The organism is Methylobacterium ajmalii (genome assembly GCF_016613415.1).
Classification (GTDB): domain Bacteria; phylum Pseudomonadota; class Alphaproteobacteria; order Rhizobiales; family Beijerinckiaceae; genus Methylobacterium; species Methylobacterium ajmalii.
Map to the genome: position 1 here is coordinate 1 of NZ_JACWCT010000128.1, position 54,703 is coordinate 54,703.

Genomic DNA, 54,703 nt, shown 5'->3' on the forward strand with positions numbered 1-54,703 from the left:
GGCCAGCAGCCCGGTGGGCGCCAGGGCCAGCCGGCCGGCCGTCAGGGCCAGCCGCGCCACGGCGCCGGCCGTCCGCAGGAGCACCGCGAGCCCCGTGCCAACGACGGCCGCGGCGGCCAGGAGGGTCGTCAGGGCCGGCCGCAGGGCCAGGGCCAGGGCCGTCCCCAGGGCGGCCAGCGCGCCGACGGCAACCGCCAGCAGCGCCCGGCGGGTGGCGGCGGCAACCGTGACGGCCGCGCGATCGGCTGGCTCGACCGCGCCCCGCGCTGAACGGCCTGATCCGCACTGAAAGTTGAGACGCCCGCGCTCCGGACAGGAGCGCGGGCGTCTTTCGTTTTGGGCGCTGCGTCAGCGCGGCGCGATCCGCCGGCGGATCGTCACGGCGGCGGAGAAGGTGACAACCGCCGGCGGGATGATCCGGGCGACGCGGGAGCGTGGCATGTCGGCATAGCCGTCCGGCGGCGAGGCCTCGCCGTCGGTGATCTCGGTGATCTCCACCAGCTTCAGCTCCGCGGCCTCGGCATAGATGCGCGCCTGCTCGCGGGCATCGAGCACGGCGGCACGCCGCGCCTCGTTCAAGGCCTGCCGCTCCGAGGCGACCGCGTCGGTGATCTTGCGGACCTCGACGACTCCGCTCGCCGCCAGCCGGTTGACCGCCTCGTCGACGGTTCCGACGGATGGCACGGTCAGGGTCATCTCCGTGATGGCGGTGAACGGCTGATCCGGCGGCTTCGGATTCGGGTTGTCAGCCATGCGGTACGGCTTGGATTCCCGGTTCAGGCGAAAAACGCTCCTCTCGACCGTCATGCCGGCGGTCTCGAGCGATTTGAGAATCTCCGGGACGCGCCGGGTGGGGTCACCATGGGCGTCCACCGCGCCATCGAGCGCCTTTCCCCTGGTGACGATGGCGACGTCGACCCGCGCGAGATTCGGCTTGGTGGCGAACGGGCCCGTCCCGCGGACGCAGACGACGTTGCCGCGACGCGGCACCATGATGACATGGCGTCAGGCTCTCCGGCCTCTCGGCGTTGTCGTCAGTCCATACGGCCCCATCTCCATCCCTCATGTCATCCAGGCAGGAGACCGCCGATGCGCTTCGAACTCTATCGCGACGGCAAGGGCGAGTGGCGCTGGCGCCTGCGGGCCGAGAACGGCGAGGTGGTGGCCGATTCGGGGGAGGGCTACGTCCGTCGCGAGGATTGCGAGCACGGCATCGCGCTGGTGAAGGGGGCGACCAACGCCCGAGTGGTCGACATGACGCTCAAGATCGCCTGAGGGTGGGCCGGGATCCGTTCGATCGACGATCGGTCCCGTTCACCATCCGACGGAGCGGGCGCAACGCTTTCCCGCCTCCGTGCGTTTCAGCCGTCCATGCCTCGATCGCGAGGCGACCGCCTCTCCCGGGAGGCCTTCTTGCATGAGTAGGACCGACGACGTGCTGAAGACCGTGATTCTGGCGGCCGGACTGATCCTGGGCGGCGCGGCCGCCATGCCGCAGGGCGCGAGCGCCGCTCCGCTGAGCGAGACCGCCGCCCCGGCGGCGACCTCCGCGCCGACCGCGTGGGCGCAGTACGGCTATTACGGCCGTCACCGCCACTGGGGCCACCGCGGCTACGGCTACGGCCACCGTCGCCATTTCGGCCCCGGCTACGGCTTCCGCGGCCCGCGCCACTTCGGGCACCGCCACTGGGGCCATCGCGGCTACGGCTACGGCCCGCGCGGCTACTACCGCGGCTTCTGAGCCGAGGGACTTAAGCCACACCGATTAGGCGGTCGCCCCATGCGGGGCGGCCGTGCCGCATTGTCGCCGCATCCGTGACCATGGTTGGTAGAGCTTGGCCGTTCCGGCGGCCCAAGCTTGGCTCATGGCCGGCCCGTCACCGCGCGGGCCCGCCCCACCAAGGGAACCGGGAATGCCCCATACCCTCAACGAACGCCGCCGCCGCCTCGAGGCCCAGCTCGAGGATTACGAGCGGACGCTCGCCGAGATCCGCTCCTCCGCGGGCCTGGGTGCCAACAGCCGCGCCCTCCAGCTCCAGCATGCCCGCCTGATCTCGCAGGCGCGCACCGAACTCGCCTCGCTCGACGCCGAGGAGGCCGCTCTCTAGCGGCGGAGCCCCCTTTCGGTCCCGCGGCCTTACGCGGGACCCTCCAGGGCGGAGCGCGCCGCGTCGTAATAGGCCAGGATGTCCTCGGGGTAGACCTGCATCGGCGGCGCCGCGAGCTCGGCCCGCGACCACCAGCGGTGCTCGGCCAGGACCTCGACCTCGTTCTCCGTCCAGCCGTCGCGGGAGAGGGGATCGGTCCCCGCCCGCACCGCGAAGAAGCGCTCCTCCGCCCGGACCCATTCGCCGTCCTGCATCCGCATGACGAAGCGGCAGGTACCGACCTCGGGCGCCGTCTCCGGGCAGGTCAGCCCGGTCTCCTCCCGCAATTCCCGGATCGCGGCCTCGGCGAAGCTCTCGCCGGGCTCGACGCCGCCGCCCGGCGTCGCCCAGTATTCCTCGCCGGCGAGCGCCCCGCCGCGGAAGGCGAAACGGAACAGGAGCAGCCGGTCCTCGCCGTCGAGGACGAGGAGCCGGGAGGCGGGGCGTTCGCGCATCGCTCGAGCATTTTTCGACGAAGTGGAAACCGGTTCGTCGCAGAAAATGCGACCTGACAAAGACTGAGAGGGCTTCGCGATTGCAACGCGATCGTGAAGCTCTCTAGTGGTACGGATCGGCAGCGTCGCGAAGGCCGTCGCCCAGGAAGTTGAAGGCCAGCACCACGATCACCACCGGCAGGATCGGCGCCAGCAGCCAGGGATGGAGCTGCACCGCGGCGAGGTTCTGCGCCTCGTTGAGGAGCACGCCCCAGCTCGTCACCGGCGGGCGCAGGCCCAGGCCGAGGAACGACAGGGCGGTCTCGCCGAGGATCATCGAGGGGATCGACAGCGTCGCCGAGGCGATCAGGTGGCTCATGAAGTTCGGGATCAGGTGCCGGGCGATGATCCGGGTCTTCGAGGCGCCCATCAGCTCGGCGGCGCGGACGTAATCCTCCTCGCGCAGAGCCAGGAGCTTCGAGCGCACCGCCCGGGCGAGGCCCGGCCAGTCGAGGAGCCCGAGGATCAGCGTGATGCCGAAGAAGACCAGGATCGGGCTCCAGTTCGGCGGCAAAGCCGCCGAGAGCGCGAGCCAGAGGGGCAATTCGGGCAGCGAGCGCAGGATCTCGATCACCCGCTGGATCACGTTGTCGACCCAGCCGCCGAGATAGCCGGCGAGCCCGCCGAAGAAGAGCCCCAGCGCGAACGACACCGCGATGCCGACGAGGCCCACCGTGAGCGAGATCCGGGTGCCCGAGACGATCCGCGAGAGGAGATCGCGCCCGAGCCGGTCGGTGCCGAGCAGGAACATCGTGCCGTTCTCGGGCGGGCAGACGAGGTGCCAGTCGGTGTCGATCAGGCCCCAGAAGGCATAGGCGTCGCCCCGGCAGAGGAAGCGCAGCGGCTGCACTGTCGTGCGGTCCACCGTGTAGTCGCGGTGGAAGGTCTCGATGTTGAAGGTGAAATGGTAGGGATGGGTGTAGGGCCCGACGAACCGGCCCTCGTGGAAGAGGTGGATCGATTGCGGCGGCGCGTAGAGGAAGTCGCCGTGGCGCTTGGCCGGGTTGTAGGGCGCGATCACCTCGACGAACGGGATCAGGGCGTAGAACGCGATCAGGATCAGCCCCGCCGCCACCGCGACCCGGTGCTTGCGGAACTTCCACCAGGTCAGGCGCCAGGACGAGGCGCGGTCGACGGCACTGCTCTCCGCCCCCACCGGTTCGGTGCGGCCGGGGTCGAAGGGCGCGGGATCGACGTAGTGGGGCGGCCGGTCGCGCAACTCCAGGTTCATCGGCCGTCCCCTCCAAGGCGGATGCGCGGATCGAGCCAGGCGAGCAGCAGGTCGGAGATCAGCATGCCGATCACCGTGAGCATCGCCACGAACATCAGGATGAACCCGGCCAGGAACTGGTCCTGGCTCTTGAGGGCGGCGAGCAGGATCGGCCCGACGGTCGGCAGGCTCAGCACCAGCGACACCAGCACCGAGCCCGAGATCAGGTGCGGCAGGAGGTTGCCGATATCGGCGATGAACGGGTTGAGCGACATCCGGAACGGGTACTTGATCAGCGCCCGGGTCGGCGGCAGGCCCTTGGCGCGGGCGGTGACGACGTACTGCTTGCCGAGTTCGTCGAGGAGGTTGGCGCGCATCCGCCGGATCATCGCGGCGGTGCCCCCAAGCCCGATCACCAGGGTCGGCACGACGAGGTGGGCCATGAGCGAGCGGACCTTCTCCCAGGTCCAGGGCTGGCCGGCATAGGCGCTGTCGTAGAGCCCGCCGATCGACACGCCGAACCAGCGGTTGGCGTAGAACAGCATCACCAGCGCCAGGAGGAAGGACGGGGTGGCGAGCCCGATATAGCCGATGAAGGTCGCCGCGTAGTCGCCGAGCGAGTATTGCCGCGTCGCCGAGTAGATCGCGATCGGGATCGAGACGAGGTGGACGAACACCACCACGGCGAGATTGACCACGAGGGTGAGCCAGAGCGCATCGCCCACCACCTCGCGCACCGGGCGATCGTACTCGAACGACCAGCCCCAGTTGCCCTGGATCAGCCCGTTGAAGGCGCCCTCGGGATTGGGCCACAGCCCGATCCAGCGCAGGTACTGCTCCCAGACCGGACGGTCGAGGCCGTATTGCTGCATCAGGAACTGCGCCTTGGCGACGGACGCCGCCTCGCCCTGCGAGCGCAGCTCGGCGATCTGGTTGGTGAGGAAGTCGCCGGGCGGCAGCTTGATGATGACGAAGACCAGCGCCGAAATGACGAGGAGCGTGGCCGCCATGGTGAGGAGGCGGCGGGCGAGGTAGCGGATCACCGCGCGGCCTCCTTCGGGGTCGGGCCCCAGTAGAACTCGTCCATGCGGTAGATGCCGATCAGGGCGGTCGGCTTCCAGCTGTAGGTCTCCTTGTCGGGGACGTTGCGCAGCCGGGTCTTGGCCACGACCGGCTGCAGCGCCCCCGAGACGGTGCCGATCACCCACTGGTTCTCGGCCCGGTTCCGCAGCATCTCGCTCCAGATCTTCGCCTGCTCGGCGTTGTCGGCGGTGGCCATCCAGCGGGCGTTGAGGTCGATCAGCACCTTGGCGGCGGGGATGTCGCAGGCCTCCCCCTCCTTGCCCTTGGTCTCGACGTACTGGCCCCATTTCGGCCAGGCATAGGTGTCCTGGTGGACCGGGGCGAGTTCGTCGGGGGACATGTCGGCGGTCGGCATCGCGAGGTCGAGCCCTTGCGCGGCCACCATCACGGCGGCGCCCGAATAGGCGCGGTTGCGCAATACCGTGCGGTCCTGCGGCTTGACGAACAGCTTGACGCCGACCTCGCGCCAGAACTCCGAGATCAGGGTGAGCCCGTCGGTGAGCATGCTGCTCTCGCCGTCGGTCTCGACCACGATCTCGAGCTCGCGCCCGTCGGGCAGGAGACGGATGCCGGCGCCGTTGCGCCGGGTCAGGCCGATCTCGTCGAGGAGGCGGGAGGCCTGCCCCGGGTCGTAGCCGGCATTGAGGGTACGGTATTCCGGCCGGTAGAGCGGGCTCTCCTCGACCACCGTGTCGTTGCCCTCGGTGCCGAGCCCGAACAGCAGGGCGTTGTTGAGGGTGCGCCGGTCGATGGCAAGCGACAGCGCGCGGCGGTAGCGCAGGTCGCGGTTGAGCGCGCGCCAGACCGGGTCGGTGACGGTCATGTTGGGGTAGAGCGCCAGCTCCGAGCCGCGGGCGGTCGGCCAGAGGTGGGTCCGGTACCCTTTGGCGCGCTCGCCCTCGCGCAGGATCGGGATGTCCTCCATGTTGAGGCCGCGAAACAGGAGGTCGGCCTCGCCGGCATTGGCCTTGGCGGCGAGCAGGCCCCCGGCGGCCACGTCCATGTTGACCTTGTCGAGGTAGGGCAGCTGCTGCCCGTTGGTGTCGACCCGGTGGTAGTGGGGATTGCGCACGAAGACGAAGCGGGCGGCGGGCGCGGTGTTGGTCACGCGCCAGGGCTGGAGGGTCGGCAGGTCGGGGTTGGTCTGCTCGAACATCGCGTCGAGCCGGTTGTGCAGCGCCGCCCAGCCCTTGACCTTGGCCTGCTTCACCAGGGGCTCGATCTCGGCCTTGGGCGTGTACTTGACGTTGAACTTCTTCAGGTAGTGCGCCGGCCGGTAGATGAAGGGATCGCGCGGGGAGGCGAGCTCCGGCAGGAAGCGCGGGTTCGGCTTGTCCCAGGTGAAGCGGACGTGCAGCGGGTCGAGCACCTCGAAGCGCGGCAGCTCCCCGTCGACCAGCATGAATTCCGGCGGGCCGGACGGGCTCAGCTCCTTGTTGAGCGCCACGTCCTCCCACCAATAGCGGATGTCCTCGGCGGTGAAGGGCTGGCCGTCGGACCAGCGATGGCCGTCGCGGATCGTGAAGGTATAGACCTTGTCGCCGTCGTTCTCGAATTTTTCGAGGATGTCGGCCTTCAGCCCCAGCGTCTCGTCGTAGCCGACGAGGCGGGTGTAGCTGTAGGTCGAGATGTAGCGGATGTCCCGGGCCTTCGAGACCAGGGTGACGAGGTCGCCGCCCGGCTTGCCGATCTGGCGGCCGTGGGCGACGGGATCGACTACCAGGGGTTGCTTGGGCAGGCGGTCGGACGGGGATTCGGCGAGGGCCGTGCTACCGAGCAAGGGCAGCAAAATGGCCAGAACGGCAGTGCGTGTGAAAGGGCGTCGGATCCCAATCGTCATGTCCCGTCCCTCCCGTGCAGGCGCACCCAGGTGATGCGGGTGGGCGAGTAGCCGGTCGCGGCGTGCAGGTCGTCGAAGGCGTGGGTGGCGGCGATCGCCGCGCGGGCTCCTTCCGCCTCCGGGTCGTCGGGCCGGTAGACGAACTCGCGGCCGTTGCGGCGCCAGCGCACCGGCTCGCCGGAGCGGGGGGCGGTCAGCATCGCGATGGTCGGGAAGGCGGGCCCGCCGTGGGCGTGGAGCCGGTGGGCGGCGGCGTCGTCGTCGAAGACCAGGCGCGTCAGGCCGCGCTCGCGGGCCTCCAGCACCCGGCGGGCCTGGCTGATGTGGTCGTCGAAGAAGCCGACCGCCCGGTCAGGGTCGAGGCGCGGCAGGCTCACGGCCGACCAGTCGACGGCGTGGTAGCGCGCGCGCGGATCGCGGTAGCGCAGACCCGAGAGGTCGGGATCGAAGCAGAAGATCTCGGCCTGCGGGCAGGCCTGGCGCATCACCCAGGTGGTCAGCCCGCGAAACACCCCCGACTCGACGATCACCTCGGGGGCGAGCGCCCGCATCAGCACGTAGAGCTGGAGCGCGCCGTTGAAGCCGTTGCCGCCGCGCTTCTGCGCGACCGGCGCCGTGGCGATCAGGTCCCAGAAGGTCGCGACCGCGGGTGCGGCGCCGCCCGGCAGGGCGAGCCCGGCCTGCGCCAGGTCCGTGTCGAGGCGCGCGGCGGCGGCGGCGATCAGCGCGTCGGTCTCCGGGCCGGAGAGCGGGCGGTGGTTCCAGTCCGACACCGCCGGGACGAGATCGTAGCCGAGGCGGTCGAACAGGCGGCCGAGGAAGCGGCGGCGGAGCCGCTCGACGAGGGGGTGGGGGCGGAGGGCGGCACCGTTCGACATCGGGGGCTCTATCGGGGTCTCGTACGTCAGGTCGGGCGGCGTGGTTCAGGCAGCTTGCCGGCTCGCCGGGCCGGCGACCCGGACGCGGTGCCCGGGCTCGATCTCGGTCATGGTGCCGGCCACGCCGCCGGTGAGGCGGTAGGGCTCGGGCCAGCTCGCCGGGTCGGAGAACCGGTCGCTCATCAGGAGTTTCAGGTCGAGGGGGTGGTCGAGGTCGGGCTCGGGCACGGCGGCGAGGAGCGCCCGGGTGTAGGGGTGGGCCGGGTTCTTGAAGAGCGCGTCCTTCGACGCCTCCTCGACGATGTAGCCCCGGCACATGACGGCGATCGTATCGGCGATGTAGTCGACCACCGCGAGGTTGTGGGAGACGAACAGGTACGAGACGCCGAGGCTCGCCTGCAGGTCCTTCAGGAGGTTGAGCACCTGCGCCTGGACCGAGACGTCGAGGGCCGAGACCGGCTCGTCGCAGAGCAGCACCCGGGGCTTCAGGGCGAGCGCCCGGGCGATGCCGAGGCGCTGGCGCTGGCCGCCCGAGAAGGCATGCGGGTAGCGCCGCAGGGACGCCTGGTCGAGCCCGACCATGTCCAGGAGTTCCTTGGCGCGTTCGTAGCGCTCGTCGGCGGTGCCGACGCCGTGGATGCGCAGGGGCTCGGTCAGGAGCTCGTAGACCGTCATGCGCGGGTTGAGCGACGAGAACGGGTCCTGGAACACGAACTGGACCGCCCGGCGAAAGTCTTTCAGCTCCCGGTCCTTGAGCGCGAAGACGTCGCGGGGGCCGCGCCCCGAGCCGTCGTCGAAGGTCACGGTGCCGGCGTCCGGCCGCAGGGCCCGCATCACCACCTTCGAGAGGGTGGTCTTGCCGCAGCCCGACTCGCCGACGAGGCCGAGCGTCCGGCCCGGATGCAGGCTCAAGGACACGCCGTTGACGGCGTTGATGGTGCGGGTCTTTCCCTTGAACCAGCCCGAGCGCAGGGTGAAGGACTTGCGCACCCCCTCGATGGCCAGGAGCGGTCCGGCCGGGTCGGGCCGGTGCGGCTCGCCGGCCTTGCGGGCGAGCACCGCGCTCCTCACCTCGCGGATCGGGGTCAGGCGCTCGCCGGGCGCCATGTGGAAGCGCGGCACCGCCCGCATCAGGGCCTTGAGGTAGGGATGGCCGGGATGGCGGAAGATCTCCTCCCGCGAGCCCGCCTCCATCACCCGGCCGCGATACATGACCACCACGTCGTCGGCCATGTTCGCCACCACGCCGAGATCGTGGGTGATGAGCAGCATCGCCATGCCGGTCTCGGCCTGCAGCTCGCGCATCAGCTCCAGGATCTGGGCCTGCGTGGTGACATCGAGCGCCGTGGTCGGCTCGTCGGCGATGAGGAGCGCCGGCCTCGTGATCAGCGCCATCGCGATCATCGCGCGCTGGCGCAGCCCCCCGGACAATTCGAACGGGTAGGTGACGAGCGCCCGCTTCGGATCCGGGAAGCCGACGCGGTCGAACACCTCGATCGCCCTCGCCTTGGCCTGGTCGGCCGAGACGTCGGCGTGGAGGCGCAGGGCCTCGGTGACCTGGTCGCCGACGGTGTGGAGCGGCGACAGCGAGGTCATCGGCTCCTGGAAGATCATCGCGATGCGCCCGCCGCGCAGGGCCTGCATGCGGGCGGAATCGGCCTTGAGCGCCGCGATGTCGGTGCCGCCGGCGGGACCCGCCGGATCGGAGAGGCGGATGCTCCCGCCCGAGATCCGCGCGACCTTCGGCAGGATCTGCAGGATCGCCTGCGCGGTGACCGACTTGCCCGAGCCCGACTCGCCGACGAGCGCCACGGTGCGGCCCGCCGGCACGTCGAGGGACAGGCCGTCGACCGCCCGGAACGCGCCGGAATCGGTCGAGAAATCGACCCGGAGGTCGCGGATCGACAGGAGCGGAGCCGTCATCCTGATGCCGTGCTGTCCTCTCGGGGCGGGGGCGCCCCCGGATCACCGCGGAAGATAGGGCCCGGTTGTGACACGGGCAGCGGCGGGTTCGCAAACAATGCGGCGGCGCGCGATATTGTCGGAGGCCGGCTTTTGGCCGCACGATCCGCGAGGCGGTCGAGGAAACGGGCGCAGAACGCCCAGGTCGCGTCGTCCTGCACGAGGTGATGGGTGAGGAGCCCGACCGGGCCGCCGCCCGCGACCGCCGCGGCCGCCCGGTCGATCACGCCGTCCGGGTCGGCGAGCCCGCCGCCGGAGCGCCAGGCCACCGGGTCAACCGCCGCATGGGCCTGGACCAGGCCGGGCACCGGGGCGACGGGGGCTGCGGCCGAGAGGCCGCGATAGCCGATCCCCGGCAGAATCCCGGGCAGGTCGGGGGCGAGACGGTTCCAGGGCGGCACCAGCACCGGCAGCAGGCGGGGGCCGAGGCGGGCGCGGGCGAGCGCCAGGGCCTCGGCGGCGTCGGCCCGCAAGACCGCGAGGAGGCGGTGGGGGCCGAACTCGGCCTTCCTGGCGCCCTGCGGGGCGTGGTCGGCGTGGGCGAGACCATGGACCAGGAGGTCGACGCCGCTCTCGCCCGCAAGCCGCGCCGCCAGCGACGGCTCGGCCCGGGCCGGCACCGCGGCGAGCGCCACCGGCCAGCCGGTGCGGGCCGCCAGGGCGAGCAGGCGATCGAGGGCCGGGGTGTGGGCGACCGCGTCGTCGTCGCGCCACCAGAGCGCGATCGCGCGGCCTTCGCCCGCGGCGCGGTCCAGCGCCTCGGTGAGGGGAGTGAAGTCGATGGATGGAGGAAGGCTGAGATGGGAACCGGCGCCATCCCGCATCGCCGCGACGATCGCCACGCTCCGCCGTGCCCCGTCGCACGCGATGGCGTGGCGCACGCCCGGCAGCGGAGCGGCCTGGACCGCCCCGGCCAGGCTCTCGGCCGTCAGCGCGCCCTCCGGCAGCACCCGGGCGAGGCCGTGGGCCGCGAGCGTGTCGGCGCGCAGGCGCTGCTCCATCTCGTAGCCGGCCTCGAACGGCACCAGCACGGCCGGGCAGCCGCTCCGCAGGAGGTCGAGCACGGTGTTGTAGCCGGCCTGGCTGACGGACAGCGCCGCCCCGGCGAGCAGCGCGCGGAAATCCGGCCGCGCCCGCTCGACCACCGCGTTCGCGGGCGCGGAGTCCCGCAGGGCGGCGAAGGCCGGCTCGGGCACGGCGCGGCCGACGAGGATGTGCCAGGACAGGCCGGGCGTGAGGATGGCGGCGGCGACCGCGGCTTCCTGCAGCGGCAGGCCGGCGGCGCTCGACCCGCCCGAGACGACGATGCCGGATCGCGGACCGTTCGGCGCGGGCACGGCCTCGCCGTCGTCGACGTAGCCGGTGTAGCGCAGGCGCGGGGCCAGATCCGGCGTGACCGGCCAGGAGGCGTCGAGTGGCAGGAAGGCGGGATCGCCGTGGACCAGCACGGCGTCGTAGGCGGTCAGGCGCGCATGGGTGGCGGCGATGCGATCCGGGCGGCTTGGGGTCGCCAGGATGTCGCGGATCGACGCGAGGAGCAGGGGGCGGGGAACGGCCGCCCGCACGGCCTCGACCAGCGCCTCGAATTCCGGTGCCAGCACCCGGCGTCCGAACGGGTAGAGCTCGGTGATCACCGCGTCGGGTGCGGCCTCGGCGAAGGCGGCGACGAGGCCGTCGCGGCGCGCGGCCAGGCGCTCCGCCGACACGGGCGCGCCGTCGGGATCGAGCAGCGTGGTGAAGGCGGTGCCGACGATGCGCAGGGGCGGCAGCTGCACCAGGCGCACGCCGTCGAGGCGCGGCAGGGCCGCGGGCATCCCGCCCGACACCAGCGTCACCGCGTGGCCGGCGCCCGCGAAGGCCCGCGCCAGGGCGGCCGCCCGGGTCAGGTGCCCGGCGCCCAGCAGGTGCGTGACGGCGATCAGGATCCGGCTCATGCCCGGGGTGCCTGCAGGAGGGGGGAGAGCGTGTCGCGCAGGATCGCGGCGGCCCGGTCGAGGCTGCGCTCCTCGCGCACGAAGGCGAGGGCGCCCGCGCGCATCGCGGCGAGCCGGTCGGGTCGGTCGGCGAGGGTGCGGATCGCGGCGGCGAGGGCGGCCGCGTCGCCGGGGGGCGTCACCCGGCCGGTCAGCCCGTCCCGCACCACGTCCGGCACGCCGCCATAGGCGCCGGCCACCACCGGGCAGCCATGGGCCTGCGCCTCCAGGAGCGCCATGCCGTAGGCCTCGTTGACGGCTGGCCAGACCAGGAGGTCGGCGGTGGCGTAGAGGGTCGAGAGCGCATCGGGCGCCACCGCGCCGTGCCGGCGCACCCGGGCGCCGAACGGGGCGAGCAGGTCCGTCACCGCCGCCGCGGCCGGACCGTCGCCGGCGACGTCGAGGGTCCAGTCGATGTCGCCGAGCCGCGCCAGCGCCTCGGCCAGCAGCCGGTAGGAGGCGAGCTTGTCGCCTTCGCGCATCATCGCGACGGTGAGGAGGCGCAGGGGACCGCGCACCCGGTCGGCCGCTCCGGTCGGCCACTCCGCCAAGTCGAGGAAGGGCGGCAGTTCCGCCAGCCCCTGGCGCGCCGGCCGCGCGGCCTCGAGCGCCGGCCGGTCGCGGCGGTTAATCACCAGGATCAGGTCGGCGGCATCGAGCGCCGCCTCCGCGCCCGCATGGCCCAGCGCGTGCGGGCCGTTCGCGCGCTTGGGCGAACGCGACCCCTCCGCCACCACGTAGGGGATGCCGAACGCCGCGGCGACCGCCGGGCCGATCCAGTCCGGCGCCTTGTAGTAGACGTGGTAGGTGAACCAGAGCGCGGGCGGGTCGGAAGACCAGGCGGCGATCAGGCGTCCGGCCTCGGCCAGCGATTCCTCCCTCACGCCCGGATGCCGCGCCCCGTCGGGATCGCGGGTGCGCAGGGTGCTGGCGACCTCCGGGGCGAAGCCCGCCGCCGCCAGCGCCCGCAGGAGGAGCCGCGCCATTGTGCGCTCGCCGGAGGGCACCGGGTGGTCCGGGGCCTTGAGCGGCGCGTAGAAGGCGACGCGGGTCATCGCCGGGCCGCGTCGCCGAGCAGGCGCGCGACGGTGTCGAACCCGGCCTCGGCGCCGAACTCGGCCTCGAGGCGGGCGAGTGCCGCGGCGGCGAGGCGGGTCCGCTCGGCGGGATCGCGGGCCAGCAGGTTGACGGCATTCGAGAGCGCGCCCCAGTCGCCGGGCACCACCAGCCGGCCCTCGATCCCGTCGCGCAGGAATTCGGGGATGCCGGCGAAGTCGGTCGCGACGACGCAGAGCCCCTGCGAGGCCGCCTCCATGATCACGTTGGGCAGCCCGTCCCGGTCGCCCGAGGGCGCGCGCTTGGCCGGCAGCACGAACAGGTCGGCCTCGCGCAGGAGCGCCACCACCTCGGGCTGGGGTTTCGCTCCCAGGAAGACCACCTTCTGGCCGAGGCCGAGCGCGGCGGCCTTGGCCCGCAACGCCGCCAGCTCCTCGCCGCCGCCGACATGGGCGAGGCGCCAGTGCAGATCCGGCGGCAGGGCCGCGAGGGCGTCCAGAAGGTCGTCGAACCCCTTCTTCGCCACCGCGCGGCCGACGCTGACGACCCGCAGGGGATCGGCCGGGTCCGACCCGTCCCGCGCCGGGCGGGACTCCGGGGGAGGGGGAAACCGCGACAGGTCGAGGCCGTGATAGACGAGCGAGACCCGGTCCGGCCCGGCCGCGACCTCGCGCAGCCGCGCCGCGCCCGCCGCCGTGCAGGTCACCGCGAAGGCGAGGCGGGGATCGTCGAGCTTGCCCGCGAGCTCCCAGTCCGGCGTGGTCCAGATGTCCTTGGCGTGGGCCGAGGCGCTCCATCGCCGCCCGGTCAGCGCGGCGGCGTAGCGTGCCACGGAGGCCGGGGTGTGCAGGTAGTGGACGTGGATGTGGTCGGTCTGTGCCGGCAACTCACGGGCCAGCACCAGGGCCTGGCCGAGGCGCCGGCCGCGATTGGCGGTGAAGTCCCGGGCGAGGTCGCGGCGGGCGAGCGCCAGGAAGGTCCACAGGCCCGGCCGGCGCAGGGCCGAGACGGCGCCGCGCAGCACCCGCCAGGGCGCCTGGTAGAGGTATTCGGGCAGGTAGGAGACCGGCGCGCGGATCTTGCGGTGCATCGGATGCACGGCGCCGTCATGCGGGCGGCGAAGCGACCAGATCGCGAGGTCGAGGCCCCGCGCCTCGAGCCCCAGCAGCTCCTGGGCGATGAAGGTCTCGGACAGGCGCGGGTAGCCCTTGACGAGGACGGCGATGCGGAGCGGGGGCATACGGTCGGGGGTTCGGGAGAGGAGGGCTTACTCGGCCGCCACGCAGGCGGCGTCGGCGGTGGCGGCGAGACGGCGGATCGCCGGCAGGCCGTCGAGGAGGCCGGGGATCGGCCGCGCGGAGGGGGCGGGCCGGTGCGGCAGGGCGGCGAGCGCCTCCGCCATCCGGGCGGTCTCGTTCGCCGTGGATTCGTCGGCGTCGCCGGGCTCGATCACGCCGACGAGGCCGAGCCGGGCGGCGGCCCGGGCCCGGATCAACTGCTCGCGCCGGGGCCGGACCCGCGGCAGGATCAGGGACGGACGATCGAAGGACAGGATCTCGCAGAAGGTGTTGTAGCCTCCCATCGCCACCACGCCGGCGGCCCGGCGCATCAGCCGCTCCAGCCGGGCATCGAAGCCGAGGGAGGAGAGCCGGGGATGGGCGGCGATGCGGGCGCTCAGGTCGGCCTGCTCGGCCGACGGGAAGAACGGCCCGAACACCACGAGCGCCGGGTGCTCCAGGGTATGCGCCTCGTAGGCCCGCACCACCGCCTCGACCAGCTCGACCCCGTCGCCGCCGCCGCCCGGAGTGACGAGGAGGAACGGCTCCCGTGCTGCCGCCTCGGAGCCTTCGGGTTCGGGCGCCTCGCGCCGGAGGTAGCCAGTATAGGTCAGGCGCCCGGACACGCCCGCCGGCAGCGTCAGCCCGTCGAGGGGCGCGTAGATCGCCTCGAGGCCGTAGACCCAGAGCGAATCATAGAGCGGCAGCACCGCGAGCGCGCCCTTGCGCTCCCATTCGGGCGCCAGCAGGTCCGGATCGTCGAGGACGTCGCGCAGGCCCAGCACCAGCCGGCAGCCGCGGGCCTTGAGCCGGTGGAGCGCTGGCAGCACCTCGCCGTGGAAGCCCGCCGGCTCCTTGTCGACGAGGAAGAGGTCGGGGTCGAAGCGCTCGGCGACGTGGCGGATCAGGGCGGCGCGGGTCGCCACCACCTCGTCGAGGCCGTGGCCGGGCCCGAGGCTCTGGTACTCGCCGGAGGCGAGCTTGGTCACGCCCGGCAGGCGCCGGCAGGTCACTCCCGGGGCGAACCGGAAGGCGTGGCTCACCGGCGAGCCGGACAGGATCACCACCCGCCGCTCCGGCGCCTCCGCCACCAGCGCGTGCGCGATCGCCCGCGCACGGCGCAGGTGGCCGAGCCCGAACGTGTCGTGCGAGTAGATCAGCACCCGCTGCGGGGACGCGCCGGGCGGGGGGAAGGGGACCCCCATCAGGCGCGCGTCGCGATCCGCGAGGACGCGGCCGTCCCGGCACAGGAACTGGCGGGGGAGCACGCCCGTGCGGACACGGCGGGCCGAATGCGGCTCAACGGGTTCGGCATCGGGTGGCGGCTCTCCCGGGCGCGGGAGGCCAGACTAGCGCATCCTCCCCCGAGCCGGCTACCCGGGCCGCGGGATCGCTCCGCGGTTATGGCCAGGCTTGTGGCGCCGGCGCATCGTCGGCCGCCCGAGACGGCGCATCGGCGCGGGTTGGCGACGAAGTTGCAGGGCGACGCGGGCCCATCTTCCCGCCAAGATTCATCCTCCCGCCAAGAAAAGTCAGGGACCCGCGATGCCCGAATGCCTCGTCTTCCGCGTGCCGACCCGGCACCCCGCCGACGTCTCGGGCCTCGACGTCCTGTTCGCCTCCGGCGCGCTCGCCCCGGAGGAGGTCGTCGCGGTGTTCGGCAAGACCGAGGGCAACGGCTGCGTCAACGACTTCACCCGGCCGCTCGCCGTCATGGCGCTGGAGGCCGCGCTCGGCGCCCGGCTCGGGCTCACCCCGGCCGAGATCGGCGCGCGGGTCGCGCTCGTGATGTCCGGCGGCACCGAGGGCGGGCTCTCGCCCCACCTGCTGGTCGTCGCCCGGCGCGAGGGGGCCGGCGGTCCCGGCACGGCGCTCGCGGTCGGCACCGCCTTCACGGACGACTTTCTCCCCGAGGAGATCGGCCGCATGGCGCAGGTGCGGGCGACCGCCGCGGCGGTGGCGCGCGCCATGGCGGCGGCGGGCCTGACCGACCCGGCCGACGTGCATTTCGTCCAGGTGAAGTGCCCGCTCCTCACCAGCGCCCGCATCCAGGAGGCGGCCGCCCGCGGGCAGGACGTGTCCACCCACGACACCTACGCGTCGATGGGCCTGTCGCGGGGCGCGTCGGCGCTCGGCATCGGGCTGGCGCTCGGCGAGATCCCGGGCGAGGCCCTCGACGATAGCGTGATCGGCACCCGCCCCGACCTTTTCTCAGGTCGCGCCAGCGCCTCGGCGGGGATCGAGCTGATGCGCAACGAGGTGATCGTGCTCGGCAACGCGCCGGGTTGGAGCGGCCCCTTGCGCATCGCCCACCGGGTGATGCGCGACGGCATCGATCTTCCGGCGATCCAGGGCGCGCTCGCCGAGCTCGGCCTGCCGGCCTCCGGCCAGCTCCCGCCCGAGGCGGCCGAGCGCGTCGTCGCGCTGCTCGCCAAGGCCGAGCCGACCGGCGACGGGCTGATCCGCGGCCGCCGCCACATCATGAACGACGACAGCGACATCAACGCCACGCGCCACGCCCGGGCGCTGGTCGGCGGGGTCGCCGCCGCGGCGATCGGCCGGACGGACCTGTTCGTCTCGGGTGGGGCCGAGCACCAGGGGCCGGACGGGGGCGGGCCGGTGGCGGTGATCGCGCGGATGAACGGTTAGACGGGGCGCGTCCGGCCGAGCCTTCCGCACCCGGACGCGTTACCCTGACGACGGGGATCACCGTCGGCGTTTGGGGGTGTCATGCCGTGCATCCTGCCCGCAACCTGGTCGGACGCGGAAGGCGCTCTCTGGGCGCGCATCCGGGCGCACCCGTTCGAGCACCCGGACCGGGCCCTCGACTTCACCCGGCGGCTCGCCCGCGACCGGGACTGGTCCCTCGCCTTCGCGCGGGCGGCGGTCGAGGCCTATCGCCGGTTCTGCTTCCTCGCCTGCAACGGCCGCGAGCCGGTCACGCCGAGCGAGGAGGTGGACGAGGTCTGGCATCTCCACCTCACCTATTCGCGCGACTACTGGGAGGTGTGGTGCGGGGCGGTCCTGCGCACCGCCCTCCATCATGAGCCGACCTCCGGCGGGCCGGTGGAGCAGGCCCGCTACGCCCGGCAATACGCCGCGACGCTCGCCCGCCACGAGGCCTATTTCGGCCCGCCCGATCCCGCCCTGTGGCCCGGCGCGGGGGAGCGCTTCGGCCGCCGGCCGCGCTACCGTACCGTCGACACGCGGCGTTCGCTCGTCGTCCCCCGTTCCATCCTCCGCCTGCCGCGCCTCGGCCGGGTCCTGCTGCCGGGGCTCGCCGGGACGCTCCTCCTCGCGCCGCGGCCGGCGCTCGCCCTGCCGCTCAACCCCCTCGACTGGCCGGGACCGCCGTTCCTGTGGCTCGACGGGACGTTGACCGCCGGCGCGCTCCTCGTCGGAATCGTCGCGCGGGCGCGCTGCCGGCAGACCGTGCGATCGGCGCCGGACGCGGATCTCGGCCTGCCCGACCTCGCCTATCTCGCCGGCGGCCCTGACCGGGTGGCCGACGTGACGGCGCTCGCCCTCCACACGTCCGGTGCAGGACGCATCGACCCGCCGCGGGGAATCTGGATCGATGCGCGGGGCATCGCCCTGCCGCCCGACCTCGTGCCCTTCCGGCCGCCGGACGGGTTGACGACCCGCGGCCAGCTGATGCGCAGGCTGACCGCACCGACCGAGCGGCTGGCGGAGCGGCTCGCCGCGCGCGGCCTGTGCCCGAGCACCGAGCAGCGCCGCCGGACACTCGTCGTCTCGCTCGGCGCCGTGGCGCTGGTGCTGGCCCTCGGCCTCGCCAAGATCGCCTGGGTCGCCGGCACCGGGCGCCCGGTCGGCTATCTCGTCGGCCTGATGATCGCGACGGTCGTCGCCGCGACATTCCTCCACATCCGGCCGATCACCTGCACGACGGCCGGCGCGCGGGCGCTCGAACGCCACCGCGCACGCCACGCCCGCTCCGCCCGGGCGCCCCTGCGCCACGAGATCCCGTTCGCCTTTGCCTTGGGCGGCGCGGCGGCGCTCGCCGGCACCGAACTCGCGTCGCTCCGGCGCTTCTTCGTCACCGACAGCGGAGGCGGCGACGGCAGCGGTGGGGACGGGGGTGGCAGTGGCGGAGGCGGCTGCGGGGGATGCGGGGGTGGGGGCGGCGACTAGAGCATTTTCCGACGAAGCGGATGCCGGTTCGTCGTAGAAAATGCGGCAAAATCAAAGGCCTGATGAGATTCACGATTGCAACGCCACGGTACATGACAGGGGCGTGAAGCGTTTCTGCGTCAAGGCTTTCCCATACATCACCTGATCCTGAGGTGCGGGCGATCGACGATCGCTGAGCCTCGAAGGAGGGCTCCAGAAATCGCAGCGACATCTGGAGGCTTCCTTCGACGTCAGTCGATCTTCGATCGTCTAACGCCTCGGGATGAGGTCGCGGATGGGAGAGATAATCATCGCGGATTCACGTCTCTGTCGTGTGCCGTGTTGCTACGCGATCGTGAAGTGCTCTAGCGGACGCGATTCAGCCCGGCGGGATCACGTCGATCTGGATCCCGCTGTAATACGCCGCCAGGTTGGCGATGTCGGCATCCGACAACTCCTGGGCGGCGACCGACATCACCTCGTTCTTGCGGGTCCCGCTGCGGAACTCGGTCAGCGCCTTGACGAGGTAGGGCTCGACCTGGCCGGCGAGGTTCGGCGCGTCGGGGAGCTTCGAGAGCCCGTCGAGGCCGTGGCAGGCCTGGCAGGCGATCGCCTTGGCCCGGCCGGCCTTGGCGTCGCCGGCCGCCGCCGGGGCGGTGGCGGCGAGGAGCAGCAGGAGGGCGAGGGCGCGGGTCATGGGCGTCTCCTTGAGAGGGAAGCGGGGCGGCCCTCCGGCCGCCCCGCTCCGAAAAACCTACTTCTCGTAGGAGATGCGGTAGATCGCACCGGCAGTGTCGTCGGAGACGAGCAGCGAGCCGTCGGGCAGGGTCGCGACGTCGACCGGGCGGCCGAGATACTCGCCGCCCTCGGTCAGCCAGCCCTCGGCGAAGGGCTCGGGCTTGCCGGCGCTGCCGTCCTTGTTGACCGGCACGTACATCACCCGGGCGCCGATCGGCGTGGTGCGGTTCCAGGAGCCGTGCTCGGCGGTGAAGATGCCGCCGCGGTACTTCTCCGGGAACGACTTGCCCTTGTAGACGATCATGCCGAGGTCGGCGGCGTGGGGCGGCAGCTCGGCCTTGGGCGCCACGACGTCGGCCGGAACCTTGTCGTCCTTGTACTCGACGGTGCGCACCCCGCCGCCGCCGTACCACGGGAAGCCGAAGTTCTGGCCGGGCTTGGTGATCTGGTTGAGCTCGCCCGGCGGCTGGTCGTCGCCCATGCCGTCGACCTGGTTGTCGGTGAACCACAGGGTCTTGTCGGGGGCGAAGTCCATGCCGACCGAGTTGCGGATGCCGGTGGCGTAGACCTCCCGGTTCTTGCCGTCGGCATCCATGCGGATGATGCCGCCGATGCCGGTCTTGGCGTAGAGGTCGGCCTTGTCCTTGGGCGGTACGTTGTAGGGCTGGCCGAGCGAGACGTAGAGCTTGCCGTCGGGCCCGATGCGGCACATCCGGGCGGTGTGGTTGTAGCTCTCCTCGGCCGGCGGGATCAGCTCGCCCTGCTTGACCACCACCACGGCCGGGCCGTCCGTGCCCTCGTAGAAGAACTCGGCGGCCGGGAAGGCCAGGACCCGGTTCTGCTCCACCACCGTCAGCACGCCGTCGCGCGAGAAGCAGACGCCGTTCGGGATCTTGAAGTCGACGCCCGGGGCGTAGACCTTGACCTCGTCGGCGACGCGGTCCTTGTCGCGGTCGGTGACGGTGTACATCTTGGACTTGCGGGTGCCGACGAAGACCACGCCGGCATTCGGGCCGACCGCCATCGCACGGGCGTCCGGCACGACGGCGTAGAGCTCGATCTTGAACCCGTCCGGGACCTTGATTTTCTGGAGCGTCTTGTTGATCGCGTCGGCGCGCCGGCCGGTCTGCGGGATCGGCGCCGGCTCGGCGACGCCGGTCTGCTTGAAGCTGCCGAGCTTTTCCAGGTTGTCGACCTTGGCCTTGGTGTCCCCGGCGGTCGTGTCCTGGGCCAGGGCGGCGCTCGCGACGGAGACGCCGGCGGCGAGCGCCAGCAGGAAGGGCTTCATCGGGATTTCCTCCGAACCTCGGCCGTTGCGGCGTGGCCGAGCTTGTTGCTCGCCATGTATGCCGGGAGCCCTCACAGGCGGCAAGCGGAGCAGGCAGCCTATCTCGTTCACGCCGCCGTGATCGGTCGCCGGGATCAGCCGCGCAGGGCCGGCGGCAGCACCCGGTCGAAGCCCGTGACCGCCTCGTAGGCCGCCGCGATGGCCAGCAGCTCCGCCTCGCCGCGGTTCGGGGCGATGAGCTGGAGGCCCATCGGCAGGCCGGCCGCGCTGAAGCCCGCCGGCAGGCTGATCGTCGGGCAGCCGGAGAGCGTGGCCGGTACCACCACCTCCATCCAGCGGTGATAGGTGTCCATGGCGCGCCCGCCGACCTCCCGCGGCCAGGTCTCCTCGGCCGCGAACGGGAAGACCTGGGCCGAGGGCATCGCCAGTACGTCGAAGCGCTCGAACAGCCCGCGCACGCAGTGATACCAGGCGGTGCGGGTGACGCTGGCGGCGTGGACGTCGAAGGCCGAGAGCTTTTGGCCCTGCTCGACCTCCCAGATCGCCTCCGGCCGCATCAGGGTGCGCTTCTCCTCGTCCCGCCAATGCACCGCGAGGGTCGCGCCGATGATCCATTGGCGCAGCCGCGTCCAGCTCTGCCAGATCGCCTCCGGGTCGAAGGCCGGGAGCACCGGCTCGACCGCCGCGCCCTCGCCGGCGAAGACCCGCAGGGCGTCCTCGCAGAGGGCGAGCACGCCGGGCTCGAAGGGGAGGTGCCCGCCGAAATCGCCGATCCAGCCGATCCGCAGCCCTTTCAGGTCGCGGAGCCGCGGCACCGCGAAGGCGGCGGGATCCTCGCGGAAGGCCGTCGGGGTGCGGGGATCGTACCCGGCCTGGACCGAGAGGAGCAGGCCGAGATCGGCGGTGCAGCGCGCCATCGGGCCGAGCACCCCGAGCTGGGGCAGGAAGACCTCCTCGGTGCCGTTCGGGATGCGGCCGGCGGCGGGGCGCAGGCCCAGCACGTTGTTCCAGGCGGCGGGGTTGCGCAGGGAGCCGCCGTGGTCGCTGCCGTCGGCGAGGGGCACCATCCGCATCGCCAGCGCCACCCCGGCGCCGCCGCTCGATCCGCCGCCGGCCTTCGCCGGGTCGTAGGCGTTGCGGGTCGGGCCGAAGACCGGGTTGGTGCTGTGCGAGCCGAGGCCGAATTCCGGCACGTTGGTCTTGCCGATGAGCAGCGCGCCGGCGCCCCTGAGCCGCGCCACGTGGAGGGCATCGGCCTCCGGCACGGTGTCGCGGAACAGCGGCGAACCGTGGGTGGTGCGGAGGCCGGCGGTGGGCGAGAGGTCCTTGACCGCGTGCGGCAGGCCATGGAGCGGCCCGCGCGGTCCCCGCTCCTTCAGTTCCCGGTCGGCCGCCTCGGCCTCGGCGAGGAGCGCGTCGGGCTCGCGAAGGGACACGACGGCGTTCACCGCCGGGTTGTGGCAGGCGATCTGGTCGAGATGGGCCTGCATCACCTCCCGGGCCGAGACGGCCCGGTCGCGGATCGCCCGCGCGAGGTCGGTGGCACGCATCGTCACGAGATCGTTGGTGGGCATCGCGGGGTCCTGGATCGGCGTCGCGGCAAGCGGAGCACGCGAGCGGCGAGGGAACAAGCGCGGCCATGTCGGGCGGGGATGCCGCCGCGCGCATGGCGGCGCTCAGGCCCGCAGCCGCCCGTCGTGGATCGCGCTGGCGACGAGCACGCCGGCGGCCCCGGCCTCGTCGAGGGCCGGCAGGTCCTCCGGCCCGCGCAGCCCCCCGGCGGCGTAGAAGGCGACGTGGGGCGCCCGCGCCCTGAGCGCCCGCAGGCCCGCGAGGTCCGGCCCGGCGCCGCTGCCGACGCGCGCGAGCGTCATCACGATCACCTCCGGGGGCCAGGCGGACGGGTCCTCGTGCAGGATCGCCGGTCCCATCGGCGCGCCGTCCCGGCTGTCGAGGGAGAGGACCGCCCGGTCGCCGATGCGGCGCACCAGGGCGTCGTCGACCTGGCTCTCGCTGCCGAGCACCGGCCGGCCGAGGCCGGAGGCCAGGAACGCCGTGACGCCGGCCTCGCTCGAAAACCCGGCATCGACCCAGAGTTCGGTTCCGGGGCAGGCGGCCAGGATCGCCCGCAGCGCGCCGAGATCCGGCGGGGCGCCGTCCACGATCGCATCGAGGTCGGCGACGTAGAGCCGGCGCGCCGGCCAGGCGGCGAGCAGTCCGCGGGCGACGTCGGCCGGAGCGGAGCCGGGGCTGAGCGGCGTCACGATCGGCGCGTAGGCGTCGCGGTCCCCGGCCCGGGCCCGCACGACGAGGCCGCCGCGCAGGTCGAGGACCGGCACCACCTCGGTCCGGGTTGCGAAGGGTGCGCCGCTCATGCGACCCGGTCCCGACGCGCCGCGACCGAGAATCGACCGTGACTGATCCGCATTCCTCCGCCCCTTCCGTTTCCTCGCGCGAACGCATCATCGGCTGGGACTTCGGCGGGGTCCATGTCAAGGCGGCCCTGGTCGAGGGCGGGCGCGTCCAGGCGGTGGTCCAGGTGCCGTGCCCGCTCTGGAACGGCCTGCCGGCGCTGGAAACCTCGGTCGCGGCCCTGCCGGACTGGGCGCGCCAGCCGGCGCATCACGCCGTGACGATGACCGGCGAGCTGACCGACTGCTTCTCCGACCGCACCGACGGCGTGACGCAGATCGCCGGCTGGGCCGGCACGCACCTGCCCGGCGCCGTCGCAGTTTATGCTGGGCGCACCGGCTTCGTGGCGCCCGGGGAGGCGGGGACGAAGACGCCCGACGTCGCCAGCGCCAACTGGCACGCCACCGCGGCCCTCGTCGGCCGCCTCCGGCCGGCGGCCCTGCTGGTCGATCTCGGCTCGACCACCGGCGACCTGATCCCGATCCTCGACGGGCAGCCCCGCACCGTCGGCTACAGCGATGCCGAGCGGCTGGAGACCGGGGAACTCGTCTATACCGGGGTGGTGCGCACCCCGCTCCTGGCGCTGGCGCAGGCCGTCCCGTTCCGCGGCCGTCGCACCGCCCTGATGGCCGAGTGCTTCGCCACCACGGCGGACGCCTACCGGCTCCTCTCCGATCTGCCGGAGGCCGAGGACCAGCAGGACACCGCCGACCTAAAGGGCAAGTCGATCCCCGAGACCGAGATCCGCCTGGCACGGATGATCGGGCGGGACCGCCACGAGGGTTCCTCCGCCGACTGGATCCGCCTCGCGGGGGTCTTCGCGGAGGCGCAGCTGCGGCTCCTGCACGATGCCGCCGCCACGATCCTGTCCCGGGGCGACGTGCCGGAGGAGGCGCCGGTGGTGATCTGCGGCGCCGGCCGCTTCGTCGCCGCCCGCCTCGCCGCCCGCCTCGGGCGGCCAGCCAAGGAGCTGAGCGACCTGATCGCGCCGCGCCTTGCCCCCGACGCGGCGGCCTTCGCGTCGACCTGTGGGCCGGCGGTCGCGGTGGCGCTCCTCGCCGCCGAGCCGTCCGCGCGGGCGGGGTGAGCACGCCGCACGACGGGCTATCCCGAAAGACATTCGACCTACCGACCTCGGAGCCTGCTCGGGCGGATCCGTTGAACGAGCCCCGATCGGCGTGTCGGATGTCCGATCCCCCGACCTCGGGACGAGGTTGAGGGTGGGAGAGACGGTTCGCGACGGGGCGTGCGCGAGTGCCGTGTGTCGGGCCGGATGGGACCGGTTTCAGCGGTACGAGCGTGCGGCGCTCCCGGAGGCGGCGTCTTGGCCGGCTGCGCCGGAATGCCAGGGCGTGCTGATCGGGCTGTCGACGAGGAGCAGCAGCGCCCGGCGCAGGAGCTGGTCGAGGGCCTTCGGGCCGCCGGCGGGACAGGACCCGTCGCTGTTCAATCGCTTGTCGAGTTCCGCAGTGGTGCCGAGGAAGCCCATGTTCCAGCCCGGGAAGCGCCGCTCGGCGGCGAAATCCATCTCGATCACCGCCAGGGTGTGGTGGCGCCGGTCGACCAGGATCGACTCGAAGATCGGCTGCACGGCGGCGCGCCGGCCCTCCAGCACCTGGAAGAAGCCGAGTCCGGTATAGACCAGCACGCCGCTCACGTCCGCCAGGCGGTTGCGGTGACGGGCGGCGCCAAGGAGAGACGCGATGTGGCCCTGTCCCAGCATCGCCTCTGGCGGATGAGCGGCGGTGCTCTTGTAAACGATGCGGAAGATGTCGCCTGACATCCGTATCCCCCGGAAGGCTGAGCGGACGGGATAATTCGAAAGGCCGCGTCCGCGATAGCGCCGAACGGCACGGCCCTGGAATTTCCTGCCGTTGTCGCGGCGCGGGACAGAACTGACGAGCGCTCGATCCACCTCTGGACCGCCCTTCCCCGACGGCAACGCCGCGCACTCGCCGCCGATCCCGTGTCGGACAACCCGTATTGTCGTTCAACTGCGCCAGCGCAGCTCCCGCGGCTCGAGCGGATTGACGAAGGGCGCCGCCGCCTCGCGCGCCCGCAGGAACTCGCGCTTGAGGCTGAAATACCATTGCGACTGCACGTCGCTCTCGCCCATCAGCACCATGGCGGGCTTCCGGTCGAGGCCGCGCTGGGCGATCTGGAGCACGTCGCGGTCCTGGCCGAGGAACTGGCGCATCAGCGGCCGGGCGACGGGCTTCAGCAGGTTGAGAGCCGGGATGTTCCAGTACATCGCGTTGATGAGCGCGGTGCGGCCGTTCGCCAGCGGTGCGGCGAAGGTGTAGTTCGCCAAGCGCTTCTCGCCGGCGGTGATCCGCTCGAGCCGCACGCCCGGCAGGCGGAACTCGATCTCGACCTCGGGGATCGAGCCGAGCAGGCGGTAGGCGAGGGAGGCGGTCTTCGCCGTGTGGCTCGTCATGGTGAAGCCGAAGGGCGAGGGCGCGAAGTGCTTCACCTTCTCCTTCATGGTCTTCGAGGGGCGCCACCACCACGAATCGTGGACGTAGGCGACGTGCGCCGGATCGACGAAGCTCAGCGCCACGAGGTCGAACGAGGCCTCGACCTCGAGGATCTCGACGAGCTGCCCGCAATAGTCGAAATCGACCTCCGGGATCGGCGGAGCCGTCTCCGGGGCGGCGCCGGCGGGGTTGGCGCTGGCATGCACCCAGATCAGGCCGGACTTTTCGGTCACCGCGAAGCGGGCGAGGCGGACGGAGGCGAAATTCGCGTCGTCCCGGCGGGCGAGCGCCGGAATCGCCGCGCAGGCGCCGTCGGGCCGGAACTGCCAGCCGTGGAACGGGCAGACGAGGTTGCCGTCGACGATCCGGCCGGCCGACAGCGCCATGCCGCGATGCGGGCAGCGGTCGCGCAGGGCGAACAGCGCGCCCGATTCCTCCCGCCCGACCACCACGGCCTCCTCGCCGAGGCTGACCGACCGCATGCCGCCGGGCCGGACGCTGCGGCTCTCGCCGACGCAGTACCAGACGTCGTCGAGCGCCCGGCGTATCGGATCCCCTGTCATGCCGCTCCCACGCGATTCCCGTCGCGGCCGGCGCCACGCGCCCGGCCCGCCTTCCGGCCCGTCCTTAACCGATCCTGCGGCGGCGTGCAGCGCCGGGATGGTCGCGGACGCGCGCTTCACGGAACGGTGAGCGGGGCCGTTCGTTAGCCTGCCGCAAGGCCGAGCGTGCCCGCCTTTCGCCCGCGCGGATGCGGGCAGCGCCACGCGAGCCCCAGACGGAGAACGACACGATGAGCCTGCTCGGGACGATCGTCAGCAAGATCCTGCACCCCTTCGGCGGCGGCGACGCCCAGGCGCAGACGTCGGGTGATGCGCCCAAGACCGACACGTCCTCGGCGGGCGGGGCGCTCGGCGGCGGCTCGGACGCGGCGTCCGGCGGCGCGGTGCCGAAGGTCGACGGCAAGGTCGACGTCGAGGCGGTGCTCAACGACCTCGCCGGCAAGGCCGGCCAGCCGCTGAACTGGCGCACCTCGATCGTCGACCTGATGAAGCTGCTCCACCTCGACAGCAGCCTGTCGTCCCGCAAGGAGCTCGCCAAGGAGCTGAACTACACCGGCGACACCGAGGATTCGGCCACCATGAACGTGTGGCTGCACAAGCAGGTGATCAAGAAGCTCGAGGAGAACGGCGGCAAGGTGCCGGACGACCTCAAGGATTGATGCCGGCACGCGATCCCGGCCGCCCGCGACGCGGGTGAATGGTACGCGCGAGAGGGGGCCCGTTCCGCAAAGGAGCGGGCCTTTCTCGTGAGCGGGGCCTCAGCGCCCGGTGCGCACCCGGGTCCAGAGCCGGGTCACCAGCCGCTGGGTGCGGTCGTCGTAGGCGGTGTTGGTGAACAGGCGCCGGAACGTGGCGTCGTCCGGGTAGATCCCGGGATCCGACAGGATCTCGGGCTTGACCAGGGCCTTGGCCGCGAGGTTGCCGCTCGCATAGGCGACGAAGTTGGTGTTGGCCGCCGCAACTTCCGGCCGCATCATGAAGTCGATGAAGGCGTGCGCCTCCGCCGCGTGGGGGGCGTCCTTCGGGATCGCGAAGGAATCGAACCACATCAGCGCGCCCTGCTGCGGGATGACGTAGGCGATGTCGACGTCGTTCTTCGCCTCGCGGGCGCGGCGGCGGGCCTGGAGCACGTCGCCCGAATAGCCGACCGACAGGCAGACGTCGCCGTTGGCGAGCTGGTTGATGTACTCGGAGGAGTGGAATTTCTGCACCGCGCCGCGGATGCGGAACAAAGCCTCGCCGGCCTTCTCGAGGTCGTCGACCCGTCGCGTGTCGGGCTTCAGCCCGATCGCCTGGAGCACGCTCGGAAAGATGTCCTCGGGGGCGTCCAGCATCGTGACGCCGCAATCCTTGAGCTTGGCGACCAGCTCCGGGCGCAGGACGATGTCCCAGGTGTTGAGCGGCTGTGTCGCGCCCAGGCGGGCACGCACCAGGGCGGTGTTCATGCCGATCCCGGTCGTGCCCCACATGTAGTCGACCGCGTAGGCGTTGCCCGGGTCGTAGACGGCGAGCCGCGCGGTCACCTCGGGCCAGGCGTGCTTGAGGTTCGGCAGCTTCGCCTTGTCGAGGGGCTGGAAGACGCCCGCCTTGATCAGCCGCTGCAGGAACGGGCCGGAGGGCACCACGATGTCGTAGCCCGAGCGGCCGGCGAGCAGCTTGGTCTCGACGATCTCGTTGGTGTCGTAGGTGTCGTAGACCACCTTGATGCCGGTCTCGCGCGTGAACGCGTCGAGCATCTTGGGGTCGATGTAGTCCGACCAGTTGTAGACGTTGACGACCCGCTCCGGCGCGGCCGCCGCGGGGCCGGCGGCCACCGCCGCGAGGGCGAGGAGGCAGGCCGAGGCCCGCAGGAGACCGCGCCGGAGCAGCCGCATCGGTCAGGCTCCGATCGCGGCGATGATCGAGATCTCGACCTTATATTGCGGGCCGGCGAGCTTGGCCTCGACGGTGGCGCGGGCCGGGGTGTGGCCGGCTGCGACCCAGCCGTCCCAGGCGCGGTTCATCTCGGCGAAGGTCGACATGTCGGCGAGGTAGATCGTGGCCGAGAGGAGCCGGCTCTTGTCGCTGCCGACGCTGGCGAGCAGGGCGTCGATCTGGGCGAGGATGTCCTTGGTCTGCGCCTCGACGCCCTCGTCGTTCGAGACGTTGTCGGCGACCTGACCGGCCAGGTAGGCGGTGCCGTTATGGACCACGGCCTGGCTCATCCGGGGGCCGGTCTCGAAACGCGTGATGGTCATCGGGATCTCCAGGTAATTGACGGTCGGGGAGGCTTGCGGTCGAGCGCTCCGGCGCCTTGTGCCGTCGAAGGCGGGGCCGCGTAAAGGGCCCGGGCGGGAAACCCGGAACCGTCGAGGACAGGGCGGAGGAGGCGAGAGCGCCGACGAGCCGCGACCCGCCGAATCCGGGCGGCCGCGATGGCGCGAAGAATGTCCGCGCCCCGTCGTCGGCCTCACCCGGCGCGATCATCGGATCGTGCGTCGACAGGCAAAGGGCGCCGGGCGGTGCGGCACAGGTCACCTGCCACGCCCCGACGGTGCCCGGTTCGCCATCGCCGCCCGGCATGCCGGGCGGGAGGCGCGACCGGTATACGCCCATCGCGACGTTCAGGCCGCGGGCGCGGTCCCGTCCAGGCGCACGCAGCGCGCCGCGTGCCCCGGGGCCACCGCCACCCGGGCCGGCAGGCCCTCGCGGCAGGCCGGCACGACGAGGCCGCAGCGCGGCTCGAACGGGCAGCCCGGGGGCGGGTCGGCGAGATCCGGGGGCGAGCCGGGAATCGTGGCGAGCCGCACGCCCTTGGGCGAATCGGGGGTGATGCGCGAGGCGAGCAAGCCTTGCGTGTAGGGATGGGCCGGCCGGCCGATCACCTCGCCGCTCGCTCCGACCTCCACGAGGTGGCCGCCATACATCACCGCCACACGGTCGGCGACCTGGACGGCCACGCCGACATCGTGGGTGACGAAGATGACGGCGAGGCCGAGGTCGCGCTGCAATTCCCGCAGCAGCAGCAGGATCTGGATCTGTACCGTGGCGTCGAGCGCCGTCGTCGGCTCGTCGGCGAGCAGCACCTTGGGCCGGCAGGCGAGCGCGAGCGCGATCATCGCGCGCTGGCGCATGCCGCCCGACATCTCGTGCGGGTAGGCGTCGAGGCGCCGGGCCGGGGAGGGGATGTGGACGCGCTCGAACAGCTCCAGCGCCCGGGCGCGGCCGGCGGCGCGGGAGACGCCCTCGTGGCGCATCACGGCCTCGGCGATCTGGTCGCCGATGCGGTAGACCGGATCGAGGGCGAGGCCCGGATCCTGGAAGATCATCGCGACGGTGCCGCCGCGATAGGCCGAGAGCGCCTTGCGCTTGAGGGACAGCACGTCGTGCCCGTCGACCCGCAGGTGCCCGGCGATGCGGGTGCGGGATTCCGGCAGGAGCCGCATCAGGGCCCGCAGCGTCACCGACTTGCCGGAGCCGGATTCGCCGAGGAGCGCCAGGGCCTCGCCGGCCCGGATCGAAAAATCGACCCCGCCGACCGCCCGGACGGGTTTTCGGCCGCCCAGGAAGTCGACCGTGAGGTCGCGGACCTCGATCAGGGCGTCGGAGGCGGTGCTGCCGGTCGCGCGAAGGGGTGCGTTCATGTCAGCCTCACGCCGCCATCGGGACCGGGGGAGCCTCCGGGTGGCCGGAGCCCGCCGCCGCCATGTGGCAGGCGGCGAAGTGCGCGGGCGCCACCGGGTCGAGGCCGGGCTCGCGGGTGCGGCAGACCTCCGCGGCGAACTGGCAGCGGGTGTGGAAGCGGCAGCCCGGGGGCGGATTGATCGGGTTCGGCGGATCGCCGGTGAGCGGCGCTTCCTCCAGCCGCGCGTTCGGGTCGGTCGAGGGCTGGGAGGCCAGCAAAGCCGCCGTGTAGGGGTGGCGCGGGGTGCCGAGGATCGCGTCGGCCGGGCCGATCTCGGCGACGCGACCGAGATACATCACCATCACCCGGTCGGACATGAAGCGCACGACGTTGAGGTCGTGCGAGATGAAGATGTAGGTCAGGCCGAATTCCTGCTTGAGGTCGGTGAGCAGGTTGAGCACCTGCGCCTCCACCGACTTGTCGAGGGCCGAGACCGCCTCGTCGAGGATCAGGAGGCGCGGCTCGAGGGCGAGTGCGCGGGCGATGTTGACCCGCTGGCGCTGGCCGCCCGAGACCTCGTGCGGGTAGCGGCCGCCGAAGCGCCGCGGCTCCAACCCGACCCGGCGCAGGAGGTCGTGGGCCCGCGACAGGGCGGCGGCCGCGGACAGCCCGTGCGCCTTCGGGCCGAAGGCCACCGATTCCTCGACGGTGAGGCGCGGGTTGAGCGAGGCGTAGGAATCCTGGAAGACCATCTGCACCTGGCGGCGATAGGCCTTCAGGTCGAGGGCGCGGGAACCGAGCAGCTCGCCGTCGAAGACGATGTCGCCCTTGTCCTGCCGGGCGATCTGCATCAGCAGGCGCGCCGTCGTCGACTTGCCGCAGCCGGATTCGCCGACGACGCCCAGCGTCTCGCCCTTCATCACGGAAAAGTCGACGCCGTCGACGGCGCGCACAGCCGGGCCCTTGCCGAACAGCCCGCCCTTGCCGGGAAAGTGCTTCACCAGGCCGTCGACGGTCAGCAGCGGCTGCGCGGGGCCGCCGCGGTCGCGGGGATCGAGGTCGGTCACTGGCGCACCTCCATGGCCGAGCGCAGGCCGTCCGACAGAAGGTTGAAGGAGATCGAGGTGAGGAAGATCATCACGCCGGGAAGCGCCGCCACCACCGGGTTGACGTAGATCGCGGTGCGCAGGGTGTTGAGCATCAAGCCCCATTCCGGCTCGGGCGGCTTCACGCCGAGGCCGAGGAAGGACAGGCCCGAGGCGAGGATCATCGAGACCGAGATCAGGCTGGTGGCGTAGACGAAGACGGGGCCGAGCACGTTGCCGAGCACCTGGACGCGGACCACCGTGAACGGGTTCGCCCCCGAGACCCGGGCAGCCTCGACGTAGTCGCGGTTGCGGATCTGCACCGTCACGCTCTCGGCGACGCGGGTGATCTGGGGCACGAACACGACGGTGAGCGACACGATCGAGTTGAGGATGCCGGCACCGAGCGCCCCCGAGAGCGCGATGGCGAGGAGCACCGAGGGAAACGCGAAGAACACGTCGACCACGCGCATGATCACGGTGTTGACCCAGCCGCCGGCATAGCCGGCGAGGATGCCGAGGCCGGAGCCGACGAAGAACGCGATGACGACCGGCAGCACGCCCATGAACAGCGACAGGCGGCCGGCGTAGAGCAGGCGCGTGAGCATGTCGCGGCCGAGCTCGTCCGAGCCGAGCCAGTAGGTCGCGTCCCCGACATGGCGCAGGCGTCGGACCATCGAGCCCTTGAACGGGTCCATCGGCGCGATGAGCGGCGCGAAGATCGCCGCGAGCACGATGGCGAGGATGACGCAGGCCGCAGTCATCGCCACCGGATCGCGCAGGAGGCGGCGCAGCACGCTGCCCCAGTAGCCGCGCGAGGCGACCGCCGGGATCTCCGGAGGAGCGACCGCCGCGACCGGATCGCCGCTGGCGAGGGAGGTCTGGATGGTCATGCTCTCACGCCCTCTCGATGCGGGGGTCCAGCGCGGTCTGCACCACGTCGACCAGGAGGTTGAGGGTCACGAAGAACATCGCGAGCACCAGGATCGTGCCCTGCAGCAGCGGCAGGTCGCGCTGGAAGATCGCGGCGTTGAGGAGGAAGCCGGTGCCCGGCCAGGCAAACACGGTCTCGATCAGGATCGAGCCGCCGAGCAGGTAACCGAGCTGCAGCCCCATGATGGCGATGGCGGTCGGCGCCGCGTTCTTGACGACGTGGCGAAAGACGCCGAACTCCGACAGGCCCTTGGCGCGCAACGCCTGGACGAAATCCTGGTGCAGGATGTCGCCGACGAGCGCCCGGACGGTGCGGGAGATCACCCCCATGGGGATCACCGACATGGTGATGGCCGGGAGCAGGATGTAGCGCAGGTGCTCGAGGTCCGGGAACCAGTTGCCCGAGCCTTGCGGCCCCGCGCCCGTCGGCGGCAGCCAGCCGAGGGTGGCCGAGAAGATGATCACCAGGACGATGCCGAGCCAGTAGTGCGGCACGCTGACCCCGAACACCGCGATCGCCGAGGCGACCCGGTCGAGCCAGGAATCGCGGGCATAGCCGGCGACGAAGCCGAAGAAGGTGCCGAAGGTGAAGCCGATCAGCGTCGCCATCGAGGCGAGGATCAGGCTGTTGCCGACGGCGCGGCCGACCTCCGACAGGACCGGGCGGCCGGTGGCGATCGAGGTGCCGAGGTCGCCGTGCAGGATCTTCCAGAGCCACAGGCCGTACTGCACCGGCAGCGGCTTGTCGAAGCCGTAGGCCGACCGCATCTGCGCCTGCATCTCGGCGGTGGCGTCGACGGGCAGGATCGCGCTCAGGGGATCGCCGGGGGCGAGGTGGACGAGGAGGAAGCACACCAGGCTGACGCCCAGGGCGACCGGGGCGGCGTAGCCGATGCGCTTGAGGATGAAGAGGATCATGAGGCGGCGCCGTTTGTCGGGGTCGTGGTCCCGCCCGGCGTAGGACCGGGTGGGGTCGTGGTGTCTCCAGCGGATGTTCGACCGCTCTGTGCAACCCCTCCCACCCTCAACCTCATCCTGAGGTGCGGGGCGATCGAAGATCGCGGAGCCTCGAAGGAGGGCTCCAGAGAGCCCCGAGACTTCTGGAACCCTCCTCCAAGGTCAGTCCATCGTTGATGGACTGACACCTCGGGACGAAGTCGCGGGTGGGAGCAAAAAACCTCGTGCGCACCGGCCTCTGTCAAGCCGGTACAAATAAAATGCCATCTACTTCGCCATGGTGATCGGCGAGAAGTCCTGGAACCAGCTCTGGGCCTGGACGAAGCCCTGGACCTTCTTGCTCATCGCCCGCGGGTTGACGTCGTGTGTGACCATCAGGAACAGGGCGTCGTCGACGAACTTCTCGTGCACCTTCTGCAGCACCGCGACCTGCTCCTTCGGATCGAAGGTCGCCCGCACCTCGTCGAACAGCTTGTCCATCGCCGGGTCGCAGTAATAGCCCCAGTTGGTGCCGTTCGGCGGCGCCAGGTTGCACTGGGCGTGGCGGATGAAGGCGGTGAACGGGTCCTGGATCAGGTAGGAGTAGTTCATCGCGGTACCGCCGCGCGCGCTGTCGGACTTGGAGCCGGCCCGCCAGATGTTGATGAGCGTGTTCCACTCCACGACCTCGTAGTCGACCTTGATGCCGACCTCCGCGAGGTTCTGCTGCAGGAACTCGTTCATCGGCAGCGGCTGCATCTGGCCGGAGCCCGAGGCCGAGATCAGCACCTTGGTGGAGAGCGGCTTGTTCGGGCCGTAGCCGGCCTCCTTCAGCAGCTTCTTGGCGGCCTCCGGATCGTAGCCGAGCTTGAAGGTCGGCTTGCCGAACCAGGGATGGCCGGGGGTCAGGAAGCCCTCGGCCGGGGTGGCGAGGCCGCCCAGGAACTCCTTCAGGCCCTCGCGGTCGATGGCGAGGTTGGCGGCCTTGCGCACGCGGACGTCGTTCCACGGCGAGCCCTCGGCCCGCGACAGGTGCCAGGTCCAGTTGTGCGGGTAGAGGTTGGTGACGAGGGCAAAGCCCGCGGCCTTGAGCGAGGGCACCGCGTCGGGGGCCGGCGCCTCGATCCAGTCGACCTGGCCCGACCGCAGGGCGGCGACCCGGGCATTGGCCTCGGGCAGCGGCACCAGCACCATCTTGTCGAGCTTGGGAACGCGCGCCTTGTCCCAATACTCCTTGTTCGGCACCAGCTCGAGGCGCTCGCGCGGCACGAAGCCCGTCACCTTCCACGGACCGGTGCCGGAGGGCGCCTTGGCGACGGCATCCCAGCTCTTGCCCTGCTTCTCCCAGTTGGCGGGAGACGACATCAGGATCCAGGCGAGCTGGTAGGGGAAGGTCGCGTCCGGGGTCTTGGTGACGATCTCGAGCGTCATCGGATCGACCGCCTTGTAGGAGGCCACCGCCGGGATGCGGGTGCGCCCCTGCGCCGACTGGCGCGGGTCGAATTGCGGGCTGTCCGACTTCAGGAGCTTGTCGAGGTTCCACACCACGGCGTTCGCATCGAAGGCGGAGCCGTCGTGGAAGGTGACGCCGGGGCGGAGCTTGAAGGTCCAGCGGGTCTTGTCGGCGGGATCGATCGACCAGGAGGTGGCGAGGCCGGGGGTCAGGTCGGAGGCCTTGTCGGCCCGGCTGAGGTCCCAGTTGATGAGGGCGTCGTACACCGTGTAGCCGGTGAAGCGCATGCCCTCGCCGCCATTGTCGGCCTGGCCGGTGGTGAGCGGGATGTCGGAGGCGGTCATGCCGATGCGCAGCACGCCCTGCGCGCTCGCGGGCCCCGTCAGAGCGAGGGCGAGGGCGAGCCCGGACAGGGTCCGCCCGAGCGCGGACCGGCGCAGGGACGGGGGGGTGAGCAGCGGCATCGTCGATCGTCTCCGTGGGGTTGACGGACGACAGGATTGCAAGAGCCCTGCCAACCGCCTCGCCTGTGCCGGAGGCGCATCCCTGGAACTGGAATGCCTAAATTGTAGCCTGCCTCATTCGTAGGCGAATAAACGACGGTCGCGTTGCCTTCACACGAGGCAGGCTTCGGCCTGGGCGGCCTCGATCTGCCTGTCGGCGACGAGGTGGGCGAGGCCGTGGACCAGAGCCCAGGCCCGCAGGGCGTCGCGGTGGGCGGATGCCGAGGGCTCGCGTTCCGCCACCGCGCCCCGCAACGTCCCGAATGCCGCCGCGGAGGCCTCGGCAAGGTCGGGATGGGCGGCGCGGTCCAGGGTCCCGCCGAACATCAGCCGGAAGGTCGCGCGATCCCCCTCGGCGAAGCGCAGATAGGCCCGGCCGAGCGCCGTGAGCCGATCAGGCGGGCGCGCCTCGCCCGCCGCCCGGTCGAGCGCCCGGTGCAGGGCCAGGAAGCCCTCGGTCGCGAGCGCCGCGAGCAGCGCCTCGCGGCTCGGGAAGTGCCGGTAGGGCGCGTTATGCGACACGCCGGCGAGGCGTGCCGCCTCGCGAAAGCTCACCGCCTCGACCCCGCCGGAGCGCAGAAGATCCTGCCCTGCCGCGATCAGGCCGCGGCGCAGGTCGCCGTGATGGTAGCTCGCGCCGCCGCCGGATGTTGACAATGCCCACATGCTCCGTATGTTGCGCTTGTCAACATACGGGCCCCGGACGCCGCCGCAAGCTGCGACAGCCGGGTCGCACCGTGGATCGGGCCTGCGCCATGACCCTCCAGCCGCTGCTTCAGGCCTCGCCGGTGATCCAGGTCCACGCCGCGGCGGCCCTCGCCGCCTTGTTGCTCGGGGCGCTGCAGTTCGGGCTCCGGCGGGGCGGGGGGCGGCACCGGTGGATGGGCCGGCTCTGGGTCGGGCTGATCGCGGTGGTGGCGCTGAGTTCGTTCGGCATCTCGGGCCTGCGCCAGGTCGGACCGTTCAGCTGGATCCACCTCCTGTCGCTGTTCACCCTGGCGGCGTTGGTCCGCGGGGTGCTGCACGCGCGGCGCGGCGAGATCGCGGCCCATCGCTGGACCATGATCGGGCTCTATCTCGGCGCGCTGGCGGTCACCGGCCTGTTCACCCTGCTGCCCGGGCGGATCATGGGCCGCGTCGTGTTCGGGTGAGGGGAGGCGGCGTCAGCGCCGCCCCGCATCGAGCCGGTCCCGGTCCATCGCCACCGGCGGCCGGGCTTGCGGCGCCCGCAGCAGCCGGTCGCGGCTCAGGCCCTTGTGGACGTGGACCATCAGGGCGATGCCGAAGAGCGGGGTGATCAGGTTGACGACCGGCACCAGCATCAGCCCGGCCAGCAGCGCCCCGGCGAGCATCACGGTCGCGGTGTGGTGGCGCCGCATCGCGCCGGCCTCGGCCAGGGGCCGGAACCGGGCCGCGGCGAGCTCGAAATACTCGCGCCCGAGCAGGTAGGTGTTGGCGAGGAAGAACGCCGCCACGTTGATGCCCGGCACGAGCAGCAGCAGCAGCGCCGCGAGGTTGACGGCGAGCGCCAGCCCGGCGAACCGCGCCGTGTAGAGCATCGCCTGGCCGAACGGCATCGCCTGGCCCGGCACCTCGTCGGGAAAGTCGGTGCGCTCGACGATCGCGGCGGCATCGTCCAGGAAGTAGCCCGCCACCAGGATCGAGACCGGCGGCAGGATGTAGGCGAGGCCGACGAACAGCCCGGCCCCGGCCAGGAACGACGCCACGGCGTTGACCATGGCGTAGTCGGTCGAGATCGGGTGGGCGGCGATCAGCGCCGCGATGCCCTTGGACAGGCCGAACCACACCAGGAACAGCAGCCCGACCGTCAGGCCGAGGGACTTCCACAGGATCTGGCGGAGCGGCGGGGAAAACACCTGCCGCAGGGCCGCGAAGGCGGCGTTGATGAGCATCGAAGCCTCTCGAATGGGGCGCGCCGCCGCTCACTTGATGTCGAACGGCCCCGGCGTCCAGGGGCGAACCTCTGCGGCAGGCGAACCGGGCCACGCTTCGCGGGTTGAGGCTGCACAGCATGGCCTCCGCGCCGCGAGGAGTTTCGACCGATGGACATCGCCGTAGACAAGGTCAGTGAGTTCATTCTGCGCGCCCGCGCCCTCGACGTGAAGGAGGGTCTGAGCGATCCCGATTCCGGCTCGAACCCGATCGACGACGGCGCCCGCGACGTGCTGGTCGACGGCACCGACGACGCGACCGAGGAGGAACTGCGCGAGATGATCGCCGGGCTCAACGACGACGAGCGCGCCGACCTGGTGGCGCTGCTGTTCGTCGGCCGCGGCGACATGGAGCCGGAGGAGTTTCCCGACGCGGTGCGGCTGGCCCGCGAGCGCGAGGCCGCCGGCACCCGCACCGCCGACTACCTGCTCGGCATCCCGAATGTCGGCGACCTGCTCGACGAGGGGCTGGCGGCGATGGGCCTGAGCAGCACCGTCTGACCGGGCGTCGGCAAGCCCTGTCCGGCACGGCCGGACCCCTGAAACGCGAAAAGCGGGGCACGAGGCCCCGCTCTCCGTCCCGGACGATCGTCCGGTATCGCGCCCGGGCAGGCGCGGCGGTCAGAAGTTCTTGACGATCTCGTCGACCACCTTCTTGGCGTCGCCGAACAGCATCATGGTGTTGTCGCGGAAGAACACCTCGTTCTCGACGCCGGCATAGCCCGAGCCCATGCCGCGCTTGATGAACAGCACGGTCTTGGCCCGCTCGACGTCGAGGATCGGCATGCCGTAGATCGGCGATTGCGGGTCGGTCTTCGCGGCCGGGTTGGTGACGTCGTTGGCGCCGATCACGAAGGCCACGTCGGCCTGCGGGAACTCGCCGTTGATGTCCTCCAGCTCGTGCACCTCGTCGTAGGGCACGTTGGCCTCGGCGAGCAGCACGTTCATGTGGCCCGGCATGCGGCCCGCCACCGGGTGGATGGCGTACTTCACGTCGACGCCGGCCTTCTTGAGCTGGTCGGCCATCTCGCGGAGCGAGTGCTGGGCCTGCGCCACCGCCATGCCGTAGCCCGGCACGATGATGACCTTCTCGGCGTTCTTCATGATGAAGGCCGCGTCGTCCGCCGAGCCCTGCTTGACCGGCCGGGTCTCGACCTGGCCGCCACCCGAGGACGCCGCGGCGTCGCCGCCGAAGCCGCCGAGGATGACCGAGATGAACGAGCGGTTCATCGCGTGGCACATGATGTAGGACAGGATCGCGCCCGACGAGCCGACCAGCGCGCCGGTGATGATCAGCGCGAGGTTGCCCAGCGTGAAGCCGATGCCGGCCGCCGCCCAACCCGAATAGGAGTTGAGCATCGAGACCACGACCGGCATGTCCGCGCCGCCGATCGGGATGATCAGCAGGCCGCCGAGCACGAAGGACAGGATCACGATCAGCCAGAACAGCACCTTGCTGCCGCCGCCGATGAAGCCGACCAGCAGGGCGACCAGCACGACGGCCAGCACGATGTTGATGAGATGGCGCTGCGGCAGCATGATCGGCTTGCCCGACATGCGCCCGTCGAGCTTGAGGAACGCGATCACCGAGCCGGTGAACGTGATGGCGCCGATGGCCACGCCCAGGCCCATCTCGAACAGCGACTGCTTGTGGATCGCGCCGTTCTCGATGATGCCGAAGGCCTGCGGCGCGTAGAGCGCGCCGGCCGCCACCGCGACGGCGGCGAGGCCGACGAGGGAGTGGAAGGCCGCGACGAGCTGGGGCATCGCCGTCATCGGCACGCGCTTGGCGATCACCGCGCCGGCGCCGCCGCCGATGCCGAGACCCAGCAGCACCAGGAACCACGCCCCGACGCCGGACGGCGCGTGGCCGATCAGCGTCGTCAGGATGGCGATGCCCATGCCGATCATGCCGTACAGGTTGCCCTGCCGGGAGGTGGTTGGGTGGGACAGGCCCCGCAGCGCCAGGATGAACAGGACGCCGGAGACGAGATAGAGGAGCGAGGAGACGTTCTCCGACATCGCCTCAGGCCTTCTTCTTGTACATGCTGAGCATGCGCTGGGTGACGAGGAAGCCGCCGAAGATGTTCACGCTGGCGAAGACCAGGCCGATGAACCCGAAGAAGCGAGCCCAGCCGGTGCCCTTCTCGATCAGCGGGACGCCGACGGCGAGCAGCGCGCCGACCACGATCACCGAGGAGATCGCGTTGGTGACGGACATCAGCGGGGTGTGCAGCGCCGGGGTCACCGACCAGACGACGTAGTAGCCGACGAAGATCGCCAGCACGAAGATCGCGAGACGAAAGACGGTCGGATCGATGGCGCCGTGGGTCGCGGCGGCGAGGCCGTGACCGAGACCGTCGGCGATTGCTTGGGCCTGGGCGGCGGCACCGGTTGCCGCATCGGCGGAGATGCGGGCGGCGGCGGCGGCGGCGCGCGCCTGCTCTGCCGCCTGATCGGGAGTGAGAGTGGCCATGAGGTTCTCCGGCGGGCTCAGGCGGCCTTGGGCTGGAAGTTCGGGTGGACGACGGCGCCGTCGCGGGTCAGGCAGGTCGCCTTGACGAGCTCGTCGTCCCACTTCACCGCCAGCGCCTTCGAGGTCTTGTCGACCAGGGTCTCGACGAAGGCGTAGAGGTTGCGGGCGTAGAGGCTCGACGAGGTGGCGGCGAGACGGCCCGGCACGTTGGCGTAGCCGACGATCTTCACGCCCTTCTCGGTCTCCACGACCTCGTCGGCCTTGACGCCCTCGACGTTGCCGCCGCGCTCGACCGCGAGGTCGACGAGGACCGAGCCCGGACGCATCGCCGCCACCATGTCGGCGGTGACGAGCTTCGGCGCCGGCCGGCCGGGGATCAGCGCGGTGGTGACCACGATGTCCTGCTTGGCGATGTGGCTCGCGACCAGCTCGGCCTGCTTCTTCTTGTACTCGGCCGACATCTCCTTGGCGTAGCCGCCGGCGGTCTCGGCCTGCTTGAACTCGTCGTCCTCGACGGCGACGAACTTGGCGCCCAGCGACTCGACCTGCTCCTTGGCGGCGGGCCGCACGTCGGTGGCGGTCACCACCGCGCCCATGCGGCGGGCGGTGGCGATGGCCTGCAGCCCGGCGACGCCGGCGCCCATCACGAAGATGCGGGCCGCCGGCACGGTGCCGGCCGCGGTCATCATCATCGGCAGCGCGCGGCCGTAGACGGCGGCGCCGTCGACCACGGCGCGGTAGCCCGCGAGGTTGGCCTGGCTCGAGAGCACGTCCATCACCTGGGCGCGGGTGATGCGGGGCATCAGCTCCATGGCGATCGCCGAGACGCCGGCATCGGCCATCGCCTTGACCTCGGCCTCGTGGCCGTAGGGGTCCATGATGGCGATCACGATCGCGCCGCGCTTGAGCGCGGGCAGCTCCTCGGCGGCGGGACGGCGCACCCTGAGCACGATGTCCGCCCCGTCGGCCGCGGCCTTGGCGTCGGGCGCGATCGAGGCGCCGGCGGCCTCGTACTCGGCATCCGGCACGCCGGCTTTCAGGCCCGCGCCGGACTGCACCGTCACCTCGGCCCCGAGAGCCTTGTACTTCTTCACCGTTTCCGGGACTGCCGCGACCCGCGGCTCCGCCGGATCGGTCTCGGATAGGACCGCGATCCGCATTCAGACTTCCTTTGGTCGTTTACACGGCGCGGTGCGCCGATCCCCCCTTGCGGGCGGTGTGTACAAGGCCACGCCTGCCCCACAACTGTAAAGCCGTCCCCCCGGCAGAAGGGACGGCTCTGGTTACAAATCTTTAACCATTAAGTCACGCGCAATCTTTCGGCGCGTGAAAGGGGAGGGGCGGGCGGGCCGCCCGCCGCCTCAGTAGAAGGCGAGCATGAGGGCGAGCAGCACCGCCACGACGGCGGGCGCGCGCCAGCCGATCGCCGGGGAGAGGGCGCCGACGGCCCCGCCGATGCCGCCCAGAACGACGCCGACGATCGCGGTGATCCAGGCCTCGCGCACGCCGCCGACGGCAAGCGACAGGACCCAGCAGATCACGACGGTGGTGGCGATCTCGACGAAGCGCACGAAGCCCCGATAGGTGGCCTCGTGGGTCGGGCCGTCCATCTCCGGGCTGTAGGCGGAGTCGGTGGCGTGATTGATGTCGGCCATGATGCGGTAGACCCCGTCTTGTGCTCGTTGGCCGGGCTTTAGCGCATGCTCAAGGTCCCGGCAATCAGCCGATATGCGGTCCGCGCGCGACGGAACGGCCCGCTCGTTCCCGGGCAAGCCGTTGCGATATCTCGATTTTCACGGCTGGGCGAACGATCCGGCCCGGTGTCGGGTCACCCCCGGCCACCGGCCGGAGGTGCGGATCCGCACCTTTTTCCAAATCGAAGTCCCGCGCCCCCGGCCTCAGGCCGGTTGCGGCAGGCCGGCCTTCTCGAGTGCCGCGTGCTGGCGGGCGGCGAGATCGTCGAGGGAGAAGCGGTCGATCTGCGCCTCGAAGAGGCGGTGGTAGTTCAATTCCGAGCGCAGGTGCAGGAAAACCGCGCCGAGGCCCACCGCGGCCCGGTCCATGAACACGAATTCCCGCGGCACCGTGACGGGCCCGCGCTCCTTGAGGGCACGGTGAACCTCGAAGGCCTGGCGGCGGCCGTACTCGCTCGGCTTGACGCCGTCCGCCACCGTGCGGACCCGGTCCTCTAGCAGCGGCCCGTAGATGAAGCGGGCCCAGATGTTGAGGGTGTCGACGAGGTCGCGGGTGAGGTTGCGGAACCCCCAGCTTTCGTAGGCGTGGACGACGCGCGCCTGGTCGTCGTGCAGGAGCCCCTTGTAGAGGTCGACCACGCCGCCGACGAAGCGGGGGTGGAAGATGCGGATGCAGCCGTAATCGAGCAGGTTGATGCCCTGCGGCTCGCCGCCCTCGGAGAAGACCGTGTAGTTGCCCAGGTGCGGGTCGCCGTGGATCACCGCGGCACGGCTGAAGGGGTGCCACCAGGCCTGGAACATCGCGTGGGCGAGGCGGTTGCGCACCTCCAGCGGCCCGCCGGTGAAGTTCAGGATCTTCTCGCCCTCGAGCCAGCCCTGCGTGAGCAGGCGCCTGGTCGAGAGGTCGGGGAAGACGACCGGGACCCGCACCGTCTCGACGCCCTGGAGCACGTCGGCGTAGAGGGCGGCGTTCCGGGCCTCGCGGGTGTAGTCGAGCTCCTCCCGGACCCGGTCGCCGATCTCCTTGGCGATCTCGCGGGTGTCGATCACCGCGCTGATACGCCGGTGCAGGGCGAAGGCGAGCTCGAGCTGCTTGAGGTCCGCCTCGACGGCGGATTGCATGTCCGGGTACTGCAGCTTGCAGGCGAGCGCCACGCCGTCCAGCGTCTCGGCCCGGTGGACCTGGCCGAGGGAGGCGGCCGCCGCCGGGCGCAGGTCGAACGCGCCGAAGCGCTCCTTCCATTGCGGTCCCAGCTCGGCGGCCATGCGGCGCTTGACGAAGGCCGCGCCCATCGGCGGCGCCTCGGATTGCAGCTTCTGCAGCTCGGCGGCGTATTCGGGCGGCAGCAGGTCCGGCACGGTGGCGAGCAGCTGCGCCACCTTCATGATCGGCCCCTTGAGGCCGCCCAGCGCCTGGGCGAGGGCGGCGGCGCTGGACACGTCCTCGCCCTTGCGGCCGAGGAGCCGCGCGCCGGCCATCCGGGCGGCGACGCCGCCCACGTTGGCGCCGACCTTCGCGTAGCGGGCGGCGCGGGCGGAGAAGCGATTGGCTTCGCTGTCGGAGGCGGACATGCGGGACGGGGCTCGTGCGAGGATGCGCGCGGACGGGGCCGGGCGCCGGACTTGGAGCCTAGATAAGCCCGCGCTCCCGCACCGCCAGGGCGACCGGACAGCGCGGGGCGCCGCCCGTCCGCCTGCAGGGGCTCACGACTGGCGCAGGGCCGCGCGCAGGACCCGCACCATCTCCTCGATGGCGCCTTAGCGATCGTCGGATTTCGCCGCGTAGTCGACCGAGGCGTCGAGGTGCGAGCTGATGAGCTGCAGCACCGCCTCGCGCACCGCGGCCGTGATGGCGTTCATCTGCTGCACCTCGTCGAGGCAGTAGCGGTCCTCCTGGACCATCGCCTGGAGGCCGCGCACCTGTCCCTCGATGCGCTTGAGGCGCTGCAGGATCGGCTTCTTCTCCTCGTCGGTGCGGCGCACATGGAGCCGGCCGTCGACGTATTGGTAATCCATGGCGTGCCTTCCCCGACCGGGGGTCCGCTCGTCCGGGAGGGCGCGGGCGGCCCGGGCGATGTCGGGTCTGGTGAGTGATCGCCGCCCTATCCCTGAGGAACGGCAACCGTTCTTACATGCCGATCGGGCAGGTCAAGCTCAATCTTGGCCGCTCGGCTGGGCGCCCCCGGTTCCTTTGGGCTAACTCTCGTCGTGGGTGATCGGGGGAGCGGTCCCCTGCTCGCGCTTCGCGCCCGGTCCCGCCGGGTGGGGCCCGGCACCGGCTCCCTCCCGAGGGCTCGAACGCCGTGAAGTGGAACCGGTCCCGGCCGTGGAGGGACGGGCTCTCGCGCAGCAACAGGAGCGCATCCGGCCGGCACGGCCTGAAAACGAAAAAACCGGGCTACGGCTTGCGCCGCTCCCGGTTCGTCCCACCCCGATCAAAGTCGAGGCCGGTATCCACCAAAGAAGGTTTGGTGGAGCTGAGGGGATTCGAACCCCTGACCTCCGCAGTGCGATTGCGGCGCTCTCCCATCTGAGCTACAGCCCCGCCGTGAGCGGGCATATGTCATATCGCCGGAGCGATGTCACTACCCGGTGGCCTTCGCCACCTGACCTCTTCATCCGACCAACCCAGCGTTAACCACGCGAGGCAGGCCTGGTGGAGCTGAGGGGATTCGAACCCCTGACCTCCGCAGTGCGATTGCGGCGCTCTCCCATCTGAGCTACAGCCCCGTCCGAGGCGGGTGCCTTGTAGGCCGGCCCTTCTCAGCCTGTCAATTCCCTTGGTGGCACGGCCGCGTCGCGACTGCGCGCGGGCGCCCCGGGCTCGCACGGACCACGCATGCGCTCGATCCTCTGGCTCATCGACAACATCATCACGCTCTACGTGTACCTCCTGATCGCCAGCGCCGTGCTGAGCTGGCTGGTGACCTTCAACGTGGTCAACGTGCGCAACCCGATCGTCTCGCAGATCGGGGAGTTCCTGTTCCGGGTGACCGAGCCGGCCCTGCGGCCGATCCGGCGCATCCTGCCCAACCTCGGCGGCATCGACATCTCGCCGATCATCCTGGTGCTGGGCCTGTTCTTCCTGCGCAACCTAATGTTCGAGCTGCTCGCCGGCCTGGCGTAGGCCGGCGATGGACGCCCGGCCCTGGCGGGCGACCGCCGGGGGGATCGAGGTCCGGGTCCGGGCCACCCCGCGCGGCGGGCGCGATGCCCTCGACGGCATCGAGACCCGGGACGACGGATTGCCCGTGCTGAAGGTACGGGTGCGGGCGGCGCCGGAGGACGGCGCCGCCAATGCCGCGATCCGGGACGTGCTGCGGCGCGCGCTCGGCCTCCCGGCCTCGGCGGTGACGCTCGCGGCCGGCGCCACGGCCCGGATCAAGCTTTTCCGCATCACCGGCGACGGACCGGCTCTCGCGCGACGTCTCGAGACCCTGACCGATCCCTGATCCGGGACACCGCACGTCCCTCCGACCCCGGGCTCCCTTCGGACCCTTGGGCTGCGGTGGGGCTTGACCGTGGGGCGGGGCTGACCCTCAAATCCCCGTCGACGTCACCGGCCGGCCCCGTCCCGGCCGCACGGAACGAATCCCGGAGCCTGCCCGGCGCCCGCGCGCCCGGCGGGCTCTTGCACGAGAGGGCGACGATGAAGACCAATCCGGGCCGTTTCTTCGAGGATTTCCGCCTCGGGGAGACCATCCGCCACGCCACGCCGCGCACCGTGACCACGGGCGACGTGGCGCTCTACACCGCGCTCTACGGCCCGCGCTTCGCGGTGCAGTCCTCGGACGCCTTCGCGTCGGCCTTCGGCTACGCCCGAGCCCCCCTCGACGACCTGCTGGTCTTCCACGTCGTGTTCGGCAAGACCGTGCCGGACATCTCGCTCAACGCGGTCGCCAATCTCGGCTACGCCGAGGGGCGCTTCCTGCGGCCGGTCTATCCGGGCGAGACCCTGAACACGGTCTCGGAGGTGATCGGCCTCAAGGAGAGCTCGAACCGCCAGACCGGCGTGGTCTATGTCCGGTCCACCGGCACCGACGCCGCCGGGCAAGCGGTGCTGAGCTATTGCCGCTGGGTGCTGGTGCGCAAGCGCGACCCGGAGGCGGTCATCGCTGTCGAGGCCGTGCCGACGCTGGCCAAGGCGGTGGCGCCCGAGGAACTGGCCGCCGCCCTGCCGCCCCTGGACGCGGCCGCCTACGATCTCGGCCTCGCCGGCAGCCCGCACCGCCTCGGCGACTACGCGGTGGGCGAGCGCATCGACCACGTCGACGGCATGACCGTCGAGGAGGCCGAGCACCAGATCGCCACCCGGCTGTTCCAGAACACCGCCAAGGTCCATTTCGACGGCTTTGCGGCCAAGGACACCCGCTTCGGCAAGCGGCTGATCTATGGCGGCCACGTCATCTCGCTCGCCCGGGCACTCAGCTTCAACGGGTTCGGCAACGCCTTCTCGATCGCCGGCATCAATGCCGGCCGCCACGTCGCGCCGCTGTTTGCCGGCGACACGGTCTATGCCTGGAGCGAGGTCCTGGCGGTGGCGGAGCTTCCCGGGCGCGACGATGTCGGGGCGCTGCGCCTGCGCACCGTCGCGACCAAGAACCAGCCCTGCGCCGCCTACCCGGACAAGGCGGGGGAGGGCTACGACCCGGCGGTGATCCTCGACCTCGATTACTGGGCGCTGATGCCGCGCTGAGGCAGTTTCCGCGGGCGCCGGCGAGGACGGCGCCCGCTCCCGCCGTCGGGCCGGCCGTTCTCGGCAGGAGCGGTCGGGATGAGCCGGCAACACCATCGTGCCGTGACGTAACGCGTCGTTCATCGGTCGTCGGTAAGATCTGTCCAGGAACGATCGGACGACCCCATGCTGACGCGCTTTTCCCGCAAAGACGGATTTCTCGAACTTCTGGCGACGCGCGCCGGTGTGGGGCTCTGGGAGGTCATCCCGTTCAAGGGCGACCTGACCCATCCGAAGACCAAAGTGACCTGGACGCCGGAATTCCGGCGTGTCGTCGGCTACAAGACGATCGAGGACTACCCGGACACCCTGGAATCCTGGTCGAGCCGGATCTACTCCGAGGATGTCGAGCGGATCATGAGCGCCTTCGCGGCGGCGATCAAGGACGTCAAGAACCAGGGTGCCTACGACGTCCGCTACCGGATCGTGATGCCGGACGGGACGCCGCGCTGGTTCCGCGCCACGGGCGGCGCCGCCTACGACGCCAACGGCGTTCCGGTCCGGATCTGCGGCTCGCTCGTCGACATCGACGAGGAGACGACCATCAAGCTGCGCGACGAGGAACGGGCCAGGCGCCTGGAGGAACTGGTCGCCGGCTTCACCCGGGATTCCTCGGCCCTGCTTGCCGCCCTGTCGAACGCCGCCGCCGAGATGAACGGCGCGGCCTCCTCGATGGCCGGCACGGCGAGCCAGACCAGCGCCCGCTCGACGGAGGTCGCGGGGTCGGCCCAGCAGACGTCGAGCAACATCGGCACCGTCGCGGCGGCCTCCGAGGAACTCGGCAGCTCGGTCAACGAGATCGGCCGCCAGGTCCAGGGCTCGGCGAGCCTCGCCGAGGCGGCCGTGGTCGAGGCGGATTCAACCGCGCGCCTGGTGCAGGAATTGAGCGGCGCGGTGAGCAAGATCGGCGACGTGGTGAGCCTGATCTCGTCGATCGCCGGGCAGACCAACCTCTTGGCGCTCAACGCCACCATCGAGGCGGCGCGGGCCGGCGAGGCAGGCCGCGGCTTCGCGGTCGTCGCCGCCGAGGTGAAGGAACTCGCCAACCAGACCGCCAAGGCGACCGACGAGATCTCGGCGCAGATCTCCCGGATCCAGGATTCGACCGCCCAGGCGGTCTCGGCGATCGGCGGGTTCGGCGCGCGGATCCGCGAGATCAGCAGCGTCACGACCACCATCGCCGCCGCGGTCGAGGAGCAGAACGCCGCGACCCAGGAGATCGTCCGCAACGTCGCCCAGGCGGCCGCCGGCGCCGGCGACGTGATGGCCGGCACCGCCGGCGTCTCGGCCTCGGCCGCCGAGACCGGCGAGACCGCGACGCGGGTGATGAGCGCCTCGTCGCAGGTCTCCGAGCGCTCGCGCGAGCTGAACGCCCAGACGGAGGCCTTCCTGCGCAGCATGCGGGCGGCCTGACCGGGCCCCGCCGCGGCCCGCCCTCATCCCGCTGTCGTCCCCGAGGACCGGTGCGCCCGCGCGCCGGTCCCGCGGCGTCAGGCGTCGGTCCGGGCGGCGGTGAAGCGGCGGAACGCCTCCAGGGTCTCGCGGCTGACGTGGTGCTCGATGCCCTCGGCGTCGCAGCGCGCCACGTCGGGGCTGACGCCGAGCGCCAGCAGGAACGACTCGACGATGCGGTGGCGCTCCCGCGCCTCCGCGGCCAGCGTCCGGCCGGCCTCGGTGAGGAAGACCCCGCGATAGGGCCGCTGCTGCACCAGCCCGTCCTCGGCCAGGCGCTTGAGCATCTTGGCCACCGTCGGCTGGGCGACGCCGAGGCGGGCCGCGATGTCGACTTGGCGCGCCTCGCCGCCGTCGCCGATCAGGTCGGCGATCAGCTCGACGTAATCCTCGACCAGCTCGAGCCGGCGCGCCTCGCGCACCTGCCGGAAGCCGGCGGAATGCGCCTCGGCATCGACCAGGGCGGCGGGCTCGGGCGGGCGGTCGGTGTCCTGCATGGGGTGGGGTCGTCCGCCTCGTTCGCTGGCTCGGGGTGACGCAGTCTTACCCGAGGACGGGCCGGGTGTGCAGGGCCCCGGACCCGGCGATCCCCCGCGGCGGGCGGGCGTCCTAGGCAGACTTGCGTTGGCGGGCCAACGCTTCGCCCGCTCAAATTCTTGTTGTGTCGCAGATTTTCGGCGCCGAACCGGCGACCGCTTCGGCGAAATCCGCTGAGGCCCCCGGCAGCCGCAGGTCGGCGACGAAATCCTGTGCGAACGGGGGGAGGGCGGCGAGGTCCCGTACGCAGATCGTGAGGTCGCGCACCGCCCAGGGGTCATCGAGGGCGACCGGGGCGATCGCCATGGTGCGGGCGGCCCGGCGCGCGGTCGTCTCCGGCACGATGCCGAGGCCGACGCCGCACTCGACCAGGCGGCAGACCGCGTCGAAGCCGCGCAGCTGCACCCGCAGGCGCAGGGGCTGGCCGCTGCGTCCGGCCTTGGCGGCGAGGAAGCGGGTGAGCGCGCTCGCCCGGTCGAGCCCGACGAGGTCGTGGCCCAGCACCTCCGCGAAGGGCACGGACGGCCGCGCCGCCAGCGGGTGGCCCGCCGCCACCACCAGGACGAAGCGGTCGCGGCGGAACGGGTAGGTCTCGAGGCTGCCGGTCTCGACCGTGCCGGCGACGAGGCCGAGATCCGCCGCACCTTCCGCCACGAGACCGACGATCTCGTCGGAGAGCCGCTCCTCGATGTCGACGCTCACCCCCGGATGCCGGGCGAGGTAGGCCGAGAGCACCTCCGGCAGGAACTCGGTCAGGGCGTTGGTGTTCGACAGGACGCGGATCTGCCCTGCAGCCCCGCCCGCGAAGGCGGCAAGGTCGCCCTGCAGGCGCTCGACGTTGCCGAGGATCTGGCGGGCGTGGGCCAGCAGCGTGCGCCCGGCGGGGGTCGGCGTGACGCCGAGCCGGGCCCGGACCAGCAGGGCGGCGCCGAGCGACGCCTCCATGGTGCGGATGCGGTGGCTCGCCGCGGCAAGCGCCAGGTTCGCCCGGTTCGCCCCGTGGGTGATCGATCCCGCCTCGACGACGTGGCGAAACAGGCTGAGATCGACGAGATCGAAGTGCATGGCGCCCCCGCGAGGCGTCCGGCGGCCCTGTCTTCGGCCGAACGTTTCGCCGACCACGAAGGTAGACCGGGGCGGACCACGATGACCAGGGGCGGGTTTGGCCTTCGCGGTTCGCGAAGGCTGGGTCAACGAGAATCGCATTGCGAACTGGACGCATTCCAGAGAGACAGGTCGCGGCTTGTGTCACGCGTGTGGACCGGCGGCCACGTTGCGCTCGCGCGGCGGAGCCGATAGGTGACCCAGTTTAGAGCCGGTACAGACCAGGAATCGTTCGAGGATCACGATGGCGGACACCGCAAGGCCCACCAACCCCGCCGGCAGGCCGGTCGTGCGACCGCTCTCGCCCCATCTCCAGATCTACCGCTGGACCTGGACCATGGCGATGTCGGTGGCCCACCGCATCACCGGCGTCGCGCTCTACGGCGGCACGGCGTTGCTCGCGCTCTGGCTGGTCGCGCTCGCCGCGGGCCCCGGCGCCTACGGCCCGGTGGCGTGGTTCTTCGGCTCGATCCTCGGGCGGCTGATCCTGTTCGTCTATACCTGGATCCTGCTGCACCACATGCTCGGCGGAATCCGCCACCTGGTCTGGGATTTCGGCCACGGCATGGAGCCCGGCACCCGCATCGCGATGGCGCGCCTCACCCTGGTGGGCTCGACCGCGCTAACGCTGGTGATCTGGTTCGTCGCCCTGCTGGCCCGCTGAAGAGGGAGACCGACACGATGGCCGAACCCCGTCCCTCGATCCGCACCGCCCGCGCCCGCATCAGCGGCCTGGGACCGGCGCATCACGGCACCCGCGAGTGGTGGATGCACCGCGTCACCGCGGTCGCCAACGTGCCCCTCGTCCTCGCCTTCGTGGTGATCGTCGCCATGATGGCCGGCCGGCCCTACCCGGAGGCGGCCGCCCTGGTGTCGCACCCGCTGGTGGCGATCCTGCTCATCCTTGGCGTCCTCTCGGTCACCAACCACATGCGGATGGGCCTGCAGATCGTCATCGAGGACTACGTCCACGACAAGGGCCTGCGCATCGCCGCGGTCATCGCCAACAACTTCTACTGCGTCGTCGTCGCGGTCGCCTGCCTCTACGCCATCGTGCGCGTGAGCCTGCGGGCCTTCGTGTAACGGCAGACCGCGTCACGCCAGATACGGGAACCTCGCCCATGGCCTCCACCGCTTCCGCCGCGCCGGCCCAGAACGGCAAGGCGTACACCATCATCGACCACAGCTTCGACGTCGTGATCGTCGGCGCGGGCGGCGCGGGCCTGCGCGCTACCGTCGGCTGCTCGCAGGCGGGCCTGCGCACGGCCTGCATCACCAAGGTGTTCCCGACCCGCTCGCACACCGTGGCGGCGCAGGGCGGCATCTCGGCCTCGCTCGGCAACATGGGGCCGGACGACTGGCGCTGGCACATGTACGACACCGTGAAGGGGTCGGACTGGCTCGGCGACCAGGACGCGATCGAGTACCTGGTGCGCAACGCGCCGGCCGCGGTCTACGAGCTCGAGCATTGGGGCGTGCCGTTCTCGCGCACGGCCGAGGGCAAGATCTACCAGCGCCCGTTCGGCGGCATGACCACCGATTACGGCAAGGGCACCGCCCAGCGCACCTGCGCGGCGGCCGACCGCACCGGCCACGCCATGCTGCACACCCTCTACGGCCAGGCCGTGAAGGCGCAGACCAACTTCTTCATCGAGTACTTCGCCCTCGACCTGATCATGGACGAGGAGGGCCGCTGCCGCGGCGTCATCGCCATCGACCAGGCGACCGGCGAGATCCACCGCTTCCGCGCCGCCACGACGGTGCTGGCCACCGGCGGCTACGGCCGGGCCTACTTCTCGGCGACCTCGGCCCATACCTGCACCGGCGACGGCAACGCCATGGTGCTGCGCGCGGGCCTGGCGCTCGAGGACATGGAGTTCGTCCAGTTCCACCCGACCGGCATCTACGGCGCCGGCTGCCTCATCACCGAGGGCTCGCGCGGCGAGGGCGGCTACCTGACGAATTCCGAGGGTGAGCGCTTCATGGAGCGCTACGCCCCCTCGGCCAAAGACCTCGCCTCGCGCGACGTGGTCTCCCGCTCCATGACCATGGAGATCCGCGCCGGCCGTGGCGTCGGCAAGGGCAAGGACCACATCTTCCTCCACCTCGACCACCTCGACCCGAAGATCCTGCACGAGCGCCTGCCCGGCATCTCGGAGAGCGCGAAGATCTTCGCCGGCGTCGACGTGACCAAGGAGCCGATCCCGGTCATCCCGACCGTCCACTACAACATGGGCGGCATCCCGACGAACTTCCACGGCGAGGTGCTGACCCTGAAGAACGGCAACCCGGACCACGTGGTGCCGGGCCTGATGGCGATCGGCGAGGCGGCCTGCGTGTCGGTCCACGGCGCCAACCGCCTGGGCTCGAACTCGCTCATCGACCTCGTGGTGTTCGGCCGCGCCGCGGGCCTGCGCTGCGCCGAGACGGTGGAGAAGGGCGGCCGCCTGCCGGAACTGCCGAAGGACTCCGCCGACAAGGCGCTCTCGCGCCTCGACCGCTTCCGCTACGCCAACGGCGGCACGCCGACCGCGGAGCTGCGCCTCGAGATGCAGAAGACGATGCAGAACAACTGCGCCGTGTTCCGCACCGGCGAGGTGCTGGAGGAGGGCAGGGGCCTGATCAACAAGGTCTGGGCCGGCACCGACGACGTGAAGATCACCGACCGCTCGCTGGTCTGGAACACCGACCTCCTGGAGACCCTGGAATACGACAACCTGATCGGCCAGGCCGTCGTCACCATGGAATCGGCCGCCAACCGGACCGAGTCGCGCGGCGCGCATGCCCGCGAGGACTTCCCGGACCGCGACGACAAGCAGTGGATGAAGCACACGCTCGCCTGGCTCGACCCCGATGCCCGCAAGGTCGCGATCGATTACCGGCCGGTCCACACCTACACGATGTCGAACGACATCGCGTATATCGAGCCGAAGGCCCGCGTGTACTGATGATGACGACCGGCCGTCCCCGCGCAGCGGGCCGGCCGGTCGCGCCGCACTCGGCGGTCCCTCCGCCCGCATCTTCCGCAATCCGGCCGTCGCGGGCGGGCCCATCCGCCTTCGCTCCCTCGGGTTGACCGCATCGATCAGGCATAGACAGATGGCCCAGTTCAACCTTCCCAAAGGCTCTCAGTACACCGAGGGCAAGACCTGGCCGAAGCCGGCCGGCGCCAAGAACGTCCAGGAGTTCCGGATCTACCGCTGGAACGAGGACGACGGCGCCAATCCGCGGATCGACACCTACTACGTCGATCGCGACGATTGCGGCCCGATGGTCCTCGACGCGCTGCTCTGGATCAAGAACAAGATCGACCCGACCCTGACCTTCCGGCGCTCGTGCCGCGAGGGCATCTGCGGCTCCTGCGCCATGAACATCATGGGGCAGAACACGCTGGCCTGCACGCTCGGCATCGACGACTGCAAGTCTGCCCAAGTCAAGATCTACCCCCTGCCGCACATGCCGGTGCTGAAGGATCTGGTCCCCGACCTGACCTCGTTCTTCGCCCAGCACGCCGCGATCGAGCCGTGGCTGCAGACCGAGACGCCGTCGCCCGAGAAGGAGTGGCGCCAGACCCCCGAGGACCGCGCGCGGCTCGACGGGCTCTACGAGTGCATCCTGTGCGCCTGCTGCACCACCTCGTGCCCGAGCTACTGGTGGAACGGCGACCGCTTCCTCGGCCCGGCGGCCCTGCTCCAGGCCTATCGCTGGCTGATCGACAGCCGAGACGAGAACACCGGCGAGCGCCTCGACAGCCTGCACGACCCGTTCCGGCTGTACCGCTGCCACACCATCATGAACTGCGCCAACACCTGCCCGAAGGGCCTGAACCCGGCGAAGGCGATCGCCGAGATCAAGAAGATGATGGTGGCCCGCGAGGTCTGATCCTCCCGCGCGAACGCATCGGGGTGGCCGACTGGGTCCTGTCGGCCACACCCCCTCGAAAAGGCGCCTTCGGGCGCCTTTGTCGTTGGGGAAAGACCTGTGCCCGCCTTTGCGGGATCGTATTTGCCGGGGACCAACGACCTCGACACCAGGCCCCCTGCAGGACCCTTCGATGCCGCGTCAGATCCTCTGCACCGTCGCCGCCCTGGCGCTTGCCGCCAGCGCCGGCGCCTGCTCCTCGTCGCGCTTCGACACCGCGGCCTTGAGCGCCCCGGTCCGGCCGGCCCCGCGGGTCGCCCGGCCGCTGCCGCCCGAGGAGCCGGATCTCGGCCCCGGCCTGTCCTCCGGCCCGGTCACCTCGGCGCCGCTCGCCCCGCCGCCGGGCGCGGCCGGTGCGCCGGTCGTCGCCAACCCGTCCGGACCGATCATGGCCGAGCCGAGCCCGCCGCCGCCGGTGCAGCAGCAGGCCGCGATCGCACCGCCGCCCGCCCCTCCTGTGGTCTCGACCGGCGGCCGCTCGGCGGTGGTCGGCGGCTGGACCGCCAAGGACGCGACCGGCGCGAGCTGCAAGGTGAACCTCGCCAGCACCCCGGCGCTCGACCTCTACAAGGCCTCGTCCGCGGGCTGCGCCAACAAGGACCTCGCCAAGGTCACCGCCTGGGACTACCGCGACGGCGAGGTCTACCTCTACCAGCCCGGCGGCACGGTGGCGGCGCGGCTGCGCCCGGCGGGCGGGGCGATGGACGGCGCCTTGTCGAAGTCCGGCGCGCCGCTGGCGATGGTGCGGTAGGCCGCACGGCCGGTGACCCGAGCCACGGGACGGCGGCAGCGATCGTAGCCGTGTCGGCACGGTTGCGAGCCGTCATCTCGTCGCGGGTCGGCTCACGGTCCGGGGCGCGGTGTCGCCGAGGCTCGACCACCACGCCCCGGCTGCCCTCGCATCGGTCGACGCCTGACCGCCACGAAGGCGTGTGCGCTCGTCGAGCGGCCGGCGCGGTCCCAAGACGGTGATCGACTCCCTGCGCGAGACCGGCGTGGGGTGCGTCGATCACGGGCGCGGTCACGTGGTCGCGGGGCGGACACGATTTCCGTCCGGTCACTTCGCGATACGTAAACCGGCTTCGCTCATGCGCCGCGCGGGATAGAGCGCTTCCCGATCGCGCTGCAATCGCGAAGCTTTCTATGTCTTGTATTTTTCCGTATTTTCTTCATCGAGCCGGCATCCACTTCGTCGGAAAATGATCTAGCCATACCGCTTCCGGAAGAAAATCCTCCGGAAGCGGTATGGCCCGACCATTCACGAAGGCATTCGCCCGGCAGGCTGACCGCCTCGGGTTCGCGTGCGGGGTCGAGCCGGCCCGAGGCGATGGCCGACCCGTCAGTGGTTGTCGGGCAGCCGGTCGGTCTGGGCGAGGTTCGAGAACCGGGTGATCTCGGCGTCGAACTGCAGTTCGACGGTGCCGGTGGGGCCGTGGCGCTGCTTGCCCAGGATCACCTCGGCCTTGCCGTAGACGCGGTTCATCTCGGCCTCCCAGGTGAAGAACTCCTCGGTGCCCTCGCGCGGCTTCTTGTTCTTGACGTAGTATTCCTCGCGGAACACGAACATCACCACGTCGGCGTCCTGCTCGATCGAGCCCGATTCGCGTAGATCCGAGAGCTGGGGCCGCTTGTCGTCGCGGGCCTCGACCTGGCGCGAGAGCTGCGACAGGGCGACGATCGGCACCGCCAGCTCCTTGGCGAGCGCCTTCATGCCGGTGGTGATCTCGGTCATCTCCTGCACCCGGTTCTCGCCCTTCTTGGACGAGCCTGAGAGCAGCTGGAGATAGTCGACGACGAGGAGGTCGAGGCCGCGCTGGCGCTTCAGCCGCCGCGCCCGGGCCGCCAGCTGGGCGATCGAGATGCCGCCGGTCTGGTCGATGTAGAACGGGATCGTCTGCATGTCCCGGGCGGCGTCGGTGATCTTGTAGAACTCCTCGGGCCGGATGTCGCCGCGGCGGATCTTGTAGGAGGCGACGCCCGATTGCTCGGCGATGATACGGGTGGCGAGCTGCTCGGCCGACATCTCGAGCGAGAAGAAGCCGACGATGCCGCCGTTCTTCGTCGCGATCGAGCCGTCGGGCTGCTTCTCGCCGACATAGGCCTTGGCGATGTTGAACGCGATGTTGGTGGCGAGCGAGGTCTTGCCCATGCCGGGACGGCCGGCCAGGATGATCAGGTCCGAGGCCTGCAGGCCGCCCATCTTGGCGTCGAGGTCCGACAGGCCGGTGGCGATGCCCGAGAGCCGCCCCTCGCGCTGGTAGGCCTTGGCCGCCATGTCGACCGCCGCCGTCAGGGCGTCGGAGAATTTCTGGAAGCCGCCGTCGTACTTGCCGGTCTCGGCGAGCTCGTAGAGCCGGCGCTCGGTCGCCTCGATCTGCTCGCGCGGCGAGGTCTCGACCGGGGCCTCGTAGGCGCCGTTGACCAGGTCCTCGCCGATGGTGATGAGCCGCCGGCGGAGCGCCAGGTCGTAGATCGTGCGGCCGTAATGCTCGGAGTTGATGACCGTCGAGGCCTCGGCGGCGAGCCGCGCGAGGTACTGGCCGACGGTGAGGCCGCCGAGGTCGGCGTCGCCGAGATAGGTCTTGAGGGTGATCGGGCTCGCGAGCTTGCCGGCCTTGATCAGCGTGATCGACACCTCGTAGATCCGCCGGTGCACCTCCTCCATGAAGTGCTCGGGGAGCAGGAAGTCCGAGACCCGGTAGAACGCGTCGTTGTTGACCAGGATCGCGCCGAGCAGCGCCTGCTCGGCGTCGATGTTGTGGGGGGCGACGCGGTATTCCTGCTGCACC

General features: G+C 71.4%; 53 protein-coding genes, 2 tRNA genes and 1 pseudogene (1 of these 56 cut by a window edge). 19 read left to right on the top strand and 37 right to left on the bottom strand.

Annotated features, from left to right (window positions below):
- Window positions 1–270: pseudogene (locus HPY23_RS23935) on the top strand (DEAD/DEAH box helicase); the annotation flags it as partial.
- A gap of 78 nt (window positions 271–348) precedes the next feature.
- Here HPY23_RS23935 and HPY23_RS23940 read toward each other — a convergent pair.
- Window positions 349–993 (bottom strand): SIMPL domain-containing protein, encoded by a 645-nt coding sequence (locus tag HPY23_RS23940; protein ID WP_091888274.1) that lies wholly within the window; start codon window positions 991–993, stop codon window positions 349–351.
- A 96-nt stretch (window positions 994–1,089) separates the two neighbouring features.
- Here HPY23_RS23940 and HPY23_RS23945 point away from each other — a divergent pair, with 96 nt between their 5' ends.
- From HPY23_RS23945 to HPY23_RS23955, 3 genes are all read left to right on the top strand, one after another.
- Entirely contained in the window at window positions 1,090–1,275 is a 186-nt protein-coding gene (locus HPY23_RS23945; RefSeq protein WP_048430858.1) for a YegP family protein, read from the top strand.
- A 142-nt stretch (window positions 1,276–1,417) separates the two neighbouring features.
- The gene (locus HPY23_RS23950; protein ID WP_210344390.1) at window positions 1,418–1,741 is read left to right on the top strand and encodes a hypothetical protein; all 324 of its coding nucleotides are present in this window, start codon (window positions 1,418–1,420) and stop codon (window positions 1,739–1,741) included.
- 172 nt (window positions 1,742–1,913) lie between these two features.
- Window positions 1,914–2,108: a hypothetical protein gene (locus tag HPY23_RS23955; protein WP_060848604.1), complete on the top strand. Its 195-nt coding sequence runs from the start codon at window positions 1,914–1,916 to the stop codon at window positions 2,106–2,108.
- Between the two features lie 29 nt (window positions 2,109–2,137).
- On the opposite strand, the gene HPY23_RS23960 is transcribed toward HPY23_RS23955, so the two are convergent.
- The 10 genes from HPY23_RS23960 to HPY23_RS24005 all read right to left on the bottom strand — a co-directional run bounded on the left by HPY23_RS23960 (window position 2,138) and on the right by HPY23_RS24005 (window position 15,125).
- Complete coding sequence (locus tag HPY23_RS23960) at window positions 2,138–2,602, bottom strand: NUDIX hydrolase (protein WP_091888278.1); 465 nt, start codon at window positions 2,600–2,602, stop codon at window positions 2,138–2,140.
- Between the two features lie 103 nt (window positions 2,603–2,705).
- A complete protein-coding gene (locus HPY23_RS23965; RefSeq protein ID WP_060848606.1) occupies window positions 2,706–3,872 on the bottom strand; it encodes an ABC transporter permease in 1,167 nt (388 codons plus the stop codon).
- Entirely contained in the window at window positions 3,869–4,894 is a 1,026-nt protein-coding gene (locus HPY23_RS23970) for an ABC transporter permease (RefSeq protein WP_091888280.1), read from the bottom strand. Before HPY23_RS23970 ends, HPY23_RS23965 begins: the two co-directional genes overlap by 4 nt.
- A complete protein-coding gene (locus HPY23_RS23975; RefSeq protein ID WP_091888282.1) occupies window positions 4,891–6,774 on the bottom strand; it encodes an ABC transporter substrate-binding protein in 1,884 nt (627 codons plus the stop codon). Before HPY23_RS23975 ends, HPY23_RS23970 begins: the two co-directional genes overlap by 4 nt.
- Window positions 6,771–7,652: a hypothetical protein gene (locus tag HPY23_RS23980; RefSeq protein WP_091888284.1), complete on the bottom strand. Its 882-nt coding sequence runs from the start codon at window positions 7,650–7,652 to the stop codon at window positions 6,771–6,773. Before HPY23_RS23980 ends, HPY23_RS23975 begins: the two co-directional genes overlap by 4 nt.
- Before the next feature lie 45 nt (window positions 7,653–7,697).
- Window positions 7,698–9,575 carry an ABC transporter ATP-binding protein gene (locus tag HPY23_RS23985; RefSeq protein ID WP_091888286.1) on the bottom strand — a complete coding sequence of 626 codons (1,878 nt, stop codon included), beginning with the start codon at window positions 9,573–9,575 and terminating at the stop codon, window positions 7,698–7,700.
- On the bottom strand, window positions 9,572–11,548 hold the full coding sequence (locus tag HPY23_RS23990; RefSeq protein ID WP_091888288.1) for a glycosyltransferase: 1,977 nt from the start codon (window positions 11,546–11,548) through the stop codon (window positions 9,572–9,574). Before HPY23_RS23990 ends, HPY23_RS23985 begins: the two co-directional genes overlap by 4 nt.
- Window positions 11,545–12,642 (bottom strand): glycosyltransferase family 4 protein, encoded by a 1,098-nt coding sequence (locus HPY23_RS23995; RefSeq protein WP_091888291.1) that lies wholly within the window; start codon window positions 12,640–12,642, stop codon window positions 11,545–11,547. The genes HPY23_RS23990 and HPY23_RS23995 overlap by 4 nt, the downstream gene beginning before the upstream one ends.
- Window positions 12,639–13,883, bottom strand: a complete 1,245-nt coding sequence (locus tag HPY23_RS24000) for a glycosyltransferase (protein WP_091888293.1) — start codon at window positions 13,881–13,883, stop codon at window positions 12,639–12,641. Before HPY23_RS24000 ends, HPY23_RS23995 begins: the two co-directional genes overlap by 4 nt.
- Before the next feature lie 27 nt (window positions 13,884–13,910).
- On the bottom strand, window positions 13,911–15,125 hold the full coding sequence (locus HPY23_RS24005; RefSeq protein ID WP_091888353.1) for a glycosyltransferase family protein: 1,215 nt from the start codon (window positions 15,123–15,125) through the stop codon (window positions 13,911–13,913).
- Between the two features lie 340 nt (window positions 15,126–15,465).
- On the opposite strand from HPY23_RS24005, the gene atzD reads away from it, so the two are divergent.
- Entirely contained in the window at window positions 15,466–16,569 is a 1,104-nt protein-coding gene (atzD, locus tag HPY23_RS24010) for a cyanuric acid amidohydrolase (RefSeq protein ID WP_091888295.1), read from the top strand.
- Window positions 16,570–16,650: 81 nt separating this feature from the next.
- A complete protein-coding gene (locus HPY23_RS24015; protein ID WP_091888297.1) occupies window positions 16,651–18,072 on the top strand; it encodes a TIGR04222 domain-containing membrane protein in 1,422 nt (473 codons plus the stop codon).
- Between the two features lie 358 nt (window positions 18,073–18,430).
- Here HPY23_RS24015 and HPY23_RS24020 read toward each other — a convergent pair whose 3' ends face one another.
- From HPY23_RS24020 to HPY23_RS24035, 4 genes are all read right to left on the bottom strand, one after another.
- Window positions 18,431–18,748: a c-type cytochrome gene (locus tag HPY23_RS24020; protein ID WP_060848615.1), complete on the bottom strand. Its 318-nt coding sequence runs from the start codon at window positions 18,746–18,748 to the stop codon at window positions 18,431–18,433.
- Window positions 18,749–18,805: 57 nt separating this feature from the next.
- Complete coding sequence (locus tag HPY23_RS24025) at window positions 18,806–20,077, bottom strand: PQQ-dependent sugar dehydrogenase (RefSeq protein WP_200601721.1); 1,272 nt, start codon at window positions 20,075–20,077, stop codon at window positions 18,806–18,808.
- Window positions 20,078–20,211: 134 nt separating this feature from the next.
- A complete protein-coding gene (locus HPY23_RS24030; protein ID WP_091888299.1) occupies window positions 20,212–21,651 on the bottom strand; it encodes an amidase in 1,440 nt (479 codons plus the stop codon).
- 102 nt (window positions 21,652–21,753) lie between these two features.
- The gene (locus HPY23_RS24035) at window positions 21,754–22,452 is read right to left on the bottom strand and encodes a HisA/HisF-related TIM barrel protein (RefSeq protein ID WP_091888301.1); all 699 of its coding nucleotides are present in this window, start codon (window positions 22,450–22,452) and stop codon (window positions 21,754–21,756) included.
- Window positions 22,453–22,490: 38 nt separating this feature from the next.
- Here HPY23_RS24035 and HPY23_RS24040 point away from each other — a divergent pair, with 38 nt between their 5' ends.
- Window positions 22,491–23,576, top strand: a complete 1,086-nt coding sequence (locus HPY23_RS24040; RefSeq protein ID WP_091888303.1) for a hydantoinase/oxoprolinase family protein — start codon at window positions 22,491–22,493, stop codon at window positions 23,574–23,576.
- Window positions 23,577–23,774: 198 nt separating this feature from the next.
- Here HPY23_RS24040 and HPY23_RS24045 read toward each other — a convergent pair whose 3' ends face one another.
- On the bottom strand, window positions 23,775–24,272 hold the full coding sequence (locus HPY23_RS24045; RefSeq protein WP_091888305.1) for a BLUF domain-containing protein: 498 nt from the start codon (window positions 24,270–24,272) through the stop codon (window positions 23,775–23,777).
- Window positions 24,273–24,479: 207 nt separating this feature from the next.
- Window positions 24,480–25,529, bottom strand: a complete 1,050-nt coding sequence (locus HPY23_RS24050) for an aromatic ring-hydroxylating oxygenase subunit alpha (protein ID WP_060848620.1) — start codon at window positions 25,527–25,529, stop codon at window positions 24,480–24,482.
- A 230-nt stretch (window positions 25,530–25,759) separates the two neighbouring features.
- Here HPY23_RS24050 and HPY23_RS24055 point away from each other — a divergent pair, with 230 nt between their 5' ends.
- A complete protein-coding gene (locus tag HPY23_RS24055; RefSeq protein WP_060848621.1) occupies window positions 25,760–26,188 on the top strand; it encodes a DUF3597 domain-containing protein in 429 nt (142 codons plus the stop codon).
- 99 nt (window positions 26,189–26,287) lie between these two features.
- Here HPY23_RS24055 and HPY23_RS24060 read toward each other — a convergent pair whose 3' ends face one another.
- The 8 genes from HPY23_RS24060 to HPY23_RS24095 form a co-directional block, all read right to left on the bottom strand.
- Window positions 26,288–27,397, bottom strand: a complete 1,110-nt coding sequence (locus HPY23_RS24060) for a polyamine ABC transporter substrate-binding protein (RefSeq protein WP_060849557.1) — start codon at window positions 27,395–27,397, stop codon at window positions 26,288–26,290.
- A 9-nt stretch (window positions 27,398–27,406) separates the two neighbouring features.
- Window positions 27,407–27,766 (bottom strand): RidA family protein, encoded by a 360-nt coding sequence (locus HPY23_RS24065; protein ID WP_091888307.1) that lies wholly within the window; start codon window positions 27,764–27,766, stop codon window positions 27,407–27,409.
- Window positions 27,767–28,132: 366 nt separating this feature from the next.
- A complete protein-coding gene (locus HPY23_RS24070; protein ID WP_060848623.1) occupies window positions 28,133–29,152 on the bottom strand; it encodes an ABC transporter ATP-binding protein in 1,020 nt (339 codons plus the stop codon).
- Window positions 29,153–29,159: 7 nt separating this feature from the next.
- Window positions 29,160–30,200, bottom strand: coding sequence for an ABC transporter ATP-binding protein (locus HPY23_RS24075; RefSeq protein ID WP_175540010.1), 1,041 nt, complete (start codon window positions 30,198–30,200; stop codon window positions 29,160–29,162).
- Entirely contained in the window at window positions 30,197–31,111 is a 915-nt protein-coding gene (locus tag HPY23_RS24080; protein WP_091888311.1) for an ABC transporter permease, read from the bottom strand. The genes HPY23_RS24075 and HPY23_RS24080 overlap by 4 nt, the downstream gene beginning before the upstream one ends.
- Window positions 31,112–31,115: 4 nt before the next feature.
- Window positions 31,116–32,069, bottom strand: a complete 954-nt coding sequence (locus tag HPY23_RS24085) for an ABC transporter permease (RefSeq protein WP_048429155.1) — start codon at window positions 32,067–32,069, stop codon at window positions 31,116–31,118.
- 306 nt (window positions 32,070–32,375) lie between these two features.
- Window positions 32,376–34,004 carry an ABC transporter substrate-binding protein gene (locus HPY23_RS24090; RefSeq protein ID WP_060848627.1) on the bottom strand — a complete coding sequence of 543 codons (1,629 nt, stop codon included), beginning with the start codon at window positions 34,002–34,004 and terminating at the stop codon, window positions 32,376–32,378.
- Between the two features lie 150 nt (window positions 34,005–34,154).
- Entirely contained in the window at window positions 34,155–34,700 is a 546-nt protein-coding gene (locus tag HPY23_RS24095; RefSeq protein ID WP_236012619.1) for a TetR/AcrR family transcriptional regulator, read from the bottom strand.
- 98 nt (window positions 34,701–34,798) lie between these two features.
- Between HPY23_RS24095 and HPY23_RS24100 the strand changes: the two genes are divergently transcribed.
- The gene (locus tag HPY23_RS24100; protein ID WP_091888315.1) at window positions 34,799–35,194 is read left to right on the top strand and encodes a DUF2306 domain-containing protein; all 396 of its coding nucleotides are present in this window, start codon (window positions 34,799–34,801) and stop codon (window positions 35,192–35,194) included.
- 12 nt (window positions 35,195–35,206) lie between these two features.
- On the opposite strand, the gene HPY23_RS24105 is transcribed toward HPY23_RS24100, so the two are convergent.
- The gene (locus tag HPY23_RS24105) at window positions 35,207–35,956 is read right to left on the bottom strand and encodes a sulfate transporter family protein (RefSeq protein WP_091888317.1); all 750 of its coding nucleotides are present in this window, start codon (window positions 35,954–35,956) and stop codon (window positions 35,207–35,209) included.
- Window positions 35,957–36,106: 150 nt separating this feature from the next.
- Here HPY23_RS24105 and HPY23_RS24110 point away from each other — a divergent pair, with 150 nt between their 5' ends.
- The gene (locus HPY23_RS24110; protein WP_058618262.1) at window positions 36,107–36,496 is read left to right on the top strand and encodes a DUF3775 domain-containing protein; all 390 of its coding nucleotides are present in this window, start codon (window positions 36,107–36,109) and stop codon (window positions 36,494–36,496) included.
- A gap of 120 nt (window positions 36,497–36,616) precedes the next feature.
- Here HPY23_RS24110 and HPY23_RS24115 read toward each other — a convergent pair whose 3' ends face one another.
- From HPY23_RS24115 to HPY23_RS24150, 8 genes are all read right to left on the bottom strand, one after another.
- Window positions 36,617–38,017: an NAD(P)(+) transhydrogenase (Re/Si-specific) subunit beta gene (locus HPY23_RS24115; protein ID WP_091888319.1), complete on the bottom strand. Its 1,401-nt coding sequence runs from the start codon at window positions 38,015–38,017 to the stop codon at window positions 36,617–36,619.
- Window positions 38,018–38,021: 4 nt separating this feature from the next.
- On the bottom strand, window positions 38,022–38,471 hold the full coding sequence (locus HPY23_RS24120; RefSeq protein WP_060848633.1) for a proton-translocating transhydrogenase family protein: 450 nt from the start codon (window positions 38,469–38,471) through the stop codon (window positions 38,022–38,024).
- A 17-nt stretch (window positions 38,472–38,488) separates the two neighbouring features.
- On the bottom strand, window positions 38,489–39,631 hold the full coding sequence (locus HPY23_RS24125) for a Re/Si-specific NAD(P)(+) transhydrogenase subunit alpha (RefSeq protein ID WP_060848634.1): 1,143 nt from the start codon (window positions 39,629–39,631) through the stop codon (window positions 38,489–38,491).
- A gap of 201 nt (window positions 39,632–39,832) precedes the next feature.
- Window positions 39,833–40,126 carry an aa3-type cytochrome c oxidase subunit IV gene (locus tag HPY23_RS24130; RefSeq protein WP_060848635.1) on the bottom strand — a complete coding sequence of 98 codons (294 nt, stop codon included), beginning with the start codon at window positions 40,124–40,126 and terminating at the stop codon, window positions 39,833–39,835.
- A 243-nt stretch (window positions 40,127–40,369) separates the two neighbouring features.
- Entirely contained in the window at window positions 40,370–41,737 is a 1,368-nt protein-coding gene (locus tag HPY23_RS24135; RefSeq protein WP_060848636.1) for an ABC1 kinase family protein, read from the bottom strand.
- Between the two features lie 186 nt (window positions 41,738–41,923).
- The gene (locus HPY23_RS24140; protein ID WP_200601722.1) at window positions 41,924–42,181 is read right to left on the bottom strand and encodes a metal-sensitive transcriptional regulator; all 258 of its coding nucleotides are present in this window, start codon (window positions 42,179–42,181) and stop codon (window positions 41,924–41,926) included.
- 453 nt (window positions 42,182–42,634) lie between these two features.
- A tRNA-Ala gene (locus HPY23_RS24145) sits at window positions 42,635–42,710 on the bottom strand.
- Window positions 42,711–42,819: 109 nt separating this feature from the next.
- A tRNA-Ala gene (locus tag HPY23_RS24150) sits at window positions 42,820–42,895 on the bottom strand.
- Between the two features lie 109 nt (window positions 42,896–43,004).
- On the opposite strand from HPY23_RS24150, the gene HPY23_RS24155 reads away from it, so the two are divergent.
- The 4 genes from HPY23_RS24155 to HPY23_RS24170 all read left to right on the top strand — a co-directional run bounded on the left by HPY23_RS24155 (window position 43,005) and on the right by HPY23_RS24170 (window position 46,313).
- Window positions 43,005–43,292, top strand: a complete 288-nt coding sequence (locus tag HPY23_RS24155) for a YggT family protein (protein WP_060848638.1) — start codon at window positions 43,005–43,007, stop codon at window positions 43,290–43,292.
- 7 nt (window positions 43,293–43,299) lie between these two features.
- Window positions 43,300–43,617, top strand: a complete 318-nt coding sequence (locus HPY23_RS24160; protein ID WP_060848639.1) for a DUF167 family protein — start codon at window positions 43,300–43,302, stop codon at window positions 43,615–43,617.
- 197 nt (window positions 43,618–43,814) lie between these two features.
- Window positions 43,815–44,861, top strand: coding sequence for a MaoC family dehydratase (locus tag HPY23_RS24165; protein ID WP_091888321.1), 1,047 nt, complete (start codon window positions 43,815–43,817; stop codon window positions 44,859–44,861).
- A 165-nt stretch (window positions 44,862–45,026) separates the two neighbouring features.
- Window positions 45,027–46,313, top strand: a complete 1,287-nt coding sequence (locus HPY23_RS24170; RefSeq protein ID WP_060848640.1) for a methyl-accepting chemotaxis protein — start codon at window positions 45,027–45,029, stop codon at window positions 46,311–46,313.
- A gap of 77 nt (window positions 46,314–46,390) precedes the next feature.
- Here the strand turns inward: HPY23_RS24170 and mntR are convergent, their stop codons facing one another.
- Entirely contained in the window at window positions 46,391–46,849 is a 459-nt protein-coding gene (mntR, locus tag HPY23_RS24175) for a manganese-binding transcriptional regulator MntR (RefSeq protein WP_060848641.1), read from the bottom strand.
- 151 nt (window positions 46,850–47,000) lie between these two features.
- Complete coding sequence (locus HPY23_RS24180; RefSeq protein WP_091888323.1) at window positions 47,001–47,954, bottom strand: LysR family transcriptional regulator; 954 nt, start codon at window positions 47,952–47,954, stop codon at window positions 47,001–47,003.
- Between the two features lie 283 nt (window positions 47,955–48,237).
- Between HPY23_RS24180 and sdhC the strand changes: the two genes are divergently transcribed.
- The 5 genes from sdhC to HPY23_RS24205 all read left to right on the top strand — a co-directional run bounded on the left by sdhC (window position 48,238) and on the right by HPY23_RS24205 (window position 52,665).
- Window positions 48,238–48,657 carry a succinate dehydrogenase, cytochrome b556 subunit gene (sdhC, locus tag HPY23_RS24185; RefSeq protein ID WP_060848643.1) on the top strand — a complete coding sequence of 140 codons (420 nt, stop codon included), beginning with the start codon at window positions 48,238–48,240 and terminating at the stop codon, window positions 48,655–48,657.
- A 17-nt stretch (window positions 48,658–48,674) separates the two neighbouring features.
- Entirely contained in the window at window positions 48,675–49,076 is a 402-nt protein-coding gene (gene sdhD / locus HPY23_RS24190; RefSeq protein WP_060848644.1) for a succinate dehydrogenase, hydrophobic membrane anchor protein, read from the top strand.
- Between the two features lie 38 nt (window positions 49,077–49,114).
- Window positions 49,115–50,941 (top strand): succinate dehydrogenase flavoprotein subunit, encoded by a 1,827-nt coding sequence (sdhA, locus tag HPY23_RS24195; protein ID WP_091888325.1) that lies wholly within the window; start codon window positions 49,115–49,117, stop codon window positions 50,939–50,941.
- Between the two features lie 151 nt (window positions 50,942–51,092).
- Window positions 51,093–51,875 (top strand): succinate dehydrogenase iron-sulfur subunit, encoded by a 783-nt coding sequence (locus HPY23_RS24200; protein ID WP_091888328.1) that lies wholly within the window; start codon window positions 51,093–51,095, stop codon window positions 51,873–51,875.
- A gap of 172 nt (window positions 51,876–52,047) precedes the next feature.
- Entirely contained in the window at window positions 52,048–52,665 is a 618-nt protein-coding gene (locus tag HPY23_RS24205) for an AprI/Inh family metalloprotease inhibitor (protein WP_060848648.1), read from the top strand.
- A gap of 588 nt (window positions 52,666–53,253) precedes the next feature.
- Here the strand turns inward: HPY23_RS24205 and HPY23_RS24210 are convergent.
- Window positions 53,254–54,703, bottom strand: the 3' portion of a protein-coding gene (locus tag HPY23_RS24210) for a replicative DNA helicase (RefSeq protein ID WP_060848649.1). It continues 38 nt past the right edge of the window; only the last 1,450 of its 1,488 coding nucleotides appear in the window; its start codon lies off the right edge, out of view; it ends in the stop codon at window positions 53,254–53,256.

Bases quoted from the DNA above. Each gene is read 5' to 3' on its own strand.
- HPY23_RS24180 (WP_091888323.1), bottom strand. From the start codon at position 47,954: ATGCACTTCGATCTCGTCGATCTCAGCCTGTTTCGCCACGTCGTCGAG.
- HPY23_RS23985 (WP_091888286.1), bottom strand. From the start codon at position 9,575: ATGACGGCTCCGCTCCTGTCGATCCGCGACCTCCGGGTCGATTTCTCG.
- HPY23_RS24045 (WP_091888305.1), bottom strand. From the start codon at position 24,272: ATGTCAGGCGACATCTTCCGCATCGTTTACAAGAGCACCGCCGCTCAT.
- HPY23_RS24090 (WP_060848627.1), bottom strand. From the start codon at position 34,004: ATGCCGCTGCTCACCCCCCCGTCCCTGCGCCGGTCCGCGCTCGGGCGG.
- HPY23_RS24200 (WP_091888328.1), top strand. From the start codon at position 51,093: ATGGCCCAGTTCAACCTTCCCAAAGGCTCTCAGTACACCGAGGGCAAG.
- HPY23_RS24120 (WP_060848633.1), bottom strand. From the start codon at position 38,471: ATGGCCACTCTCACTCCCGATCAGGCGGCAGAGCAGGCGCGCGCCGCC.
- HPY23_RS24160 (WP_060848639.1), top strand. From the start codon at position 43,300: ATGGACGCCCGGCCCTGGCGGGCGACCGCCGGGGGGATCGAGGTCCGG.
- HPY23_RS24025 (WP_200601721.1), bottom strand. From the start codon at position 20,077: ATGAAGCCCTTCCTGCTGGCGCTCGCCGCCGGCGTCTCCGTCGCGAGC.
- HPY23_RS24065 (WP_091888307.1), bottom strand. From the start codon at position 27,766: ATGACCATCACGCGTTTCGAGACCGGCCCCCGGATGAGCCAGGCCGTG.
- HPY23_RS23965 (WP_060848606.1), bottom strand. From the start codon at position 3,872: ATGAACCTGGAGTTGCGCGACCGGCCGCCCCACTACGTCGATCCCGCG.
- HPY23_RS24055 (WP_060848621.1), top strand. From the start codon at position 25,760: ATGAGCCTGCTCGGGACGATCGTCAGCAAGATCCTGCACCCCTTCGGC.
- sdhD (WP_060848644.1), top strand. From the start codon at position 48,675: ATGGCCGAACCCCGTCCCTCGATCCGCACCGCCCGCGCCCGCATCAGC.
- HPY23_RS24125 (WP_060848634.1), bottom strand. From the start codon at position 39,631: ATGCGGATCGCGGTCCTATCCGAGACCGATCCGGCGGAGCCGCGGGTC.
- HPY23_RS24155 (WP_060848638.1), top strand. From the start codon at position 43,005: ATGCGCTCGATCCTCTGGCTCATCGACAACATCATCACGCTCTACGTG.
- HPY23_RS24130 (WP_060848635.1), bottom strand. From the start codon at position 40,126: ATGGCCGACATCAATCACGCCACCGACTCCGCCTACAGCCCGGAGATG.
- HPY23_RS24000 (WP_091888293.1), bottom strand. From the start codon at position 13,883: ATGCCCCCGCTCCGCATCGCCGTCCTCGTCAAGGGCTACCCGCGCCTG.
- HPY23_RS24205 (WP_060848648.1), top strand. From the start codon at position 52,048: ATGCCGCGTCAGATCCTCTGCACCGTCGCCGCCCTGGCGCTTGCCGCC.
- HPY23_RS24070 (WP_060848623.1), bottom strand. From the start codon at position 29,152: ATGAACGCACCCCTTCGCGCGACCGGCAGCACCGCCTCCGACGCCCTG.
- HPY23_RS24115 (WP_091888319.1), bottom strand. From the start codon at position 38,017: ATGTCGGAGAACGTCTCCTCGCTCCTCTATCTCGTCTCCGGCGTCCTG.
- HPY23_RS24100 (WP_091888315.1), top strand. From the start codon at position 34,799: ATGACCCTCCAGCCGCTGCTTCAGGCCTCGCCGGTGATCCAGGTCCAC.
- sdhA (WP_091888325.1), top strand. From the start codon at position 49,115: ATGGCCTCCACCGCTTCCGCCGCGCCGGCCCAGAACGGCAAGGCGTAC.
- HPY23_RS24110 (WP_058618262.1), top strand. From the start codon at position 36,107: ATGGACATCGCCGTAGACAAGGTCAGTGAGTTCATTCTGCGCGCCCGC.
- HPY23_RS23955 (WP_060848604.1), top strand. From the start codon at position 1,914: ATGCCCCATACCCTCAACGAACGCCGCCGCCGCCTCGAGGCCCAGCTC.
- HPY23_RS24035 (WP_091888301.1), bottom strand. From the start codon at position 22,452: ATGAGCGGCGCACCCTTCGCAACCCGGACCGAGGTGGTGCCGGTCCTC.
- HPY23_RS23990 (WP_091888288.1), bottom strand. From the start codon at position 11,548: ATGAGCCGGATCCTGATCGCCGTCACGCACCTGCTGGGCGCCGGGCAC.
- HPY23_RS23950 (WP_210344390.1), top strand. From the start codon at position 1,418: ATGAGTAGGACCGACGACGTGCTGAAGACCGTGATTCTGGCGGCCGGA.
- HPY23_RS24165 (WP_091888321.1), top strand. From the start codon at position 43,815: ATGAAGACCAATCCGGGCCGTTTCTTCGAGGATTTCCGCCTCGGGGAG.
- HPY23_RS23940 (WP_091888274.1), bottom strand. From the start codon at position 993: ATGGTGCCGCGTCGCGGCAACGTCGTCTGCGTCCGCGGGACGGGCCCG.
- HPY23_RS24030 (WP_091888299.1), bottom strand. From the start codon at position 21,651: ATGCCCACCAACGATCTCGTGACGATGCGTGCCACCGACCTCGCGCGG.
- HPY23_RS23995 (WP_091888291.1), bottom strand. From the start codon at position 12,642: ATGACCCGCGTCGCCTTCTACGCGCCGCTCAAGGCCCCGGACCACCCG.
- HPY23_RS24050 (WP_060848620.1), bottom strand. From the start codon at position 25,529: ATGACAGGGGATCCGATACGCCGGGCGCTCGACGACGTCTGGTACTGC.
- HPY23_RS24085 (WP_048429155.1), bottom strand. From the start codon at position 32,069: ATGATCCTCTTCATCCTCAAGCGCATCGGCTACGCCGCCCCGGTCGCC.
- sdhC (WP_060848643.1), top strand. From the start codon at position 48,238: ATGGCGGACACCGCAAGGCCCACCAACCCCGCCGGCAGGCCGGTCGTG.
- HPY23_RS24170 (WP_060848640.1), top strand. From the start codon at position 45,027: ATGCTGACGCGCTTTTCCCGCAAAGACGGATTTCTCGAACTTCTGGCG.
- HPY23_RS23975 (WP_091888282.1), bottom strand. From the start codon at position 6,774: ATGACGATTGGGATCCGACGCCCTTTCACACGCACTGCCGTTCTGGCC.
- HPY23_RS24080 (WP_091888311.1), bottom strand. From the start codon at position 31,111: ATGACCATCCAGACCTCCCTCGCCAGCGGCGATCCGGTCGCGGCGGTC.
- mntR (WP_060848641.1), bottom strand. From the start codon at position 46,849: ATGCAGGACACCGACCGCCCGCCCGAGCCCGCCGCCCTGGTCGATGCC.
- HPY23_RS23945 (WP_048430858.1), top strand. From the start codon at position 1,090: ATGCGCTTCGAACTCTATCGCGACGGCAAGGGCGAGTGGCGCTGGCGC.
- atzD (WP_091888295.1), top strand. From the start codon at position 15,466: ATGCCCGAATGCCTCGTCTTCCGCGTGCCGACCCGGCACCCCGCCGAC.
- HPY23_RS24135 (WP_060848636.1), bottom strand. From the start codon at position 41,737: ATGTCCGCCTCCGACAGCGAAGCCAATCGCTTCTCCGCCCGCGCCGCC.
- HPY23_RS24140 (WP_200601722.1), bottom strand. From the start codon at position 42,181: ATGGATTACCAATACGTCGACGGCCGGCTCCATGTGCGCCGCACCGAC.
- HPY23_RS23960 (WP_091888278.1), bottom strand. From the start codon at position 2,602: ATGCGCGAACGCCCCGCCTCCCGGCTCCTCGTCCTCGACGGCGAGGAC.
- HPY23_RS23980 (WP_091888284.1), bottom strand. From the start codon at position 7,652: ATGTCGAACGGTGCCGCCCTCCGCCCCCACCCCCTCGTCGAGCGGCTC.
- HPY23_RS24005 (WP_091888353.1), bottom strand. From the start codon at position 15,125: ATGGGGGTCCCCTTCCCCCCGCCCGGCGCGTCCCCGCAGCGGGTGCTG.
- HPY23_RS24105 (WP_091888317.1), bottom strand. From the start codon at position 35,956: ATGCTCATCAACGCCGCCTTCGCGGCCCTGCGGCAGGTGTTTTCCCCG.
- HPY23_RS24020 (WP_060848615.1), bottom strand. From the start codon at position 18,748: ATGACCCGCGCCCTCGCCCTCCTGCTGCTCCTCGCCGCCACCGCCCCG.
- HPY23_RS24015 (WP_091888297.1), top strand. From the start codon at position 16,651: ATGCCGTGCATCCTGCCCGCAACCTGGTCGGACGCGGAAGGCGCTCTC.